The sequence below is a fragment of the Streptomyces sp. NPDC059037 genome, assembly GCF_042740015.1.
Taxonomy (GTDB): Bacteria; Actinomycetota; Actinomycetes; order Streptomycetales; family Streptomycetaceae; genus Streptomyces.
In genome coordinates this window covers 1-45,228 of sequence record NZ_JBHYIG010000019.1, presented here as the reverse complement: position 1 = coordinate 45,228, position 45,228 = coordinate 1, and the positions used below count along the sequence as shown (strand labels likewise).

At 69.7% G+C, this 45,228-nt stretch carries 51 protein-coding genes and 1 tRNA gene; 30 read left to right on the top strand and 22 right to left on the bottom strand.

Annotated features, from left to right (window positions below; all coding sequences use genetic code 11):
* Nucleotides 1-48: 48 nt before the first annotated feature.
* Nucleotides 49-660, bottom strand: coding sequence for a 5-formyltetrahydrofolate cyclo-ligase (locus ACFWY6_RS06820; RefSeq protein WP_384687126.1), 612 nt, complete (start codon nucleotides 658-660; stop codon nucleotides 49-51).
* 94 nt (nucleotides 661-754) lie between these two features.
* On the opposite strand from ACFWY6_RS06820, the gene galU reads away from it, so the two are divergent.
* The 7 genes from galU to ACFWY6_RS06785 all read left to right on the top strand — a co-directional run bounded on the left by galU (nucleotide 755) and on the right by ACFWY6_RS06785 (nucleotide 6,183).
* Entirely contained in the window at nucleotides 755-1,660 is a 906-nt protein-coding gene (gene galU, locus ACFWY6_RS06815; protein ID WP_361814470.1) for a UTP--glucose-1-phosphate uridylyltransferase GalU, read from the top strand.
* A gap of 4 nt (nucleotides 1,661-1,664) precedes the next feature.
* Nucleotides 1,665-2,996 carry a gephyrin-like molybdotransferase Glp gene (gene glp / locus ACFWY6_RS06810; RefSeq protein WP_384687123.1) on the top strand — a complete coding sequence of 444 codons (1,332 nt, stop codon included), beginning with the start codon at nucleotides 1,665-1,667 and terminating at the stop codon, nucleotides 2,994-2,996.
* An 85-nt stretch (nucleotides 2,997-3,081) separates the two neighbouring features.
* Nucleotides 3,082-3,570 (top strand): cyclic pyranopterin monophosphate synthase MoaC, encoded by a 489-nt coding sequence (gene moaC, locus ACFWY6_RS06805; RefSeq protein WP_266865911.1) that lies wholly within the window; start codon nucleotides 3,082-3,084, stop codon nucleotides 3,568-3,570.
* Nucleotides 3,567-4,067: a molybdenum cofactor biosynthesis protein B gene (locus ACFWY6_RS06800; RefSeq protein ID WP_384687121.1), complete on the top strand. Its 501-nt coding sequence runs from the start codon at nucleotides 3,567-3,569 to the stop codon at nucleotides 4,065-4,067. The genes moaC and ACFWY6_RS06800 overlap by 4 nt, the downstream gene beginning before the upstream one ends.
* Entirely contained in the window at nucleotides 4,064-4,687 is a 624-nt protein-coding gene (locus ACFWY6_RS06795; RefSeq protein ID WP_266869747.1) for a GNAT family N-acetyltransferase, read from the top strand. Before ACFWY6_RS06800 ends, ACFWY6_RS06795 begins: the two co-directional genes overlap by 4 nt.
* A gap of 197 nt (nucleotides 4,688-4,884) precedes the next feature.
* Complete coding sequence (glpR, locus tag ACFWY6_RS06790; RefSeq protein ID WP_384687119.1) at nucleotides 4,885-6,042, top strand: gephyrin-like molybdotransferase receptor GlpR; 1,158 nt, start codon at nucleotides 4,885-4,887, stop codon at nucleotides 6,040-6,042.
* Nucleotides 6,043-6,109: 67 nt separating this feature from the next.
* A tRNA-Ala gene (locus tag ACFWY6_RS06785) sits at nucleotides 6,110-6,183 on the top strand.
* A 76-nt stretch (nucleotides 6,184-6,259) separates the two neighbouring features.
* Here the strand turns inward: ACFWY6_RS06785 and xerC are convergent.
* The 15 genes from xerC to ACFWY6_RS06710 form a co-directional block, all read right to left on the bottom strand.
* Nucleotides 6,260-7,489 carry a tyrosine recombinase XerC gene (gene xerC, locus ACFWY6_RS06780; RefSeq protein ID WP_384687117.1) on the bottom strand — a complete coding sequence of 410 codons (1,230 nt, stop codon included), beginning with the start codon at nucleotides 7,487-7,489 and terminating at the stop codon, nucleotides 6,260-6,262.
* The gene (locus ACFWY6_RS06775; protein ID WP_384687115.1) at nucleotides 7,486-7,695 is read right to left on the bottom strand and encodes an excisionase family DNA-binding protein; all 210 of its coding nucleotides are present in this window, start codon (nucleotides 7,693-7,695) and stop codon (nucleotides 7,486-7,488) included. The genes xerC and ACFWY6_RS06775 overlap by 4 nt, the downstream gene beginning before the upstream one ends.
* Nucleotides 7,692-9,152, bottom strand: a complete 1,461-nt coding sequence (locus tag ACFWY6_RS06770) for a replication initiator (protein ID WP_384687113.1) — start codon at nucleotides 9,150-9,152, stop codon at nucleotides 7,692-7,694. The genes ACFWY6_RS06775 and ACFWY6_RS06770 overlap by 4 nt, the downstream gene beginning before the upstream one ends.
* The gene (locus tag ACFWY6_RS06765; protein ID WP_384687111.1) at nucleotides 9,145-9,561 is read right to left on the bottom strand and encodes an ASCH domain-containing protein; all 417 of its coding nucleotides are present in this window, start codon (nucleotides 9,559-9,561) and stop codon (nucleotides 9,145-9,147) included. The genes ACFWY6_RS06770 and ACFWY6_RS06765 overlap by 8 nt, the downstream gene beginning before the upstream one ends.
* Nucleotides 9,558-9,782, bottom strand: a complete 225-nt coding sequence (locus tag ACFWY6_RS06760; protein WP_384687109.1) for a hypothetical protein — start codon at nucleotides 9,780-9,782, stop codon at nucleotides 9,558-9,560. The genes ACFWY6_RS06765 and ACFWY6_RS06760 overlap by 4 nt, the downstream gene beginning before the upstream one ends.
* Nucleotides 9,779-9,973, bottom strand: a complete 195-nt coding sequence (locus ACFWY6_RS06755; protein WP_384687107.1) for a hypothetical protein — start codon at nucleotides 9,971-9,973, stop codon at nucleotides 9,779-9,781. The genes ACFWY6_RS06760 and ACFWY6_RS06755 overlap by 4 nt, the downstream gene beginning before the upstream one ends.
* 91 nt (nucleotides 9,974-10,064) lie before the next feature.
* Entirely contained in the window at nucleotides 10,065-10,346 is a 282-nt protein-coding gene (locus tag ACFWY6_RS06750) for a hypothetical protein (RefSeq protein ID WP_384687105.1), read from the bottom strand.
* Nucleotides 10,347-10,370: 24 nt separating this feature from the next.
* Complete coding sequence (locus tag ACFWY6_RS06745; protein WP_384687103.1) at nucleotides 10,371-10,526, bottom strand: hypothetical protein; 156 nt, start codon at nucleotides 10,524-10,526, stop codon at nucleotides 10,371-10,373.
* 15 nt (nucleotides 10,527-10,541) lie between these two features.
* Nucleotides 10,542-11,189 carry a DUF2637 domain-containing protein gene (locus tag ACFWY6_RS06740; protein WP_384687101.1) on the bottom strand — a complete coding sequence of 216 codons (648 nt, stop codon included), beginning with the start codon at nucleotides 11,187-11,189 and terminating at the stop codon, nucleotides 10,542-10,544.
* Nucleotides 11,190-11,275: 86 nt separating this feature from the next.
* Nucleotides 11,276-11,455, bottom strand: a complete 180-nt coding sequence (locus ACFWY6_RS06735) for a pRL2-8 (RefSeq protein ID WP_384687099.1) — start codon at nucleotides 11,453-11,455, stop codon at nucleotides 11,276-11,278.
* A 79-nt stretch (nucleotides 11,456-11,534) separates the two neighbouring features.
* A complete protein-coding gene (locus ACFWY6_RS06730; RefSeq protein WP_384687097.1) occupies nucleotides 11,535-11,912 on the bottom strand; it encodes a hypothetical protein in 378 nt (125 codons plus the stop codon).
* A gap of 5 nt (nucleotides 11,913-11,917) precedes the next feature.
* Nucleotides 11,918-12,100: a hypothetical protein gene (locus ACFWY6_RS06725; protein ID WP_384687096.1), complete on the bottom strand. Its 183-nt coding sequence runs from the start codon at nucleotides 12,098-12,100 to the stop codon at nucleotides 11,918-11,920.
* Nucleotides 12,101-12,106: 6 nt separating this feature from the next.
* The gene (locus ACFWY6_RS06720; protein ID WP_384687094.1) at nucleotides 12,107-12,274 is read right to left on the bottom strand and encodes a hypothetical protein; all 168 of its coding nucleotides are present in this window, start codon (nucleotides 12,272-12,274) and stop codon (nucleotides 12,107-12,109) included.
* An 82-nt stretch (nucleotides 12,275-12,356) separates the two neighbouring features.
* Nucleotides 12,357-13,688 (bottom strand): FtsK/SpoIIIE domain-containing protein, encoded by a 1,332-nt coding sequence (locus tag ACFWY6_RS06715; RefSeq protein ID WP_384687092.1) that lies wholly within the window; start codon nucleotides 13,686-13,688, stop codon nucleotides 12,357-12,359.
* A gap of 5 nt (nucleotides 13,689-13,693) precedes the next feature.
* Nucleotides 13,694-14,044 carry a hypothetical protein gene (locus ACFWY6_RS06710; RefSeq protein WP_384687090.1) on the bottom strand — a complete coding sequence of 117 codons (351 nt, stop codon included), beginning with the start codon at nucleotides 14,042-14,044 and terminating at the stop codon, nucleotides 13,694-13,696.
* A gap of 138 nt (nucleotides 14,045-14,182) precedes the next feature.
* Between ACFWY6_RS06710 and ACFWY6_RS06705 the strand changes: the two genes are divergently transcribed.
* From ACFWY6_RS06705 to ACFWY6_RS06690, 4 genes are all read left to right on the top strand, one after another.
* Nucleotides 14,183-14,557 (top strand): GntR family transcriptional regulator, encoded by a 375-nt coding sequence (locus ACFWY6_RS06705; RefSeq protein WP_384687088.1) that lies wholly within the window; start codon nucleotides 14,183-14,185, stop codon nucleotides 14,555-14,557.
* A gap of 128 nt (nucleotides 14,558-14,685) precedes the next feature.
* The gene (locus ACFWY6_RS06700) at nucleotides 14,686-15,888 is read left to right on the top strand and encodes a helix-turn-helix domain-containing protein (protein WP_384687086.1); all 1,203 of its coding nucleotides are present in this window, start codon (nucleotides 14,686-14,688) and stop codon (nucleotides 15,886-15,888) included.
* A 14-nt stretch (nucleotides 15,889-15,902) separates the two neighbouring features.
* The gene (locus tag ACFWY6_RS06695; protein WP_384687084.1) at nucleotides 15,903-16,625 is read left to right on the top strand and encodes a creatininase family protein; all 723 of its coding nucleotides are present in this window, start codon (nucleotides 15,903-15,905) and stop codon (nucleotides 16,623-16,625) included.
* 1,536 nt (nucleotides 16,626-18,161) lie between these two features.
* On the top strand, nucleotides 18,162-18,563 hold the full coding sequence (locus tag ACFWY6_RS06690; RefSeq protein WP_384687082.1) for a hypothetical protein: 402 nt from the start codon (nucleotides 18,162-18,164) through the stop codon (nucleotides 18,561-18,563).
* Nucleotides 18,564-19,358: 795 nt separating this feature from the next.
* Here ACFWY6_RS06690 and ACFWY6_RS06685 read toward each other — a convergent pair.
* A complete protein-coding gene (locus ACFWY6_RS06685) occupies nucleotides 19,359-19,871 on the bottom strand; it encodes a GNAT family N-acetyltransferase (RefSeq protein ID WP_384687080.1) in 513 nt (170 codons plus the stop codon).
* A 66-nt stretch (nucleotides 19,872-19,937) separates the two neighbouring features.
* On the opposite strand from ACFWY6_RS06685, the gene ACFWY6_RS06680 reads away from it, so the two are divergent.
* Both ACFWY6_RS06680 and ACFWY6_RS06675 read left to right on the top strand, forming a co-directional pair.
* Nucleotides 19,938-20,741 carry an exodeoxyribonuclease III gene (locus ACFWY6_RS06680; protein WP_384687078.1) on the top strand — a complete coding sequence of 268 codons (804 nt, stop codon included), beginning with the start codon at nucleotides 19,938-19,940 and terminating at the stop codon, nucleotides 20,739-20,741.
* A 76-nt stretch (nucleotides 20,742-20,817) separates the two neighbouring features.
* Nucleotides 20,818-21,852 (top strand): DUF6528 family protein, encoded by a 1,035-nt coding sequence (locus ACFWY6_RS06675; RefSeq protein ID WP_384687076.1) that lies wholly within the window; start codon nucleotides 20,818-20,820, stop codon nucleotides 21,850-21,852.
* A 23-nt stretch (nucleotides 21,853-21,875) separates the two neighbouring features.
* On the opposite strand, the gene ACFWY6_RS06670 is transcribed toward ACFWY6_RS06675, so the two are convergent.
* Nucleotides 21,876-22,514 carry a MerR family transcriptional regulator gene (locus ACFWY6_RS06670; protein WP_266869748.1) on the bottom strand — a complete coding sequence of 213 codons (639 nt, stop codon included), beginning with the start codon at nucleotides 22,512-22,514 and terminating at the stop codon, nucleotides 21,876-21,878.
* 175 nt (nucleotides 22,515-22,689) lie between these two features.
* Between ACFWY6_RS06670 and ACFWY6_RS06665 the strand changes: the two genes are divergently transcribed.
* Genes ACFWY6_RS06665 through ACFWY6_RS06655 form a run of 3 tightly spaced genes read left to right on the top strand, consistent with a single transcriptional unit; the run spans nucleotide 22,690 to nucleotide 26,164 of the window.
* Nucleotides 22,690-24,288: a flavin-containing monooxygenase gene (locus ACFWY6_RS06665; RefSeq protein WP_384687074.1), complete on the top strand. Its 1,599-nt coding sequence runs from the start codon at nucleotides 22,690-22,692 to the stop codon at nucleotides 24,286-24,288.
* The gene (locus ACFWY6_RS06660) at nucleotides 24,285-25,292 is read left to right on the top strand and encodes an alpha/beta fold hydrolase (RefSeq protein ID WP_384687072.1); all 1,008 of its coding nucleotides are present in this window, start codon (nucleotides 24,285-24,287) and stop codon (nucleotides 25,290-25,292) included. The genes ACFWY6_RS06665 and ACFWY6_RS06660 overlap by 4 nt, the downstream gene beginning before the upstream one ends.
* Entirely contained in the window at nucleotides 25,289-26,164 is an 876-nt protein-coding gene (locus tag ACFWY6_RS06655) for an SDR family oxidoreductase (RefSeq protein ID WP_384687070.1), read from the top strand. Before ACFWY6_RS06660 ends, ACFWY6_RS06655 begins: the two co-directional genes overlap by 4 nt.
* A 542-nt stretch (nucleotides 26,165-26,706) precedes the next feature.
* Here the strand turns inward: ACFWY6_RS06655 and ACFWY6_RS06650 are convergent.
* Nucleotides 26,707-26,913: a hypothetical protein gene (locus tag ACFWY6_RS06650; protein WP_384687068.1), complete on the bottom strand. Its 207-nt coding sequence runs from the start codon at nucleotides 26,911-26,913 to the stop codon at nucleotides 26,707-26,709.
* A gap of 113 nt (nucleotides 26,914-27,026) precedes the next feature.
* The gene (locus tag ACFWY6_RS06645) at nucleotides 27,027-30,344 is read right to left on the bottom strand and encodes a S41 family peptidase (protein ID WP_384687066.1); all 3,318 of its coding nucleotides are present in this window, start codon (nucleotides 30,342-30,344) and stop codon (nucleotides 27,027-27,029) included.
* Between the two features lie 159 nt (nucleotides 30,345-30,503).
* Here ACFWY6_RS06645 and ACFWY6_RS06640 point away from each other — a divergent pair, with 159 nt between their 5' ends.
* On the top strand, nucleotides 30,504-31,094 hold the full coding sequence (locus ACFWY6_RS06640; RefSeq protein WP_384687064.1) for a TetR/AcrR family transcriptional regulator: 591 nt from the start codon (nucleotides 30,504-30,506) through the stop codon (nucleotides 31,092-31,094).
* Between the two features lie 112 nt (nucleotides 31,095-31,206).
* Nucleotides 31,207-33,453: an MMPL family transporter gene (locus ACFWY6_RS06635; RefSeq protein ID WP_384687062.1), complete on the top strand. Its 2,247-nt coding sequence runs from the start codon at nucleotides 31,207-31,209 to the stop codon at nucleotides 33,451-33,453.
* A gap of 6 nt (nucleotides 33,454-33,459) precedes the next feature.
* Here the strand turns inward: ACFWY6_RS06635 and ACFWY6_RS06630 are convergent, their stop codons facing one another.
* On the bottom strand, nucleotides 33,460-33,801 hold the full coding sequence (locus ACFWY6_RS06630) for an SsgA family sporulation/cell division regulator (RefSeq protein ID WP_384687060.1): 342 nt from the start codon (nucleotides 33,799-33,801) through the stop codon (nucleotides 33,460-33,462).
* Between the two features lie 206 nt (nucleotides 33,802-34,007).
* On the opposite strand from ACFWY6_RS06630, the gene ACFWY6_RS06625 reads away from it, so the two are divergent.
* The 8 genes from ACFWY6_RS06625 (at nucleotide 34,008) to ACFWY6_RS06590 (ending at nucleotide 41,406) form a co-directional block, all read left to right on the top strand.
* A complete protein-coding gene (locus ACFWY6_RS06625; protein ID WP_384687058.1) occupies nucleotides 34,008-35,120 on the top strand; it encodes an energy-coupling factor ABC transporter permease in 1,113 nt (370 codons plus the stop codon).
* Entirely contained in the window at nucleotides 35,120-35,881 is a 762-nt protein-coding gene (gene cbiQ / locus ACFWY6_RS06620; RefSeq protein ID WP_384687056.1) for a cobalt ECF transporter T component CbiQ, read from the top strand. Before ACFWY6_RS06625 ends, cbiQ begins: the two co-directional genes overlap by 1 nt.
* Nucleotides 35,869-36,672 (top strand): energy-coupling factor ABC transporter ATP-binding protein, encoded by an 804-nt coding sequence (locus ACFWY6_RS06615; protein WP_384687054.1) that lies wholly within the window; start codon nucleotides 35,869-35,871, stop codon nucleotides 36,670-36,672. Before cbiQ ends, ACFWY6_RS06615 begins: the two co-directional genes overlap by 13 nt.
* A gap of 10 nt (nucleotides 36,673-36,682) precedes the next feature.
* Nucleotides 36,683-37,165 carry a MarR family winged helix-turn-helix transcriptional regulator gene (locus tag ACFWY6_RS06610; RefSeq protein WP_384687052.1) on the top strand — a complete coding sequence of 161 codons (483 nt, stop codon included), beginning with the start codon at nucleotides 36,683-36,685 and terminating at the stop codon, nucleotides 37,163-37,165.
* Between the two features lie 132 nt (nucleotides 37,166-37,297).
* A complete protein-coding gene (locus tag ACFWY6_RS06605) occupies nucleotides 37,298-37,759 on the top strand; it encodes an organic hydroperoxide resistance protein (protein ID WP_384687050.1) in 462 nt (153 codons plus the stop codon).
* A gap of 47 nt (nucleotides 37,760-37,806) precedes the next feature.
* Entirely contained in the window at nucleotides 37,807-38,991 is a 1,185-nt protein-coding gene (locus ACFWY6_RS06600) for a serine hydrolase domain-containing protein (RefSeq protein ID WP_384687048.1), read from the top strand.
* Nucleotides 38,992-39,249: 258 nt separating this feature from the next.
* Nucleotides 39,250-40,482, top strand: a complete 1,233-nt coding sequence (gene cobA, locus ACFWY6_RS06595; protein WP_384687046.1) for a uroporphyrinogen-III C-methyltransferase — start codon at nucleotides 39,250-39,252, stop codon at nucleotides 40,480-40,482.
* A gap of 105 nt (nucleotides 40,483-40,587) precedes the next feature.
* The gene (locus tag ACFWY6_RS06590; protein WP_135336239.1) at nucleotides 40,588-41,406 is read left to right on the top strand and encodes an RNA methyltransferase; all 819 of its coding nucleotides are present in this window, start codon (nucleotides 40,588-40,590) and stop codon (nucleotides 41,404-41,406) included.
* Here the strand turns inward: ACFWY6_RS06590 and ACFWY6_RS06585 are convergent.
* Nucleotides 41,397-42,689 (bottom strand): serine/threonine-protein kinase, encoded by a 1,293-nt coding sequence (locus ACFWY6_RS06585; protein WP_384687044.1) that lies wholly within the window; start codon nucleotides 42,687-42,689, stop codon nucleotides 41,397-41,399. The two genes, ACFWY6_RS06590 and ACFWY6_RS06585, sit on opposite strands and share 10 nt — an antisense overlap.
* A gap of 195 nt (nucleotides 42,690-42,884) precedes the next feature.
* Here ACFWY6_RS06585 and ACFWY6_RS06580 point away from each other — a divergent pair, with 195 nt between their 5' ends.
* The 4 genes from ACFWY6_RS06580 to ACFWY6_RS06565 all read left to right on the top strand — a co-directional run bounded on the left by ACFWY6_RS06580 (nucleotide 42,885) and on the right by ACFWY6_RS06565 (nucleotide 45,129).
* Nucleotides 42,885-43,151 carry a hypothetical protein gene (locus ACFWY6_RS06580; protein ID WP_266868958.1) on the top strand — a complete coding sequence of 89 codons (267 nt, stop codon included), beginning with the start codon at nucleotides 42,885-42,887 and terminating at the stop codon, nucleotides 43,149-43,151.
* A 198-nt stretch (nucleotides 43,152-43,349) separates the two neighbouring features.
* The gene (locus ACFWY6_RS06575) at nucleotides 43,350-43,556 is read left to right on the top strand and encodes a hypothetical protein (protein ID WP_135336237.1); all 207 of its coding nucleotides are present in this window, start codon (nucleotides 43,350-43,352) and stop codon (nucleotides 43,554-43,556) included.
* Between the two features lie 247 nt (nucleotides 43,557-43,803).
* Complete coding sequence (locus ACFWY6_RS06570) at nucleotides 43,804-44,754, top strand: aminoglycoside phosphotransferase family protein (protein WP_384687041.1); 951 nt, start codon at nucleotides 43,804-43,806, stop codon at nucleotides 44,752-44,754.
* Nucleotides 44,755-44,823: 69 nt separating this feature from the next.
* On the top strand, nucleotides 44,824-45,129 hold the full coding sequence (locus ACFWY6_RS06565) for a zf-TFIIB domain-containing protein (RefSeq protein ID WP_384687039.1): 306 nt from the start codon (nucleotides 44,824-44,826) through the stop codon (nucleotides 45,127-45,129).
* Nucleotides 45,130-45,228: the final 99 nt, after the last annotated feature.

Here is a 45,228-nt window from a genome sequence, read left to right as displayed (position 1 = left end):
CGGGGCCCTCCCCGCGCGCGTGGAGGGCCCCTTCACGTCAGGGGGAGGTCAGCCGAAGCGGCGTACTCCCGACGGCGTGACCACGGCGTGCACCGGCTTGTCATGGGCCTCGGCCGGGACACGGGCGACGACCTCCGCGTCGTACAGAAGCACCACCAGGGCCGGATCGGCCCCCGCCCGCTCAAGTCGGGCAAGCACCCTGTCGTACGACCCTCCGCCGCGCCCCAGACGCATCCCGCGCTCGTCGACGGCTAGGCCGGGCAGCAGCACGACGTCCGCGCCGGTGACGGCGTCGGGGCCCAGGCGCGTCCCCGAGGGCTCCAACAGCTCGATCTTTCCCGCGTGTTGTACGCGCTCGAGTGAGCCCTCGCCGTCGTACGCCCCCCAGTCCAGGTCGTTGTCCGCGAGGAGCACCGGCAGCAGGACCCGCGTCCCGCGCGCGTGCAGGGCGTCGAGGAGCGCGCGCGTGCCCGGTTCGCTCCCCACGGAGACGTACGCCGCGACCGTGCGCGCCCCGGCGAGCTCCGCCAACTCCAATGCGCGCTCGGCGAGAACCGCGGCGGCCTCCTGCGCGTCATCCCTAGTCAACCGGCTTCTAACCGCGAGGAACTCTCCTCGCAATGTGCGCTTGGTTGCCTTGCCCGAGCCGGTCTCTGCCATGACGTAGCCACAAATCCTTCCAGTTGCGCTCATATGAGAACGAATTATCCGGAGCCACAGATTCCGCACATACGCACCGGTTATGGTTACGGACATGACTGAGTCTCACCCCCCCAGGATCAGCAAGGCTGTCATTCCGGCAGCAGGTCTGGGCACCCGGTTCCTGCCGGCGACCAAGGCCACTCCGAAGGAGATGCTGCCGGTCGTCGACAAGCCGGCGATCCAGTACGTGGTCGAGGAGGCCGCCTCGGCGGGCCTCGATGACGTCCTCATGATCACGGGCCGCAACAAGCGCCCCCTCGAGGACCACTTCGACCGCAACTACGAACTGGAGTCGGCCCTTCTGAAGAAGGGCGACGAGGCGAGACTGGCGAAGGTCCAGGAGTCCAGCGACCTCGCGACGATGCACTACGTACGCCAGGGCGACCCCAAGGGACTCGGTCACGCCGTCCTGTGCGCCGCCCCGCACGTCGGCCACGAGCCGTTCGCCGTGCTCCTCGGCGACGACCTGATCGACCCGCGCGACCCCCTGCTCGCCCGCATGGTCGAGGTCCAGGAGCGGCACGGCGGCAGCGTCATCGCCCTCATGGAGGTGGCCCCGGAGCAGATCCACCTCTACGGCTGCGCGGCCGTCGACATCACCGACGAGAGCGACGTCGTGAAGGTCACCGGCCTCGTCGAGAAGCCCGAAGCGGCGGACGCCCCCAGCAACTACGCCATCATCGGCCGTTACGTCCTCGACCCCCACATCTTCGACATACTGCGCAAGACCGAGCCGGGCCGCGGCGGCGAGATCCAGCTCACCGACGCGCTCCAGCAGCTCGCGGAGGACGAGAAGGTCGGCGGCCCCGTGCACGGCGTGGTCTTCAAGGGCCGCCGCTATGACACCGGCGACCGCGGCGACTATCTGCGTGCCATTGTCAGACTCGCGTGCGAACGTGAAGACCTGGGCCCGGACTTCCAGGCCTGGCTTCGCAGTTACGTGTCCGAGGAGATGTAGCACTTTGAGCAGCAGCGCGACGACCGAAGTCACCGGCCAGGGCCATCTCTGGTCGGTGAGCGAGCACCTGGACGACATCCTCGGATCCGTCCGCCCCTTGGAGCCCATCGAGCTCCAACTCCTCGACGCCCAGGGCTGCGTCCTCGTCGAGGACGTCACGGTGCCCGTCTCGCTGCCGCCCTTCGACAACAGCTCCATGGACGGGTACGCGGTCCGGGTCGCCGACATCGCGGGCGCGAGCGAGGAGTTCCCCGCCGTCCTCACGGTCATCGGCGACGTGGCCGCGGGCCAGGGCGAGCAGCCAGAAGTCGGCGCCGGACAGGCCGCCCGCATCATGACCGGCGCCCCGCTGCCGCCCGGCGCCGAGGCCGTCGTCCCCGTGGAGTGGACCGACGGAGGCCTCGGCGCAGGCCCCGTCTCCGGGATGCGCGCCCACAGCGCCGCCCCGGACGGCGCCTCCGGAGAGGTCCGCGTGCACCGCCCCGCGGAGGCACGCGCGCACGTCCGCGCGCGAGGCAGCGACGTCCAGGCCGGCGACCGCGCCCTGACCGCGGGCACGGTCCTCGGCGCCCCGCAGATCGCCCTGCTCGCCGCGATCGGCCGCGGCACGGTCACGGTGCGCCCGCGCCCCCGCGTGGTGGTCATGTCCACCGGCAGCGAACTGATCCAGCCCGGCGAGGAGTTGGGCAAGGGCCAGATCTACGACTCCAACAGCTTCGCCCTCACCGCGGCCGCGCGGGACGCCGGAGCGATCGCCTACCGCGTGGGAGCGGTCGCCGACGACGCCGAGACACTGCGCTCCACCATCGAGGACCAGCTGATCCGCGCCGACCTCATCGTCACCACGGGCGGCGTCAGCGTCGGCGCGTACGACGTCGTGAAGGAGGCCCTCTCCTCGATCGGCGACGAGGACGAGGCGGGCAGCGGCATCGAGTTCCGCAAGCTCGCCATGCAGCCCGGCAAGCCGCAGGGCTTCGGCTCCATCGGCCCCGACCACACGCCGCTGCTCGCGCTGCCGGGCAATCCGGTGTCGTCGTACGTCTCCTTCGAGATCTTCGTACGCCCCGCCGTGCGCACCCTGATGGGCCTCCCGGACGTCCACCGGCCCACCACGCGCGCCAGGCTCACCGCCGACAAGGCGCTGACCTCGCCCGCGGGGAAGCGGCAATTCCTGCGCGGGCGGTACGACGCGGAGTCGGGCACCGTGCGGCCCGTGGGCGGCGCCGGGTCCCATCTCGTGGCGGCCCTCGCCCACGCGGACGCGCTGATCGTCGTCCCGGAGAAGACCACTTCGGTGGAGCCGGGTGCCGACGTCGAGGTGGTCCTGCTCGGCTGAGAAGGCGGTCCGCGCGGTACGGTGTCGCGCACACAGGCCCCCGCGCCGCACCGCGGGAGAGCCAGGACCGGGAGCGCCACAGCACATGAGTACGCAGCGACTGACGCACATCGACGAAGCGGGCGCCGCCCGCATGGTCGACGTATCCGAGAAGGACGTGACCGCGCGCACCGCCCGCGCCACCGGCCGCGTCCTCGTCTCCCCCCGCGTGATCGAGCTGCTGCGCGGCGAGGGCGTCCCCAAGGGTGACGCCCTGGCCACCGCGCGGATCGCGGGCATCATGGGCGCCAAGCGCACCCCGGACCTGATCCCGCTCTGCCACCCGCTCGCCGTCTCCGGAGTGAAACTCGACCTCTCCGTGGCGGACGACGCCGTCGAGATCGCCGCCACGGTGAAGACGACGGACCGCACGGGCGTCGAGATGGAGGCCCTCACCGCGGTGTCCGTCGCGGCCCTCACGGTGATCGACATGGTCAAGGCCGTCGACAAGGGCGCGGTCATCACGGACGTACGCGTGGAGCAGAAGACCGGCGGCAAGTCCGGGGACTGGAGCCGCGAAGGAGCCGGGGCATGACGGCCTACCGCGCCCTCGTCGTCACGGCGTCCAACCGCGCCGCCGCCGGCGTCTACGCCGACCGCGGCGGGCCGATCATCGCCGAGGGCCTGACGGCGCTCGGCTTCGCGGTAGAGGGCCCCCAGGTCGTCCCGGACGGCGACCCCGTCGAGCAGGCCCTGCGCGTCGGAGCGGACGCCGGGTTCGATGTGATCCTCACCACCGGCGGCACCGGCGTCTCGCCCACCGACCGCACCCCCGAGGCCACCCGCCGCGTCATCGACTACGAGGTGCCCGGCATCCCCGAGGCGATCCGCGCGTACGGCAGGGACAAGGTCCCCACGGCCGTGCTCTCCCGGGGCCTCGCCGGAGTCGCGGGCCGGACGCTCATCGTGAACCTGCCGGGCTCCACCGGCGGCGTACGCGACGGCCTCGCCGTCCTGGAGCCCCTGCTTACGCACGCCGTCGAGCAGCTCCGGGGTGGCGACCACCCCAGACCCTCCGGGGGTGCCAGCTGAACAGCCCCTCCTGGCCCGTCGAGCTCACGGACGGCGACGTCGCCCTCCGCCCCATAAAGATGCGCGACCAGCGGGCCTGGCGTGAGGTCAACCGGCGCAACCGGGACTGGCTGCGCCCCTGGGAGGCCACCATCCCGCCGCCCACGGCGAGCGGCCCGATCGTGCACCGCCCGACGTACCGTCAGATGGTCCGCCATCTGCGCGCGGAGGCCGCGGCGGGACGCATGCTGCCCTTCGTGATCGAGTACCAGGGGCGGCTCGTCGGGCAGCTGACGGTCGCCGGGATCACCTGGGGATCGATGTGCTCGGGTCATGTGGGCTACTGGGTCGACCAGTCGGTGGCGGGCCGCGGCGTGATGCCCACCGCCGTCGCGCTCGCGGTGGACCATTGCTTCCGGTCGGTCGGGCTGCACCGTATCGAGGTCTGTATTCGCCCCGAGAACGGGCCAAGTCGCCGGGTCGTGGAGAAACTCGGATTCCGCGAGGAGGGGCTCCGTCCACGTTTTCTCCACATCGACGGTGCCTGGCGGGACCATCTCGTCTTCGCGCTCACCGCCGAAGAGGTACCGGAAGGGTTGCTCCGGCGCTGGCACCAGGCACGACCTCGGAACACCGCGTAAATAGAATACGTGTTTGAAATTGGTCGGTGATCGACCGTCTGAGACCCGACTTGGTCCCTCTGAGGCATTAATTTCACGGTCTCGGTGGCCTGTTGATCGCATCAGTCACAAAAAAAGTTCGAGATATCAGCCAGATCGTGCGACACACCGGCCCAATTGGCAGATGGCCTCACGCAAACCCCTCTACCGTGTGAGGCGTGAGCAGCAGCGGCCTCATCTACGCAGTCATCGTCGGGGCCTGGGCCGCCTACTTGGTGCCGATGTGGCTCCGTAGGCAGGACGAGCTCAATGAAGCCCGTCCGACGGAACGCTTCAGCACCGCCATCCGGCTTCTGTCCGGACGGGCGGGGATGGAGCGCCGATACGCCAAGGACCTGCAAGCGCGCTCGCCTGAGGAGGAGGAGTCGCGCGACCCGGACGACGCCACCGGTTCGGTGGACGTCCGGGCCTTCGTCGCGCCTCCGAACTCCGCCACACGGCACCCCCAGGCGAAGCCCCCGGCGCAGCAGCCTCCTGCACAACAGCCCCCGGATCCGGCCCCGGCGCAGTCGCCCGCCCGGCGGGCCGCCTCGGCGGAAGCTGCCGCGCGTGCCCGGCGTACGAAGGTGCTCGCGCGCCGTCGGCGTACGACGGTGATGCTGTTCGTCGCCTTCACGCTCGGTGCGATCGTCGCGGCGGTCGGCGGGCTCGCCTTCCTGTGGGCGCCCGCAGCCCCGGCCGCGCTCCTGAGCGCGTACATCGTGTACCTGCGCGGCCAGGAGCGGCGTCGCTTCACCTACACCATGGATCGGCGCCGGGCCGAGGTCGCGGCGCAGCGGCTGCGGGAACGCCAGCCGCGCAGGCGGCCGTCCGGCACGGACGCGGTGGTCGACGCGACGGAGGAGGGACCAGGCCCCGAGACGGAGACCGGTCTTTCCGCGCTTGCCGCCGACCGCCGTGCCCTGGTCGAGCAGACCGACCACGCCGAGTGGGTCGACCAGCAGCGCGAGCGGCAGCGCCGCCCCGGGCACGGCGACAGCTGGGACCCGGTGCCGGTGCCGCTGCCGACGTACGTGACCGCGCCCGTCGCCCCGCGCGCCACCGGCGATGTCGACCTGGGCGCACCCGACGCCTGGAGCTCGGCACGGTCGAGCGCGATGGAGCCGGCGGGGGCCGGTGCCGCCGATGAGGCCCGGCGTGAGGGTGCCGACGACGCGTACGCCGATGAGGCGGGCGGCGCCGATGAGGCGGACGGTGGCGGTGGCCGCAGCGACGCACGGCGGGCCGCGTCCGCCCGCAGGGCCCGCGAGCGCGGGCGCACGCCGCTCTTCGATCAGTACGAGGAGGGCGAGCGGCCGCGTGCCGCCAACGAGTGATGCCTGACCAGCCAGGAACGGATTTCCGAGCACCCGGATCGGGATGCTAGAGTTTCACTCGTTGCAAGGGCCTGTGGCGCAGTCTGGTAGCGCACCTCGTTCGCATCGAGGGGGTCTGGGGTTCAAATCCCCACAGGTCCACCGCAGCTCAGAGCCCCAGTCGGATTCGTCCGGCTGGGGCTCTTTGGCGTCGTACAGCAGCGAAGTACAGCAACGGCTACTTCCGATCTTTGCCGTCGAGATGCTTGCCGAGCTTCCGCAGTGCCTTGCGTGTCGCGTCGGACGGGATGTGTGTGTAGACCTCCATGGTTACTGCGATCTTGCTGTGCCGGAGGATCTGCATCGCGATCCGGGGATGCACGTCGAGGGCTGCGAGCAGTGATCCACAGGTGTGCCGGGTGTCGTGCAACCGGATCTTACGAACACCTGCCCTGGTCGATCGGTCAGCGAACGAGCGGTTGAAGTTCCGCGGCTCGATCGGAGTGCCGTACCGCGTCGTGAACACGAAATCCGACCCGGCCCACAGCTCACCGGCAGCCTGCTTGGCCGATTCCTGTGTCTTCTGCCGAAGCTGCAACGCGGTGACGCAAATCTGTGGCAGCGGCAACGTGGCGGTCGAGGCCTCGGTCTTGGTCTCGTCATGCACCAGCTGGCGATTGATGCGCTGCAACTGATGAGCCACGGTGATCTCACCGACGTCCAGGTTCACGCTCTTCCAGTTGAGCCCCAGCACCTCACCGCGGCGGAACCCGAGTACGAGGATGAGCACATACGCCGGGTACAGGGGATCGCCAGCTGTACGCGCGACTTCCAGAAACGTGCGAGCTTCCTCGACTGACCACGGGTCGCGCTTCCGCTTCCGGCCGGACCGGACCTTGACGAGCGCCGCGACGTTCTTCGTGATCGTCTCTTCCCGCATGGCGTTGGTGAGCGCAGACCGGAGCACGGCACGGGCATCCTGCACGGTGCGCCGGGACGGAACTTGCTCGCAGCACTCCCCGACCGCACAGCAGCGCTGATCGTCTCCGGGCCGCCGAGCGTCCTTGCCCTGAGCGCAGCACTGGCACTCATCCAACAGCTTGTTCACCCAGGTCCGCACGTCGCGCACGGTCAGCTTGTCGAGTCGCCTGTCTCCCAGGCCGGGGGAGATGTACAGGCGGACGTGCATCGCGTAGGTCTCGGCAGTCTTGGGCTTAAGATCCGGCTGCACCACATCCCTGAGCCAATACGCCAGGTACTGCGCGAGGGTCGGTGAACTGGTCGGCATGGGGCCGTTCTTGGCCTCGTTATGGAGCTTGACCCACTTCTCGTGAACCTCGGGACGGGTCTTGCCGTAGACGTACTTGCGCTTGCGCTCACCGGCCGGGGTGGTGACCCAGACGTAAGCGGCGTAGCCGTTCTTGTACGGGTAGATAGATCCCTCGCCGTTGCCACGCTTGCCGCTCATGCCGACCAGCTCTCTTCGGCTTCCTGCGCGCGACGTTCGACGTACTCATCCACCCAGCGGGGCAGGATGCGGCGGCTACGCCCGTCCTTGATCGAGCGAATCTGTCCGGTGAGCACCAGCATTTTGGTCTTGGACAGGCCGTAGCCGAGCATCACGGCGACCTCGGCTGTGGTGTGCCATTTCCGTTGGATCACTGCGGTGCTCATGCTGCGGCTCCTTCCGGTCCAGGTTGGTCTTGCAGGGCTTCGCGTGCGGTTTCGCGGTTGGCGCGGATGTCTTCGGCGATGCCAGCGGCGAGCCAGGATTCTCCGGGGGTGTGGCCGTGTCCGGCGTAGCTCCAGTGCGCGAGCACCAGGGTGGTGTCCGGGTCGGGTAGGCCGAGGGCTTGGCGTTGCTGGTCGGCGCGGTAGTCGGCGCGGACCTGTCGGCGTTCGGTGAAGGTGGAGGAGTAGGCGCGTGACTTGGTCAGGAAGTGGCCGCGGAAGCCGAGCATGTGAGCCCAGCGGGCCAGCATCCGTTTCGGGTAGACGCGTTGGAGTTCGGAGCAGGCCAGCATGAGGCGCCGGATGTGGTCGGGCACGGGCAGGGTGGCGGGGTCCTGTCCCATGCCGGAGCCTTCGCAGGTGCGGCAGTAGACCGGGGTGCCGTCAGCGTGCTTGATGGTGGGGAAGCCACCCGTTCCCCGGCAGGTGGCGCAGTACACGGCGCGGTCGGTGGCGCCGGTGGATTCGGCTGCTTTGGTGGCGTACTTGGCGACGTACGCGGCAACCTTGCCTTCGTTGATGTCGTCGGTGGCGAACGCGGTGATGGGCCGGACGTCGAACCGTGTGCCCCAGCGCAGATCCCGCGTGGGCTGGTCACCAGCGGCGTGAACCCATACGGCGGTGTACGGATGCTTGTGGGCAGCGTCGATCGCGTCGGTCAGCAGGTCGAGCGTGGCCCAGGCCGGGGGCCCGCTGGCGGCGCCTTCGGGTCCGTCGAGGCGGATCACGGCGTGGAAGTGGATGACGCCGCGGTTCTGGAATTCGGCGACCTTGCCGTACGAGAGCCGGGCCGCGTCGGCGAACTCCCGTTGGGTAAGTCCGGCACGTTGGGCGATCTCCCGGCGCAGGCGGTTGACGAAGCGGTGCCACAGATCCCCGGCATGGTTGTTGAACAGCACCGCCCCCGCGTAGTCGTAGGTGCTCGGGTTCAGCGCGGTCCCCAAGGCCGGATCATCACCGCGGTGGCGGGTTCCGCAGCGGCACCGGCCGGTGTCGGGCTGGTTGTGGACCGGCCCGAACGAGGGCGCGGTCAAGGTGAGGAAGACGCGGGGACGCTCACGCACGGCGGCGGGGATGTGCATGGCGTCGTCGCCGCACAGGCCCGCACGGATGAGACGGTAGGCGTCCCCGGCGTACAGGTAGGAGCAGGGCTGACAGCGGGAGGCGCGGCGGTTTCCGCAGGCCACCCGGAGCCGTCCGCCGGGCTGGTCATCACTGGTGGTGTGGTGCAGCAGTTGGCCGGTGGTCTTGTCTTGGGTGGTGGTCCAGCCGGTCAGGTGGATGGGGTTGGCGCAGCCCCCGGTGCGGCGGATCTGCTCGCGCCAGCGGTCGAAGTCCGGGGCCGCGGCCACCCGCAGCAGATCACCCAGGGCAGCGGGGTCCAACGCGGTGTCAGTCATGGGCCACCCCGAGTGCCTCAGCGAGGAGGGGAGCTGACAGGAGTCCGTCAGGCGGGGTCCACAGCCCGCGCGCGCCAGGCCAGGGCAGTGGCTCGGACAGCCGCGTCACATCGGTGAGCTTCCAGTGCCACTGTCCGGGCACAGACCACAGAGTGCAGTAACCATCGGGAGCGTGGCAGTCGATAAGCCGGGCCACGGCGACGACGGCGCCTTTGGGCTGTGGCCGACGCAGGAACGGCCGGGCGAGCGGGGCATTCCAGGCGTGGCGGTCCTGGGCGAGTCCGGCATGGATGAGGAGCAGGCCGCGATAATCGGTGGGCCACGTACGGCTTTCGACCTTCTTCGTGCCATAGGCGATGGCCGAGGCCCAGGGCTGCCACAGGGTGAGGGCACGGACGGGGGCAGTCATCGGGGAACCTCCCCTGTGCCGTCGGCGATGTCGTCCAGGAGGCAGGCGGCTTCTTCGGCTGCCTTGGCCAGGGAGCGCAACACCTCTGAGGTGCCGACATTGGCCATCAGCACGATGTCGATGAGTCCAGTGCCGATGCGCAGGCTGACGAACGAGGAGAAGACGTTCACCCGCAGTCCGGTGTCCGGCTCAAGATGCGCCGAGGTGGTGAGGGCCCTCATGCCGTCACCCCCACCGGGGTGTTGGCGGCACGTCGTACGGGCCGAGTTCCAGTGCCGCGGCAGGCCCGGCAGTCGGCAGCAACCGTGCGCAGGTGGCCCGCAGTGTTGCGGCCGCCCAGGGTAATGGCAACGGTGGCGAAGCCGTCGCAGTCCGGGCAGATCCGGGCAGCGGCAGGAGTGCGGTCGGGCATGATGGGACTTCCTTCCGGTTCGTTGATCGGGTAGGGGCCGTGCCGTCCGGGGCGGACGAGACTTGGTGGTTGAGGCCGCCCCGGGGGCCGGTCAGCGTCGGTCGTTCATGAGCGAGCGGATGACCACGGCGAGCAGGGCGAGCGATCCCGCCGTGATGGCGATGGCGAGGAACATCGAGGTCAGCAGCAGACCGCCGACGACGAGTCCGCCGAAGACCAGCACGGGGTTGCTCTTGACCAGTTCGACCGCCGCCGACGTGCGGGCCAGGGGCGCGGACTGCGGCGCCGGGGCCGGGGTGTGATCAGTGGCGGGGGCCGCGGCGGTTGCGATCGTGGGGTAGGTGTCCGGGGTGGGGTACTTGGGCTTGAACATCGGTGAATCTCCTTTCGGGGCGGGTTACTTGACCTGGGTATCGATGAGCGGGGCGAGGAAGCTGTCGGACAGCAGATAGCCACCGAGGAGGAGCAGGGCGACGAGCCAGAGCGGCGGGCGGAAGAGCTTGACGCCGAGGTAGCCGACGACCGCGAGCGCGAGCCAGAGGGGAACGGTCATGACGGGTCGGTCCTTTCAGGCGAGTTGGAGGGTGATGGCCTCAGCCATCGGGGCGGGCACACCCAGGCGGGTACGCAGGGTGGTGGAGTCGATCGGCTCACCGGTCGAGGCGCGGTGGGCATCTGCGATCTTCTGGGCGCGATCCACGAGTGCGGGCGGAACCTTCGCCACGGGCTCAGCGGCGGGGAGTGCGGGAGCGGAGTTGGGAGGATTGAGCGCTTCGGCTACCGGCTCGACCGCGGGTTCGGCGGGGGCCGGATCACTCGACACGTCGGGGAGCGGCGCCACCGGTTCGGGTGCGCGCTCGGGGTGGTGAGCGAGCAGGGTGCCACCGAGGAAGGCGAGCGCGGGCCATCCGGCAACCAGGAACCGCAGCCAGGCCGGGACATGGGCCAGGTCGAGAAATCCCGCGGTGGCAACGTTCGCACCAAGCGATGCGATCAGGGCGACCACGAACCAGAACCACGCCAGGCGCGGAGTCTGCCCGGTGCGCAGCCGTCGCCAGGCGGCGACGAGGAGCAGGTCCACCGAGATCGGGTAGGCCCAGGCTTTCCAGCCGGTCTGTCCGGCCGCTGCGGCGATGTCGTGCAGGTGGGCAAAGGACAGCGCTCCGGCGATCACAGCTTGCACCAGCACGGCGTCGAGGCGGATCGAGCGGGACATGTCTTCACCTCCTTCGCGTAGTCGGGCCGGGACGGAGCGGGAGATCAGAAGGCCAACCCGCCCGATCCCGTTGGGCGTTGAGCCGCTCAGCGCCGGTTGAAGCCGGGGCAGCCGTTGATCATGTGGTCGATGCATGCGGCGCAGTCCCCCCGCAGGCCCCGGTGGATCCGGGGGTCGTAGGCGTGACGCCAGCACTGCGGGCACTCGCCTTTCGGCACGGACACGGACGTCTCAGCGGCCTTGGGTGAGCTTCCAAGCAGGCTCATCACGTGCTCCTTTTCGGTGAGTTGGGGCCGATACCGGGCGGGGTGTGGAGTCCGGCCGCCCGGCACCAGCGGTGATCAGTCAGGTGACGGGGACGTAGGTGACGGGGCGACCACCGGGCAACGGATCCGAGGAGTCCTCGAAATGGCCGGGGTACTCCCAGCACCAGCAGCTCTTGGACAGGCACAGGACCGTGCGGGCATAGCGGTACTCGATGGCGTCCGCGGTCACCGAGTAGAAGAACCAGCCGGTGTCTTCTGCCGATTCACGCAGCAGGGACAGGCAGCCCCACACAGTGCGGGCAAAGCGGTTGGCGGCAGCAAGCGCGACCCGGGGCGGGACGTGACCGTCCACGACCATGGCGCACAGCTCGTCGCCACCGATGTACAGGTCGGTCACCTGCAAGGTTCGGTAGCCGACCAGGGTGGGCGGCTCGTTGAGTACGGGATGGTTGGGCATGTTGCTCACTCCTTGTCGATCGGGGCTTTGCCGGTGCCGAAGCAGGCCAGGCAGATGCCGGTCTGCTTGCCGACGACACGGTGTTTGCGGCCGACGCGGACCGTGATCGGTACCTCGCCGCTGCCCTTGCACGGGGTACACGGCCGGGAAACGATCGCCGGGCGAGTCGGAGGCTTCGTGCGGGCCATCCGCCGTCACCGCTTCTGGCGTGCAGCGTCCTCGACGTGCAGACGGGCCTTGGTGGCGATCTCGTCCCGGTGCTGGATCGCGCGGCCGGTGGCTCCGCACGAGCACTGGAAGTTGAAGTAGCCGAACCCGGCGTCGTAGACCTCGGTCTTGTGCTTCCTGCGTGCCAGCCTCATGACGGTTCCTCTCTGTGTTTCGGGCATGGAAGGGGTAGGGACGTGGCGCGAAGCGGTCACGCCGACCGTGGATGCGGTGGGGCTACGGAGTCGTAGCGGGGGCCGGGACCTCGGTGCGGGCCGGGCGGAAGGGGTGCAGGACCGGGAGCTGCGGGACCAGGTGGGCGTACTGGCGGCATACCGTGGCCACTTCGCCCAGGCTGGTCTTGGGGGTGCGGATCCGGGTCCAGCCGCCCGAGGTGTCCCCGGCAATGGCGGTGCCGCGGCGCTCCGGGGCGATGGAGGTAGCGGCCGGTACGGCGAGGTCGCTGATGTCGCCCAGGCCCATTTCGGCGGTCTGTTTGTCGTTGCAGCGGTGCACCACACGGCCGGTGAGCTGCGCGCGCAGGGCGGTGGCGCCCTTGCCGAGATCGGTGCCGAAGCGCTGTGCGTTCACTTCCAGGTAGATGCCGACCGCACGGGCCAGCTGGGCCAGCCGCACGAGCTGGGTGACGACGTGATCGCGGCGCTTGCGGTCATCGGTGGAGACCACGAAGAACAGTTCGGCGATCTCGTCGATCAGCACCACGATCGGCACCGGGCGCAGGTGCCTGGGCAGGCCCCAGATGTCGGACGTGATGTCTTCCAGCGGGGTGCCCGGGTCGATGCCCTGATGCAGGCACAGCAGGTCGAAGCGGTCTTCCATCTCCGTCACGAGGGCATCGAGCAGCCCTTGTGCCTGCTCCGGGTCGGTGGCCAGGGCGGAGAGGCGTTCGGCGAACGGGGCCTGCTCCACACCGCGCTTGCAGTCGATGCCGACCAGCGCCACATCCAGCGGGGCCAATGCCTTGATCAGACACCGCTGGTACATCGACTTACCCGAGTCGCTCGCGCCCAGCGTCAGTGCGTGCGGGATCTTCCGGTAGTCGCGGACAAAGGGCCGTCCATCCTCGCGCAGGGCCACCACCGCGGACAGCGGGCCGGGAGCCAGCCGACGCGGCATCCGCACGCGGTCCAGGATGTCGAAGCCGGTCATGCGCAGTTCGACCACGCCGGGTTTGAGTTCGGCGACATGCATCGAGTACACGCCCCAGGCATGCCGCAGCCGATCAGCCGACTTGGCCACATCATCCGGAGCCAGCCCCGCAGCCAACCGCAGACGAAGCCGCAGACCGGTCGTCGTCGGCCTTATGCCTCGAATCCGCGGGACGCCCGGAGGGACTTGATCACGGGCGGACGGAACGTGTGAGAACACCCGCCACCACGGTGGAGAGACGGTCAGTTCGCACGCCTCCATGGTGCGCCGGTACGACGAGAGCACCCGGTACAGGACGGCCGGAAGACCGAACAGAGACCAGTACACAGCCGGAGCCTTGACCCGAGCTACCAGGGCCACCAGCACCAACAGGGCAGCGAGCACTAAGAGTTCGGTCATGGCGATCAGCCCTTGCCGTTGGCCATGGCCGGAACCGGAGCAGCCATCACGGCGGTCGCGCGGTAAGTGATGCCGTGTCCGTACTCGTTCTCCCACGGGCGGCCGAACGGCTCCACCAACGTCACCTGCATCCCCGGAACCAGACCGTCAGCGATCCCCGACTCGGGGATGGTGAAGGTGTCCACGTCCGGCTTCCCGTCGATGTTCATCAGGGCGACGTTGACGCTCATCAGCAATTCGCCGGTGTTCGTGTCGTACGCCTTCTCCTCCGTCTTCTTGTTCTTCAGCTTCGGCTCCGGGGCCTGCATCAACATCACAGACGTCCAGCGCTCCGGGTTCAGAGGCATGATCCGCATGGGCTGAATCCTCTCTTCGGGGTGGTGACCGAGGTCACCTTTCCTGCTTAATGTCAGAGTGAACTAGATCAATCTGTCTGTCAATGGGGTGCGCCGCTCTGAAGGCAGATTGACCTAGGGGGGCGGTACGCTTCCTGCATGGATGGATGGGCCCAGGGGCAGAAGCCGACCGCTAAAGAGATCGCTGCGCACTATCGAAGCAAGATCTCTGGGGGCGAGTTGATCCCGGGTGACCAACTCCCCGCGGCCCGTGGGCTGGCCAAATTCCTGGGCGTCGGTTACATGACCGTCCAGAGTGCCTACGGTCAGCTCGCAACGGCCGGTTTGGCGCTAAAGGAGCAAGGGCGAGGGACGTTCGTTCGTGAGGCTCCGGACAATCATCAAGTTCCACCCGTGGCAAGTCTGGACGAACTCGCCGAACGACTCGATCATGTGACCTCCCAACTCTCTGATCTTCGGGACCGGGTGGCGGAGTTGGAGAACGATCGCCGTGGTCCCGCTGACAATCAGTAAGCCGCAGATCGCACGTTTCCGCAGTGGACGAAGGTTAACGGGCCAGTAGTTAACCGTTAACTCTCCACGTAGATAGGGGTTTTGGGGCATCATGGAGACCCTGCTAACTCCTGCGCTACGGGGACGCTGTGAACGTCAAACTGCGCGAGGTAAGGCAAAGTCGAAACTGGACCCAGGCCGAGCTGATCAACAGGATGTTAACCGCCGTTGAGCGCCTCGGGTTATCGCCTCGCAGTGCAACGAGCCTGAAGACCCTGGTCTCCATGCACGAGAACGGCCGAAGAGCGGTTACTACCGAATATCAGTTGCTCTATTGCGAGGTCTACGCGGCAGCACCAGCTGAGCTGGGGTTTGACACCCCTTCAACTGATATGACCTTGCTCGCAGCTCCATCCACGTTGGTGCTACCTGCTCAGCGGAAGCTCCCATCTCCGGTCAATCCGGAGATGCTGAACTACCTCGACTCTGTTCTCCTTCAACACGCGCAGGCAGAACCACTGGTAGGGCCGCAGTTCCTGCTCCCAGCCGTCCAGAGCCAGATGCCCCTGATAGACGAGCTTGTCAAAGACGCATGTGGCGCCCTACGAGACGAGGTGCTGCGCGTAGGCGCTCGGTACTCGGAGTTCATCGGGTGGTTGTTCCAGGACACTGGGCATACGACACAAGCCGCCAACTGGACCGGGCTTGCCATGGAGTTGGCTCAAGAACTGGGAGATCCCCACCTCAGCGCCCACATTCTGCAACGACGCAGCAACATCGCGACGGAAGCGGGGTACGCCGGACAAGGGGCAGGGCTAGCCAGCGCTGCACTGCGCTTCTCCCCGGAGATCACACCTCGACTACGCGCCTCGGCTCTGAGGCAGCTAGCGAACTCGAAGGCGGCTCTGGGGGAGAAGACCGAGTACAAACGGGCCGTGGAACAGGCCATGGTCGAGGCGGCCGCGGGCGACGACGCCGACCCCCTTGCCGGGTACTGCTCCGTGGCGTACGTGGAAATGGAGAGCGCCAACGGCACCGTAAGCCTCGGGGAACCTGAACCTGCCGTAACGACCTACCAAGCAAGCCTCGAACACTGGCCAGCTGTCCAAGAACGGGACCGGGGTCTCTGCCTTGCACGCCTGGCGACAGCCAACGCCCTCTTCGAAGACGTTGAAGGTGCCTACGAAGCAGCAGTTCAGGCGGCAGTCATCGCGGAGAAGACCGGATCAGCTCGCATCCTTGCCGAACTGGTTCGCCTGCAAGGGCACCTTGCACCGTGGAGGAAACTGGTGGAAATTGCTGATCTGAACGCTACGTTGGACGACATGAAGGGCGCCAAACGCCTGACTTGATCAAGAGGAGCCGTGTGTACCTGCTGCCGACTGCCACCAGTCCCGAGGTCCAAGAGTGTGCCCCCCAAGTGGCCGTCCTACCAGTAGGGGCGTACGAGCAACATGGGCCGTATCTCCCTCTGATCACTGACACCGCGATCGCCTGCATCATGGCCCAGGACATCGCCAGCACGTACAACGTCCACCTTCTGCCTCCCATCACGATGGGGTGCAGCCACGAACATTCGGCGTGGCCAGCCACGGTAAGCATCAGCGCCAAAACCTTGATCGCTCTAGTTGACGACATCCGCGTCTCGCTACGCCGTTCTGGCATCACAAAGTTGGTCATTGTCAACGGACATGGAGGCAACTATGTGCTCTCCAACATCGTCCAGGAGGCCAACGCCGATGGACCGTGCGTGTCTCTGTTCCCGCAGGGTCGCGACTGGGAGCAAGCCCGCCACCATGGAGGTCTCGTTACGGGCTCGGATGGACGCAGCGATATGCACGCGGGAGAGGTCGAGACCTCCATCCTTCTCTACGCGGCGCCCGACCTCGTACGGGATGGATACCAGACTGCTGATCACGACGGCGATTGGCGGGATTTTCTACTAACTCTCGGCCTGAGGGCGCACAGCGAATCGGGAGTTTTGGGCTTCCCGTCCTACGCCACAGCGGAGAAGGGCAAGGGTGTTCTTGCGAGCCTTACCACCTCGTTCGCGGAGCACCTCAGAGTCCTTGGCGCAGACGCCGACTGATCAGGCTGTCCAACAAGCAACAGTCAGCGAAGCTGCGCGGACAGACTTTCCCTACATCATCAAGCCCCGCCCTTTGGGCGGGGAAGCAGGGAGAGGTCCGGGGGAAAGGGTGCCGTTCCTTCCGGTGCCGCATCGGCGGACCAGCGGTCGAGGGCAGGGCGTGCACACCCCGATGAGTCCTGGTTCTGTGAGTGGCTCGGTCGGCCAGCTCGTGCCCGGTCAGCCGGAGAACGCACCCGCGGGTCGAGCCCCGCACCCCAGGAAATCGGCACGATGCCCACCGGCAGGCGCAGACCGGCCGCACACGCACCCGGACCAACCACCCACACCCGAGGGCCAACGCCCACGGAGACGCGTGTACGCCGACATCGTGCCGCCACCGCGATCCGGCCTCTGAAGAGGGAAAAGACCAAGAACAACAACAGCCCGAGTCACAAACGAACGGGCAGACCCCTAAGACCAAAAGGCCTAACAGAGTTAGGTAGATCCGCAAAGGATCTAGTAGCCGCGCAAAGCGCGGCGGCGCCGTCCGGCCGCCGCCGCACGCCCCCACCATGTCTACGCCAGTGGGAGCGCGCGCCGTCGACCGGCCGCGCCCACAAGGGGCGAAGAGCAAAGCATGGGGCCGAGGGGGGTGCCCTACAAGCAAGGGCAAAAGACGCTTTGTGCTTTACAAACAAGGCCGGATCGCGGTGGCGGCACGATGTCGGCGAACCCACTTCCATGGACGAGGCCCACCGGCTAGGGCGGTCAGCCCAGGCGCACACGACCAACCCGCTCACCGGAGGCACACAGCCACGCCCATACAGGGGCGGGGACACTCCCCAAGGCGTGCACCCGGTGGACCGGGGCACTGCTTCGCCGAGCCTGCAAGGGCCGGTACTCCAGAGTGTGGTGCCAGGCCCCGCTACGGCACCGGAAGACGGCTGAAGGGTGAGGGGGAGGTGGGCGAGAGGACAAGACGGGTTGTGGCTGAGGCGGTCGGCTCCACGGCTTTACGCAGCCACTTTGGGGCGAGCCTCTAAGATCATGGCCCCGATTCGGGCATTGCGGGCAGGCTAGGAGCCACCCGAATCGCGGCCAGCGTAAGGGGCCATGATCACTCGCCCCAAAGCAGCTCCAGCCCAAAGCCGCTCCACCGACCTAGCATCCGACGCAAACGCCGCGAGCTACGTTGAAGTGGAGACCACAGAACCGCTCCCCACACTTATTGCACGTGAACTGCGCTGGTCGTGTGCAGTAAGAGCCACCAGGGTGCCCCCTCCCGACGCTGCACAGATGGTGGGGACCCGGCGAACTAACGCTGGGCCATGGTGCGCCCGTTGAGCTCATAGGGTGAGGGTCGCAGATCCAACCACCCAAGGTAATACGGCAATTGTGCGATCTGTGAGGGCCGGTCCGTATTCATGATCTTCCGAGCTGGCGCCCCTGCGCCCGTGCGGTCGACTTGACTCGGTCATCGAGGCTCCACCGACCTTGGGTGGTCTGTCGTGAAGGCGTCCCGTGCGGGAGGCTGGAGCCATGGGGGTGGCTACTGTGCGCACATCGTTCCGCATCAGCTTCACGGACTACATCACAGACCCAGACGACGCCGACTGCTTACGACGAGCAACAACTGTTCCAGCCGACCGCATCACCTTCGATGGTGATCATTTGATCCTGTGGATCGCCGAGGTGGAGCGCGCCCGCTTCCCCGTAAACATGATCGAATCCGTCGAAGTGGCAACCGTCCCAGGCAGCGGCAGGCGGGAAGATCCGGAGCAGCTTCGGGCCCGTTTCCCGAAGTTCGGCCAGCCGTGGAGTGCCGAAGACGAAGCCAAGCTGATGACCCTCTATCGCGAAGGTCAACACGACTTCGACGAGCTGGCCGCCGAGTTCGGACGACAGCCCACCGCCATACGTTCCCGACTGGCCAAGCTCGGCCTTGAGCAACTGTGACGGGATCGGACAGCGACCCTGACAGGTCCGCAGAGCAAGAGCGCACGGTGGCGAAGGAAGCCGCGATCCGTGAACTAGCTCGACTCGCCGACCATGTGCTTTGGGTGCAGGAGTGGCCCGACAAGCCGACTTGGCGTGATCGTATCCACCGATGGCTATATCCCGAGACCTTTCGCTTCGACCGGACTTCCACCCCACCGAGACCCTGGGTAGACCGACCAGCCGGAGCCTACGAGCGAACGGGCTGGCGCATCCGAACTGCGTACTACGGATCTGACATCGCCTTCGAGGTCGAGTACGTGGTGTGCCAGCAATGCGAAATCGGTTGGGTGGAGTCGCCCTACTCCTACCCAGGCTACGAACGCTGCGGACTCGCCTCAGCCGCTGTTCGATCTCTGCGTTGCGCCTATCCCGGCATCGAGTGGCACACGGGCGGCGGGCATTTCCGCGAAGCTGTCCCCTTCTGGGATGCCGTCAGCGTGGATGTTCCCGGTGGCTACACCCAGCAAGCGAGGTGCCATCACGTGGAACCGTGGCAAGCGCAGTGACGGTACAGCAGAGAAGTACCGCAACCGTGTCGACCGCCAGCGTGTTCCGCCGATCCCCGACGACTTCGCGACCAGCCGACGAGGCTTCAGCGACCACTACGCCCGTAGTTCGCATCGAGGGGGTCTGGGGTTCAAATCCCCACAGGTCCACTGCACATGAGATCCCGTCCGGTTCATCGAACCGGGCGGGATCTTTGCGTGTGCCGAAGGGCTGCAGCGTCTTGAAGGGCTGCAGCGCCATGAAGGACTACAGCGCCTTCACGAAGCAGCGGCTCAGGTTCTCGAAGCGGTAGTGGCCGAACTTGGTGGGCGCCGGGGTGTAGCCGGTCGAGGTGTAGAGGGCTATCGCCTCCGGCTGCTTCGTGCCGGTCTCCAGGACCATGCGGGTGCGGCCCGCCGCCCGCGCGTCGTCCTCGAGGGCCGCCAGGATGCGGCGGGCGAGGCCGAGGCCGCGGGCCTCCGGGGTGACGTACATCCGCTTGATCTCGGCGTCGCCGTCCGCGTACCCCTCGTCGTTCGTCTCGTGGGCGCGCCAGCCGCCGGTGGCCAGGGTGGTGCCGTTCGTGTCGTACGCGACGAGATAGAGGCCGCCCGGCGGGCGGAACATCGCCGGGTCGAGCGGGGTGACATCGCCCTCGTCGCCGTACCGCTCGGCGTATTCGAGCTGGACACGGTCGTTCAGCTTGATCGCGTCGGGGTGGTCGAAGGGGGTGGGGCGGAGCTCGACCGCGGCCGACTGCTGAGGCGGGTGGATAGTCATGCGGAGTATCGTACTTCTATGCGAGTGCGTGCGCTTCCTTATTAAGTGTGCCGGTATCGTTCCCGGATGCTCACAGTGACCAGCGTGAATGTGAACGGGCTGCGCGCCGCCGCGAAGAAGGGCTTCGTCGAGTGGCTCGCCGGTACCTCGGCCGACGTGCTCTGCCTGCAGGAGGTGCGCGCCGAGCCGCAGCAGCTGCCGGACGAGGTGCGGGACCCCGAGGGCTGGCATGTCGTGCACGCGCCGGCCGCGGCCAAGGGGCGCGCGGGTGTCTCCCTCTATACGCGCCGCGAGCCGGAGCGGGTGCAGATCGGATTCGGGTCGCAGGAGTTCGACGGCAGTGGGCGGTACGTCGAGGCCGATCTGCCCGGGGTCACGGTCGCGAGCCTGTATCTGCCCTCCGGTGAGGTCGGCACGGAGCGGCAGGACGAGAAGATCCGCTTCATGGGGGAGTTCCTCACGTATCTGAAAGGGCTGAAGGTGCGGGCCGCCGCCGAGGGGCGCCAGGTCGTCGTCTGCGGCGACTGGAACATCGCGCACCAGGAGGCCGACCTCAAGAACTGGAAGGGCAACAAGAAGAACTCGGGCTTCCTGCCCGAGGAGCGTGCCTGGCTCGGTGAGGTCTTCGACGGTGAGCACGGCGCGTATGTCGATGTCGTGCGGGCGCTGCATCCGGATGTCGAGGGGCCGTATTCCTGGTGGTCCTACCGCGGGCGCGCCTTCGACAACGACACGGGCTGGCGGATCGACTACCACGTGGCGACGCCGGGGCTCGCGGAGCGTGCGGTCAAGGGGTTCGTGGAGCGGGCGGCCAGTCATGCGGAGCGGTGGTCGGACCACGCGCCCGTCACGGTGGTCTACGACATGTGAGGCCGCGCGGTGCCATGGCATGTTGCGGGCACGTACCTGACAATGACTCAACTGTCAGCCGTGTGGGGGAGACTTCATGTCCGGTATGTCATTGCCGTCTCGTCGGGGTGTGCTGCTCGGGGCTCTGGGCGCAGGGATCGGGGCGGGGCTGCCGCTGACCGCCGCGTCGTCCGCCGCCGCATCGGGCGGGGTGCCCCGGGGCACGCCGCCCGTGCTCCTCACCGAACAGGCGACCCGGCGGATCCTCGTGCTCGATCCGCGGCGCAGGGTCTGGGACACGCAGGCCGACCCGTCCGTCGTGCGGTGGGCGTTCTCGCCGCTGGGGCAGCCGGGGTACAAGGACCTGCGGCCTGAGGACAGTTGGGTGTATCCGAGCGAGTCGAAGGTGCGCAGACTCAAGGGGCGTACGTACGTCCTGACGACCGCGTCCTTCGGGTTCACCGCCGTCGTCGACTATCCGTCGGGGCGGCGGTACTGGGGCGCGGCGATCGGGCCCGGCGACGATCTCTTCAATCCGCACAGCGCGGAGATCCTGCCGGACGGCAATGTCGCGGTGGCGTGCAGCACGGGCGCGCTGGTGCGGTTGTACGCGGCGTCGCAGGGGCCGCGGGCCTCGCGGTACGCCGAGGCGGAGCTCAAGGGGGCGCACGGGCTGCACTGGGACGGTGCGCATGAGGTGCTGTGGGCCATCGGTGACGACGAACTGGTGACGTATGCCGTGGGTGGGACGCGGGCTCGGCCGACGCTGACCCGGCGGTTCTCGGTGGGGCTTCCCGTGGGTACGCCGGGGAAGACGCCGGGAGGTCATGACCTCTTCCCGGTGGCGGGGCGGGCCGGGCGGTTGTGGGTGACCACCAACGCGTCCGTTTTTCAGTACGACATTGCCGGGCGGGCCTTTGTGCAGGACTTTCCGGGGGCCGCGGAGATCGCCCGGAAGTCGGTGAAGGGGGTCGGCGATGATCCGCGGACCGGGCAGGTCGTCAGCACCGTCCCCGAGAGCGGACTCGGGGAGACGTGGTGGACGACGAAGGTGAGCGTGCATCAGCCCGCGAGTTCGTACACTTTGGTCAACGGCGGTATTTATAAAGCGCGTTGGTTCCTGCCGAAGTAGGAGCGGGATGGGGCGGGCTGGTGTCAGTCCGACTTCTCCGAAGCCAGGCGGCGGTCCATGGCCATCGACAGTTCCGCCTCCACCACGCTCTTCGCCAGCGGGCGCAGACGGTCGATGTTCTTGTCGCCCGCCTCGGGCGGTGTGTTGTCGCGGATGATCGTCACGAACAACTCCGCGAGCGCGTCCGCGTGTTCGCGTACCCGCTGGCCCGCCTCCAGGACCGTGGCCAGCGGGATGCCCTCGCGGACCAGGGCCGACGACACGTCCAGGAGGCGGCGGCTGACGTGCACGAGTTCGTCGCCGTCGGTGGCCAGATAGCCGAGGTCCAGGGCCGCGGCCAGGTTCTCGGGGGTGACCTCGCCGGCGAAGTGGTCGGCCAGATCCTCGGGGGTGAGGCGGACCGGGGTCTCCTCGGTGGGGCCGCCCATGCCGAGGAGTTCGCCGACGTCGCGGCCGTTCTCGAAGGCCTCGGCCAGTTCCGCGATGCCGCTCAGGGTGTGGCCGCGGTCCAGGAGCGCGGCGATCGTGCGGAGCCTGGCCAGGTGGTGGTCGTCGTACCAGGCGATGCGGCCCTCGCGGCGGGGCGGTGGGATGAGGCCGCGCTCACGGTAGAAGCGCACGGTGCGCACTGTGATGCCGGCCGCCCTGGCCAGCTCCTCCATGCGGTACTCGCGTGTCTCTGCCACGGCAGCAGCCTATGCCGTGTGGATCGGGCGGGTGTTCTACCGGCGGTAACTCCTCCTGCCCAACCCCTACCCATGAGTACGTCGCTGTTCTAGTCTCCCCATTGCGCCAGTGGTCACTGGCAGAGTCAGCGGCAGTTCGGGAGGCGGCGGCATGGCCGAGCACGAGCGCGCGCGGGAGCGCGAACACGAGCATGTGAGGGTGGCGGTCATCGGGTCCGGCTTCGGCGGCCTGGGCGCGGCCGTCCGGCTGCGCCGCGAGGGCATCACCGACTTCGTCGTCCTGGAGCGGTCCTGCGCGGTCGGCGGCACCTGGCGGGACAACAGCTATCCGGGCTGCGCCTGCGACGTACCCTCACACCTCTACTCGTTCTCCTTCGCGCCCAATCCCGACTGGCCGCGCACCTTCTCCGGCCAGGAGCACATCCGGGAGTACCTGGAACGGGTCGCCGACACCTTCCGGCTGCGCTCGCACATCCGCCTCAACACCGAGGTCACGCAGCTGCGTTGGGACGCCGAGCAGCTCTGGTGGGTGATCGAGACCAGCAACGGGACGCTCACCGCCGACGTCGTCGTCTCCGCCACCGGGCCGCTCTCCGACCCCAAGCTGCCGGACATCCCCGGCCTCGACACCTTCGAGGGCAAGGTCTTCCACTCCGCGCGCTGGGACCACGACTACGACCTGCGCGGCAAGCGCGTCGCGATGGTCGGCACCGGCGCCTCCGCCATCCAGATCGTGCCCGCCATCCAGCGCGAGGTCGGCAGGCTGACCCTCTTCCAGCGCACCCCGCCGTGGGTGATGCCGCGCATGGACCGTGCCATCAGCAAGGCCGAGCGCTGGGTTCACCGCCAGCTGCCGTTCACCACGCAGGCCCGGCGCGGAATCCTTTGGGGCATCAGGGAGTTGCAGGTCCAGGCGTTCACCAAGCGGCCGAACGAGCTCGGCGCGGTCGAGCAGCTCGCCAAGCGGAACATCCACCGCGCGGTCAAGGACCCGGCGCTGCGGGCCAAGCTGACACCGACGTACCGCATCGGCTGCAAGCGGATCCTGCTGTCCAACACGTACTACCCGGCGCTCGCGCGGCCCAACGTCGACGTCGTCGCCAGCGGCCTGAGCGAGGTGCGCGGCAACACCGTCGTCGCCGCCGACGGCACCGAGGCCGAGGTCGACGCGATCATCTTCGGTACGGGATTCCATGTGACGGACATGCCGATCGCCGACCGCGTGGTCGGCGCCGACGGCGGGACGATGATGGAGTCCTGGGAGGACGGGATGAAGTCGCTGCGCGGCGCGACCGCGGCGGGCTTCCCCAACTTCATGACGATCATCGGCCCGAACACCGGTCTCGGGAACTCCTCGATGATCCTGATGATCGAGTCCCAGCTGAACTATCTCGCCGACTACATGCGGCAGTTGGACGTTCTTGGTGGCCGCGCCGCGCTCGCCGCGCGGACCGGCGCCGTGCAGGCCTGGAACGACAAGGTGCAGCGGCGGATGGAGCGCACCGTGTGGAACACCGGCGGCTGCAACAGCTGGTACCTCGACGCGAACGGCGTGAACACGACGATCTGGCCGGGCACGACGACCGAGTTCCGCAAGGCCACGCGGCAGGTGGATCTCGCCGAGTACGAGGTGCTGCGGCTGCCGAAGGCGGACGCGGTGCCGAAGCCGCGTACGGGGACGGGGACGGCGACGGGCAAGGGCAACGGCAAGGCGCGTACGGGCAAGAAGGTCGAGGTGGCCGGGGCATGAGCAGGCTGACGCATGTGACGAGCGGGCCGTTCGCGCCGCCTCCCGCGGCGCGGGAACTGACCGCCGTGTCGGCGGACGGCGCGCGGCTGCACGTCGAGGTGCACGGGCCGGACGGTGCGCCCGCCGTGGTGCTAGCGCACGGGTGGACCTGCTCGACCGCCTTCTGGGCCGCGCAGATACGTGACCTGGCGGTCGACCACCGGGTGATCGCGTACGACCAGCGGGGACACGGACGCAGTGCCGCGCCGGCCGGCCCGGAGGGGTACAGCACGACCGCGCTCGCCGACGACCTGGAGGCGGTGCTCGCGGCGACGCTGGAACCGGGGGAGCGGGCGCTGCTCGCCGGGCACTCCATGGGCGGCATGACGATGATGGCCGCCAGTGCGCGGCCCGGGTTCCGGGAGCACGCGGGGGCCGTTCTGCTGTGCAGCACCGGCAGTTCGCGGCTCGTCGCCGAGTCGACGGTGGTGCCGATGAGGGCCGGGCGGGTGCGGACGCGGGTGACGCGGTCGGTGCTCGGGGCGAAGGCGCCGCTCGGCCCTGTCACCGGGATGGCCCGGCGGATCCTCAAGTACGCCACGATGGGCGCCGGTTCGGCGCCGGACCGGGTGGACGCGTGCGCGCGGATCGTGCACGCCTGCCCGCGGGTCGTGCGCTACCGCTGGTCGCATGTGCTGGCCGAGCTTCAACTGGACGCGGGGGTCCTTGAGTTGACGGCGCCCACCGCCGTCATCGCGGGCGCGTCCGACCGTCTGACGCCGGTGGCGCACGCGCGGCGTATCGCCGCGATGCTGCCGGACTCGCTCGGGCTGACCGAGCTGGCGGGGATAGGCCATATGACGCCGATCGAGGCGCCGGAGGCGGTTACTGCGCGGATGCGGGAACTTGTGGAGACGTACGTGGTGCAGGTGGACGAGCCGCAGGTCGGGGCTGGGGCCGGGGCCGGGGCTGGCGTCGAGGCCGGGGCCGAGATCGCGATCGAGATCGAGGGGAGCAGCGCATGAGCAAGGTCAGCCTGGAGGGACAGGTCGCGGTCGTCACGGGAGCGGCGCGGGGCGTGGGTGAACTGCTCGCCCGCAAGCTGTCGGCGCGGGGCGCGAAGATCGCCCTTGTCGGCCTTGAGCCGGACGAGCTGAAGCAGGTCGCGGGGCGGCTGCACACCGACGCCGAGGCGTGGCACGTGGATGTGACGGACCACGTCGCGATGGCGCGGGTGGCCGGGGAGGTCAAGGAGCGGTTCGGGAAGGTCGACATCGTCGTCGCCAACGCGGGTGTCGCGAGCGGCGGACCGTTCGTCGAGTCCGACCCCGACGCGTGGCGTCGCGTGATCGAGGTCAATCTCATCGGGAGTGCGGTGACGGGGCGGGCGTTCCTGCCCGTCCTGATGGAGAGCCGGGGCTATCTGCTGCAGATCGCCTCGCTGGCTGCGATCACGCCGGCGCCGATGATGACGGCGTACTGCGCGTCGAAGTCGGGAGTCGAGGCGTACGCGCATGCGCTGCGGGCGGAGGTCGGGTACAAGGGCGTGAAGGTGGGCGTCGGTTATCTGTCCTGGACGGACACGGACATGGTGCGGGGGGCCGATCAGGACGACGTGATGCGGGAGTTGCGGCAGCGGCTGCCGTGGCCGTCCAACAAGACGTACCCGCTGGGTCCTGCCGTCGACCGGATCGTCGCCGGGATCGAGCGGCGCTCCAGCCATGTGTACGCGCAGTGGTGGCTGCGGGGCATGCAGGGCATCCGTGGGTATCTGCCGGCGGTGATCGGCTCTGTCGGCCAGCGGGAGATGCGGCGCTTTGAGCCGCGGCTCGGCAGTGTCCCGACGGGGCTGGTCGGAGCGGGCGGCTCCGCCGATGAGAGCTCGCGGGGGCGGTAGCGGGGGGTTGCGTACTCGGCGGTGTGCGCTGTGCCTGCCGCCCTGGCCGATTGCTGGCCCGGCGGTGTGCGCTGTGCCTGCTGCCCTGGCCGATTGCCTGCCCGGCAGTGCGCGCTGTGCCTGCCGCCCCTCCATCGCTCACCCGGCAGTGTGCGCTGTGCCCACCCGTTCCGCCCTGCGGAACGCCTGCCCACAGCGAGGGGGGGGCGGTCGGTTCGGCGCGCAGTCGGGTGGGTGGGCAGCTGCGGGGCAATCGGGTGGGTGGGCGGGAAAGATCCGCCGCGAAGCGGCGGCGCTGTGCGGCACGGCGCGGCAGGTGGGCAGCTGCGGGGCAATCGGGTGGGTGGGCGGGAAAGATCCGGCGCGAAGCGGCGGCGTTGTTTGTACGGCACGGCGCGGCAGGTGGGGAGCTGCGGGGCAATCGGGTGGGTGGGCGGGAAGTGTTGTGCGGCAGGTGGGCAGCTGCCGGGCCGCGGCAGGCATGCGGGGAGGCCCGCCCGGTGCCTCCGGGTGGGCCTCACCGTTCAAGCAAAGCGCCAGCGTCAGGCGTCGTAGTCCTGGTTGAACCTGTCCTGCTGCTCCTGCGCAAGACGCTGCGTCTCGTCCGAGGTCTGCGAGGTGCGCTCGCTCGCCTCGTCCCGCTCCTGCGAGGCGCGCTCGCCCGCATCGTCCCGCTTGTCGCCCATGGCGCCCTTCGCCTTGCCGGCGAGGTCCTGAGCCTTGTCCTCGAACTGGTCCTTGATGCCCATGCGGTTCACTCCTAGAGGGTGAGGTTGGAAGGGCCTCGACCAGACTGACACGGGGGTACATCCCACGCATTTCGATCATCAACGGACAGTAATCACACCGGAGAAGAGCCCCGCTACTCCCGCGGCGGCAGCTTCGGGCGGCGTCGGTCCGGCACGTCCGCATAGCCCGGCGGAGTCGCCGCCGGCTGCCGGTCGAGGAGGTCGAGCGCGAGGCCGACCGCGTCGTCGAGCTGGGCGTGCCGCCCCTCCGCCCAGTCCAGGGGGGTGCGCAGGACGTCCAGGTCCGGCTCGACGCCGTGGTTCTCCACGGACCAGCCGTACGCGTCGAACCAGCCCGCGTTCATCGGCACCGTGATGACCGTCCCGTCGCCGAGCCGGTGCCGCCCGGTCATGCCCACCACACCGCCCCAGGTGCGCTGCCCCACCACGGGACCGAGGCCGAGCAGCTTGAACGCCGCCGTGATCATGTCGCCGTCGGAGGATGTCGCTTCGTCGGCCAGGGCCACCACGGGGCCGCGCGGCGCGTTCGACGCGTACGACACCGGCTGGGCGTTCCGCGTCAGGTCCCAGCCCAGGATCTTGCGTGTCAGTTTCTCGATGACCAGTTCGCTGATGTGGCCGCCCGCGTTGCCGCGTACGTCCACGATCAGGGCGGGCCTGGACACCTCGAGGCGCAGGTCCCTGTTGAACTGTGCCCAGCCCGAGCCGCCCATGTCGGGGATGTGCAGATAGCCGCACTTGCCGCCGCTCAACTCCCGTACGACGTCACGCCGTTTGGCCACCCAGTCCTGGTAGCGCAGGGGCCGTTCGTTGACCAGCGGGACGATCGCGACGCGCCGCGCGCGCCCCTCGCCCTCCGCCGGCTGGAACGTCAGCTCCACGGTCGTGCCGCCCGCGGCCGCGAGCAGCGGCCAGGGCCCGGCGACCGGGTCGACCGGGCGGCCGTCGATGTGCGTGAGGACGGCGCCCGCGCGGATCCCCGCACCGGCCAGCGGCGAGCGTGCCTTGGAGTCGGACGAGTCGCCGGGCAGGATCCGCTTGACCGTCCAACTGCCGTCCCGGCAGACCAGGTTGGCGCCCAGCAGGCCCATCGCGCGCTGATAGTGCGGAGGCCCCTCGTTGCGGCGCGCGGCGGAGACGTACGCGTGAGAAGTGCCCAGCTCGCCAAGGACCTCGCGGAGCAGATCGGCGAACTCGTCGGGCGAAGCGACGCGTTGGACGAGCGGACGGTATTGCGCGAGCACCCCGTCCCAGTCGATCCCGCACATGTCCGGCTCCCAGAAGTAGGAGCGGATGATGCGGCCCGCCTCGTCGTAGGCCTGGCGCCACTCGGCGGGCGGGTCGACCTCGTGCAGGATGCGGCGCAGGTCGATCCAGACGGTGGTGTCGCTGTCCCCGGATTCGGTGGAGGGCACGGCGCTGAGGTCGCCCTCGTCGACCACGACGAGGCGCGTTCCGTCGCCGCTGACCGCGAACCAGTCGAGGTGCTCGACGAGTTGGGACTTCTTGGCCTTGGAGATGTTGAAGTATTCGAGGGTGGGGCGCCCCGAGGTGTCGGCCGGGTTGGCGAAGGTCTCGCCGAGCGCGCCCGAGATCGGCCAGCGCAGCCAGACGAGGCCGCCGCCGCTGACGGGCTGGAGCGCGGAGTACTTGGATGCCGTGACGGGGAACGGCGTGACCCTGCTCTCCAGGCCCTCGACCTCCACGGTGGTGGTGCCTTCCCCCTTGCCGTCCCTGTCGCCCTCCTCGACCGGGTCGAGCCCGCCCGCGGCAGGACGGCCGTCGGGGGAGAGCGCGAAGGGGGACGGGGTCGCCGACGACAGCGGGACCAGGTAGGGGCGGCAGCCGAGCGGGAAGGAGAGGTCGCCGGTGTGCACGTCGTAGACGGGGTCGAAGCCGCGCCAGGAGAGGAAGGCGAGATACCGCCCGTCGCGCGTGAAGACGGGGTTCTCGTCCTCGAAGCGGCCGTTGGTGACGTCGACGATCGCGCGGGCGCCCGGACCTTCGATGCGGGCCATCTTGATCTGCCGCAGGGAGCGGCCGATGCCGGGGTGGGACCAGGTCAGCCAGGCGCCGTCGGGGGAGAAGGCGAGATCGCGCACGGGCCCGTTGACGGAGCGGATCAGCTCGGTGACCTCGCCGTTGGATTCCTCGGTTCCCGCGGCGGCAGCCGCTTCATCAGACACAGTGATGAGCAGAAGCCGCCCGTCGTTGGAGGCGATGGCCAGCCGCTCCCCGTCCGGGTCGGACACCATCTCCTGGACGCGGCCGAGCTCACCGCTCGCCAGCCTGCGCGGCTCGCGGTCGCCGCTGGCGCGCGGGAGATAGGCGATCTCGACGGCGTCCTCGCCATCGGCGTCGGTGATGTACGCGACCTGCCCGCCGGTGCCGAGCATCTCCGGGAGCCGGACGCGTACGCCAGGGGTGTCGATGATGGTGCGGGCGGGCCCGTCCCGGTGGGTGAGCCAGTACAGGCTGCCGCGTACGACGACGGCGCTGGCCCGGCCTGTCGTGTCCACGGAGAGCGCGTCGACGTTCTGCGCGGCCGGTACCTGGTAGACCCGCCGCCCGGTGCGCGGCCCGCCGAGCCGTACGTCCAGGCGGCGCGGCTCGGAGTTCGCCGAGAGGTCGTCGACCATCCAGATGTCGCCCGCGCACTGGTAGACGACGCGGGTGCCGTCGCTGGACGCGTGCCGGGCGTAGAACGCGTCGTGGTCGGTGTGCCGCCGCAGGCCGGAGCCGTCGGGCAGACAGGAGTAGAGGTTGCCCACGCCCTCGTGGTCGGAGAGGAAGGCGATCCGGCCCCCGACGAACATCGGGGCGTCGAGCTGCCCGTCGATGTCGGCGAGGATGTGCTCGCCGTGCATCCAGATGCGGCCCATCGCACCGCCCCGGTAGCGCTTCCAGGCAGCCGGTTCGTGCGGCGGCCGACCGGTCAGGAGCAGCGTCTTGCGCTCGCCGTCGATGTCGGTGACCGCGATGTCATGGACGGGCCCCCAGGGCAGCCGGCCGCCGGGCGAGCCGTCGGTCGGCACGCTGTAGGCCCAGCAGAAGTAGGAGAAGGGCTGGTTGTGCGAGGAGACGGCGAGGATGTCGCCGTCGGGGGACCAGCCGCAGACGCGGGTGTCGGTGCTCCCCCAATAGGTGAGTCTGCGCGAAGGACCGCCGTCCACCGGGGCGAGATGGATCTCCGGGTCGAGGCTGCGCCATGTCGTGTACGCGATGTGGCGGCCGTCCGGCGAGAAGCGCGGGTGGCTCACCTTGGTCCGGTCGACGGTGACCCGCCAGGCGCGGCCGGCCGGGGCGCCGTCCGCGGCCAGTGGGGCCACCCAGAGGTCGTCCTCGGTCGCGAAACAGAGGCGGTCGCCGCTGAGGTGCGGAAACCGCAGGTAGGCGGGGTCGGCATGGGTGTCGTCGCGCGCGTCGGTCACCTCACCATGCTTTTCCGGTGCGCAGGGCGCGGCAACTCGTACACGCGGCCCGGCGGAGGGAGCGCGTGACCCAGCACACGTACGAAACGGTTTCGTTTCGCTAAGGCTGGGGGTACAGTCATGGCGTACGGAACAGTTTCGATAAGGAGTGGAGGGATCATGGCTGAGGCGGCAACGGCGCGGCGCAGCCGGATCACGCCCGAGCGCGAGGCCGAGCTGTACGCGGCCGTGCTCGATCTGCTCCGCGAAGTCGGGTACGAGGCGCTCACCATGGACGCCATCGCCGCCCGCACCCGGTCCAGCAAGGCCACCCTCTACCGCCAGTGGGGGAGCAAGCCGGAGCTGATCGCCAGGGCGCTGCGGCACAACAAGCCGGTGTCCATCGAGGACATCGACACGGGGTCCCTGCGCGGCGACTTCCACGCGACCATGGCGCGTTCGGACGACTGTCAGATGGAGCGGGACGCCGCGCTGATGCGGGGCCTGTTCCACGCCGTGCACGACAACCCCGAACTCCACCAGGCGATGCGGCAGTTGCTCATCGAGCCGGAGATCACCGGCCTGAACACGATGCTGCGCAGAGCGGTGGACCGCGGCGAAGTGGACGCGGACAACCCGGCGTTGGACTACGTCATCCACATGCTGGTCGGCGGTTTCGTCGCCCGTGACCTGATCGAGGACCGCACGGTCGACCGTGCCTTCCTCGCCTCCTATGTCGACGCCGTGATCCTCCCCGCCCTCGGCGTCTGACCAACTCCCCGCACAAACACAAGCCCACCCCCCTTCCTGACGCGCCCGCTCACGTCGTCGGGCTGATCCCCCCTGCCCTGCTGACCCCACGACTGACCGGGAGTACGCCCTCGTGGCCACATTCCTCTACAAACTCGGCCGACTCGCCTTCAGGCGACGGCACTTCGTCGCCCTGATCTGGGTGGCGCTCCTGACCCTCGCCGGAGTCGGCGCGGCGTCCGCGCCGACCGCCGCCTCCAGTTCCTTCTCCATCCCCGGCACGGAGGCCCAGAAGGCCTTCGACCTGCTCGACGAGCGGGTGCCCGAGGCCAGCGCCGACGGCGCGAGCGCCCGGGTCGTCTTCAAGGCGCCGGACGGCGAGAAGGTCACCGACCCGGCCAACAAGGCCGAGGTCCAAAAGACCGTCGCCGCCCTCAAGTCCGGCTCGGACGAGGTCGCTTCGGCCGCCGATCCGTTCCAGGCCAAGACCGTCAGCAAGGACGGCTCCACGGCGTACTCGTCCGTCTCGTACAAGGTCACCTCGATGGAGCTGACCGACGAGAGCCGTGACGCGCTGGAGAAGACCACGGACGACGCCCGCGATTCCGGGCTCACGGTCGAGGTCGGCGGCGACGCGCTGCAGGCGATGCCCGAGACCGGGGCCACCGAGATCATCGGCATCGCGGTCGCGGCCGTCGTCCTCGTGATCACCTTCGGCTCGCTGGTCGCTGCGGGGCTTCCGCTGCTCACCGCGTTGATCGGCGTGGGCATCGGCGTCTCATCGATCACCGCGCTCGCCAACGCGCTCGACCTGGGTACGACCACGTCGACGCTTGCCATGATGATCGGCCTCGCGGTCGGCATCGACTACGCGCTCTTCATCGTCTCCCGCTACCGGGGCGAACTCGCCGACGGACGGGACCGCGAGGAGGCGGCGGGCCGCGCCGTGGGTACGGCTGGTTCGGCCGTGGTCTTCGCCGGGCTCACCGTGGTCATCGCCCTGGTCGGCCTCGCCGTGGTCAACATCCCGATGCTGACGAAGATGGGCTTCGCGGCGGCCGGCACGGTGGTCATCGCCGTCCTCATCGCGCTGACCCTGATACCGGCGCTGCTCGGGTACGCGGGCAAGAAGGTCAAGCCGACGGGCGAGAAGAGCAAGCTGCTGGGCGGCGGCAAGAACAAGGCCGCCGACCCGGAGAAGGCGGCCGCCGACCCCACGAAGGAGCCGAAGGCCAACCTCGGCACCCGCTGGGCCCGCTTCGTCACGCGCCGCCCGCTCGCCGTGCTGCTCGTCGGCATCATCGGCCTGGGCGCCGCCGCGCTCCCGGTCTCCTCGCTCGAACTGGGCCTCCCGGACGACGGCGCGCAGCCGACGTCCACGACCCAGCGCAAGGCGTACGACCTGGTCTCCGACGGATTCGGCCCCGGCTTCAACGGCCCGCTGATGACGGTCGCCGACCTCAAGGGCGCGGACGACCCGAAGGCGGCGGCGCAGCAGATCTCCCAGAAGATCTCGGGCCTCGACGACGTCCTGACCGTCGCCCCGCCCATGATCAACAAGGCGGGCGACACGGCGATCATCAGCGTCGTCCCGTCCTCCAAGCCGAGCGGCACCGAGACCGAGGGCCTCGTGCACTCGATCCGTGACGCGGGCGGCGAGATCAAGTCCGACACCGGCGCCGACGTCATGGTCACGGGCACGACGGCCATGAACATCGATGTGTCGCAGAAGCTGAACGACGCCCTGTTGCCCTACCTGGCCCTGGTCGTCGGCCTCGCCTTCCTCCTCCTGATCGTCGTCTTCCGCTCGATCCTGGTCCCGCTCAAGGCGGCCCTCGGCTTCCTGCTCTCGGTCCTCGCGGCCCTGGGCGCGGTCGTCGCGGTCTTCCAGTGGGGCTGGCTCGGCTCGCTCTTCGGCGTGGAGCAGACGGGCCCGATCATGTCGATGATGCCGATCTTCATGGTGGGCGTCGTCTTCGGCCTCGCGATGGATTACGAAGTCTTCCTCGTGACCCGCATGCGAGAGGCGTACGTCCACGGGGAGCGCCCCGGTGAGGCGATCGTGACCGGCTTCCGGCACGGGGCACGGGTGGTCTCGGCGGCCGCCGTCATCATGATCGCGGTCTTCGCGGGCTTCATCGGTTCCAGCGAGCAGATGGTGAAGATGATCGGCTTCGGCCTGGCGATCGCGGTCTTCTTCGACGCGTTCATCGTGCGCATGGCCTTGGTCCCGGCGGTGCTCGCGCTGCTTGGCAGGAAGGCGTGGTGGCTGCCGAGGTGGCTGGACCGGGCGCTGCCGAATGTGGATGTCGAGGGTGAGGGGCTGCGCGACGTGGCGGACAAGGCCGCGGACGGTGACCGGGAGCTCGCCCGCGTCTGATTCCGCTCAGTGCGGGACGGGGGTGGCGGCGTAGGTGCGGCGCAGGAAGCGGAGCAGCACCGCCGAGTCGAACTGCACGACCTCCACCCCCTCCCGCGAGTGGAACTCCACGACCACTTGCACCCGGCCGCAGGGCCAGACGCGTACGTCGCCGTCGGTGACCGGGGCCAGCAGGCCCTCTTCGACGAGCCGGCGCTCGAAGGTCCACTGGTGGCCGCCAGGGAGGTCGATCCGCATCGCCTGCGGGTCGGCCTCCGGGTCGTAGTGGAGGATGGCGGGCACGGCGCGGTGGCCGTCGGCCGAGTCCGTGACGATGTGGGCTCGTGCGTACTGCTCGACTGCGGACATCGTCAGACTCCTCGCCCTCACTCCTGCTTCCTTTATGCCCTCTAATGTCCCATATTTTCTGGCTGTTGCTCCAGGATGCTCCGGGATAGTTGGGTATTCAGCGCTCTTGCAAAGCGTTCGCAACAGGGCACTATCATTGAACGGTTCACGAGCGATCCGCTCTGCCTTCCGTCCTCCTTCCCCGTGTCCTGCCCAGGAGCGCCCGCATGCATGTCCCCGACGGATTCATCGACGCCCCCGTCTCCGCGGTCACCGGGGTCATCGCCGCCGGCGCGGTCGCCGTCAGCCTCAAGGGCGCCCGGCGTGAGCTGGACGAGCGGACCGCCCCGCTCGCGGGCCTTGTCGCGGCGTTCATCTTCGCCGTGCAGATGCTGAACTTTCCCGTGGCGGCCGGCACCAGCGGACACCTCCTCGGCGGCGCGCTCGCCGCGATACTCGTCGGTCCCTACACGGGTGTCCTGTGTGTGTCGGTCGTACTCCTCATGCAGGGCGTTCTTTTCGCGGACGGCGGCCTGACCGCGCTCGGCGTGAACATCACGGACATGGCGATCGTCACGACCGTCGTCGCCTACCTCGTCTTCCGGGGCCTGGTGAAGGTGCTCCCGCGCAGCCGCCGCTCCGTCACCGTCTCGTCGTTCATCGCCGCGCTGCTCTCCGTGCCCGCGGCCGCGCTCGCCTTCACGTTCCTCTACGCCCTCGGCGGCACCACCGACGTCTCCATCGGCAAGGTCGCCACCGCCATGATCGGCGTGCACGTCCTCATCGGCATCGGCGAGGCCGCGATCACCGCGCTCACCGTCGGCGCCGTCATCGCCGTACGCCCCGACCTGGTGTACGGCGCCCGAGGCCTGACGCAGAAGCTCAAGCTCCGCGTCGGCGGCGAACTCGTCGATGCCGAACCGGCCGCCGTCCCGGTGGCCGCGCGCTCCCACCGCAAGGTGTGGATCGCCGGCCTCGTCACCTCCCTCGTCCTCGCCGGCTTCGTCAGCTTCTACGCCTCCGCGGACCCCGACGGCCTGGAGAAGGTCGCCGCCGACAAGGGCATCGACAGGAAGACCGAGGAGCACGCCACCGCCGAGTCCCCGCTCGCCGACTACGGCGTCAAGGACATCGCCGACGCCCGCCTCTCCGGCGGCCTCGCGGGCGTGATCGGCGTCGGCGCCACCGTCGTCGCGGGCTCGGCGGTCTTCTGGACGCTGCGGCGTCGTCGTACGTCCGACGCCGACCCCGCGTCGACCGCCGCGGTCACCGAGAGGGCCCTCCCGTCTCCCACCACCGCCCTCAACCGAGGCCCTTCGGGCCGCACCCCCTCCATCTGATGGGCGCGGGCCACGCCCACCGGCTCTACCGGCACGGCCACTCGCCGGTGCACACGCTGCCGCCGCACACCAAGCTGGCGGCGGTCTTCGCCTTCGTGGTCGTGGTCGTCTCCACGCCGCGCGAGGCGATGTGGGCGTTCGCGCTGTACGCGGTGCTGCTCGGTTGCGCGGCGTACGCGGCCCGCATCCCTGCGGGGTTCCTCCTCAAGCGGCTGCTCATCGAGGTGCCGTTCGTGGCGTTCGCGGTGCTCATGCCGTTCGTGGCGGAGGGCGAGCGCATCGACGTACTGGGTCTCTCGTTGAGCGTGAACGGGCTGTGGGGGGCCTGGAATGTCCTGGCCAAGGGCACCCTCGGCGTCGCGGCTTCCGTCATCCTCGCCTCCACCACCGAACTGCGGGAACTCCTGCTCGGCCTCCAGCGCCTGAAGCTGCCGCCGCTGCTCGTCCAGATCGCCTCGTTCATGATCCGGTACGGGGATGTCATCACGGACGAGATGCGCCGCATGAAGATCGCCCGCGAGTCGCGCGGCTTCGAGGCGCGGGGCGTACGCCAGTGGGGGGTCCTGGCCAAATCCGCGGGCGCGCTCTTCATCCGCTCCTACGAGCGGGGCGAGCGGGTGCATCTGGCGATGGTCAGCCGGGGGTACGCCGGTTCGATGCCGGTCATCGACGAGGTGACCGCCTCGCGCACGCAGTGGACGTACGCGCTGGCCCTTCCGTTCTCCGCACTTGTCGTATGTCTGTTGGGATGGACGCTGTGAGCACTGCCCCTTCTCCTGAGGTTCCTTCTTCTCAGGTCCCTTCCCTTGAGGTCTCCGGACTCGCCTTCGCCTACCCCGACGGGCATCAGGCGCTCTTCGGCGTCGACATGACCATCGGCCGCGGCGAGCGGGTCGCCCTGCTCGGCCCGAACGGCGCCGGCAAGACGACCCTCGTCCTGCACCTGAACGGCATCCTGACCGGCGGCGCGGGCACGGTCGCCGTGGCAGGACTGCCCGTCGGCAAGAAGCACATGGCGGAGATCAGGCGCCGGGTCGGCATCGTCTTCCAGGACCCGGACGACCAGCTGTTCATGCCGACGGTGCGGGAGGACGTGGCGTTCGGCCCCGCGGCCGCAGGGATGCGCGGCCCCGAGCTTGAAGCCCGCGTACAGAAGGCTCTTGCGCAGGTCGGCATGGCGGAGTTCGCCGACCGCCCGCCGCACCACCTCTCCTTCGGGCAGCGCAGGCGGGTGGCGGTGGCGACGGTCCTCGCGATGGAGCCGGAGATCCTGGTCCTCGACGAGCCGTCGTCGAACCTGGACCCGGCGTCGCGCCGCGAACTGGCCGACATCCTGCGGTCGTTGGACGTGACGGTCCTGATGGTGACGCACGATCTTCCGTACGCCCTCGAACTCTGCCCCCGCGCCCTCGTCCTCAGCGAAGGCGTGATCGCGGCGGACGGCCCGACGGGCGAGCTGCTCGGCGACGAGGCCCTGATGGGCGCGCACCGCCTGGAGCTGCCCTTCGGGTTCGACCCGAAGTCCGTGACGTCGTCGACCTCCGGTCCGTGACAATGGGGGCGTGACGAACCAGGCCCGCGAGGGGACCGGCGCCGCGGCGGCCGGATCGCTGCTCATCGACGACCAGCTGTGCTTCGCGCTGTACGCGGCACAGCGCGCGGTGACGTCCGCGTACCGTCCGGTCCTCGACGAGCTGGGGCTCACCTACCCCCAGTACCTGGTCATGCTGGTGCTCTGGGAGCGCGGCGAGATCCCCGTCAAGGAACTCGCCGCCGCGCTGCACCTCGACTACGGGACGGTCTCGCCGCTCCTGAAACGCCTTGAGGCGGCGGGGCTGCTGCGGCGCGAGCGGGCGGCGCACGACGAGCGCTCGGTCCTTGTGCACGTGACCGAGCAGGGCGCCGACCTGCGGTCACGGGCTACGGCCGTGCCGCAGGCGCTGCTTTCGGGGGCCGGGCTCAAGGGGGACGAAGTGGCGCGGCTGCGGGGCGAGTTGTGGCGGCTCGTGGAGCGGGCCGAGGGGGTCGCGGCGCGTCGGCCGTGAGCCGGGCGGGGTTACCCACGGTTGCTACCCCCGGGTAATAAGGGCGTTCGTGGAGTCGATAGGTTGTGCACGATGTACTTGTCCACGCTCTTTTCTCCTTCCTCCGTCTCTCTCCCCGGGTGAGGTCGAACCATGACCGACGGCACGATGACCGAAGGCACCATCGCCGACAGCCGTCCGACGAAGATCATGTACGTTGCCGAGGCCACCGCACACGGCGGCCGTGACGGCTACGTCACCAGCCAGGACGGGCAGCTCGACCTGCAGGTCGCGATGCCGCCGGCGCTCGGCGGCGACGGCCGCGGCACCAATCCCGAGCAGCTCTTCGCGGCGGGCTACAGCGCCTGCTTCCACAACGCGCTCGTCCTGGTGGGCCGCCGCGCGGGCTACGACCTGACCGGCTCCACCGTCGCCGCGAAGGTCGGCATCGGCCCCAACCGGCAGCAGGGCTACGGCCTCGCGGTCGCGCTCAACGTCTCGCTGCCGCTGGTCGACCAGGAGCTCGCGGGGCGCCTGGTGGGGGCGGCGCACCAGGTCTGCCCGTACTCGAACGCGACGCGCGGGAACATCGACGTCTCGATCGTGCTGAGCTAGCCGGAATCCGGCGGGCCGTGTCTCTGTTGCATCCACGGACGCACTAGGTGGATGAGGAGAGCGACGTGGTGATCGAGGGCACGGTGGCCGAGGGCTTCGAACCGGTGCGGGACGCCTTCGTGCGCAACTTCGCCGAGCTCGGTGAGCAGGGGGCGGCGGTCACGGTCTACCGCGACGGGCGGCCGGTCGTGGACCTCTGGGGCGGCACGAAGGACGTCGGCGGGGGCGCGGCGGGTGCCCCCTGGGAGCGGGGCACCGCGCAGATCGTCCGCTCGGCGACGAAGGGCGTCGCGGCCGCCGTCCTGCTCCTGCTCCACCAGCGCGGCGAGCTCGACCTGGACGCGCCGGCCGGGTCCTACTGGCCCGAGTTCAAGGCGCACGGCAAGGAGCGGACGCTGGTCCGGCATCTGCTGTCGCACCGGGCGGGGGTGCCGGTCCTCGACCGCCCGCTGACTCCTGCCGAGGCGGCGGATCCCGACTTCGCGGCGGACGCGGTCGCCGGGCAGGCACCGGTCTGGGAGCCGGGGGCCGACCACGGCTATCACGCGCAGACGTACAGCTGGCTGACCGGTGAGCTGGTGCGGCGGGTGACGGGGCGGTCGATCGGGGAGTGGGTGGCCTCCGAGATATCCCGGCCGCTGGGCCTCGACCTCTGGATAGGCCTCCCCGAAGGGGAAGCGGACCGGGTCGGCCGGGTCGGTCGCATCTCGCCGCCCGAGGCTCCCGGTGGTCTTCGCGTCCGCCCTCGACGGAACGTCGCCGAGGCGTACGCGGATCCGGATTCCCTCACCCAGCGGGCGTTCGGCGCGATCGACCCGTCCCCGGACGAGAACGACCCGGCGTACCGGGCGGCGGTCCTTCCCGCGTCCAATGGCATCGCCACGGCGTCGTCCCTGGCGCGCTTCTACGCCTCCCTGATCGGTGAAGTCGAGGGTGGGGAGCCGCTGTTCACTCCCTCGACGGTGGCGCTGGCGCGCGCGGAGGAGTCCGCGGGGGCGGACCGAGTCCTCGTCGTCAACACCCGCTTCGGGCTCGGCTACATGCTGCACGGCGGGGCATCGCCGCTGCTGGGTCCCGGTTCGTTCGGGCACCCCGGGCGGGGTGGCGCGCTGGGCTTCGCGGACCCGGAGTCGGGGGTTGCGTTCGGGTACGTGACGAACGGGATGAACAAGGGGGTTACGGCGGATCCTCGGGCGCAGGGGCTTGTGCGGGCCCTGCGGGGGCTGGTGTAGGGGCCAGAGACGGCGAAAGCACCGGACGGGCCGAGATGGCAGCTGCCGGGCAATCGGGTGGGCGGGCGGGAAAAGATCCGGCGCGAAGCGGCGGGCTCGAGCGGGGTCCGGGGCGGAGCCCCGGTTTCGGGAAGGGGTGGGTTTGGGGAAAGAACCCCACCCCACCCCAGCCATACTGAACCTGCACGTCAGAACATCAGCCGCTCCACCGCCGCAGCGGCCAGCACAACCCCCCGCCTCGCGAGGAGCCGCAACGCCATGGCAGAAAACCCCGCCTACCCCGTAGGCCTCCGCCTCACCGGCCGCCGCGCGGTCGTCCTCGGCGGCGGCCAGGTGGCCCAGCGCCGCCTCCCCGCCCTCATCGCGGCGGGCGCCGACGTCCTCCTCGTATCGCCGACCGCGACACCCTCCGTAGAGGCGATGGCGGACGCGGGCGAGATCACCTGGGAGCGCCGCCCCTATGCGGAGGGCGACCTCAAGGACGCCTGGTACGCCCTCATCGCGACCGGCGACACCGAGGCGAACACCGCGGCCTCCGCGGAAGCGGAAGCGCACCGCGTCTGGTGCGTACGTTCCGACGACGCCGACGCGGCCACGGCCCTGACCCCCGCCACCGGCCGCTCCGAAGGCGTCACGGTCGCCGTCCTCACCACGGACATCCACGGCCGCGACCCCCGCCGCACCGCCGCCATCCGCGACGCGGTCGTCGAGGGCCTGCGCGACGGCACGCTCGTGGCCCCCCACCACCGCACCCGCACCCCCGGCGTCGCCCTGGTCGGCGGCGGCCCCGGCGACCCGGATCTGATCACGGTCCGCGGCCGCCGTCTGCTCGCCGAGGCGGACGTGGTCATCGCCGACCGGCTCGGCCCGCGCGACCTCCTCGACGAACTGCCGCCGCACGTCGAGGTGATCGACGCCGCGAAGATCCCGTACGGCCGTTTCATGGCCCAGGAGGCCATCAACAACGCCCTGATCGAGCACGCCAAGCAGGGCAAGTCGGTCGTCCGCCTCAAGGGCGGCGACCCGTTCGTCTTCGGCCGCGGCATGGAGGAGGCCCAGGCGCTCGCCGAGGCCGGCATCCCCTGCATGGTCGTCCCCGGCATCTCCAGCTCGATCTCGGTCCCGGGCGCCGCGGGCATCCCCGTCACGCACCGCGGCGTCGCCCACGAGTTCACGGTCGTCAGCGGCCACGTGGCCCCGGACGACGAGCGCTCCCTGGTCGACTGGCCGTCCCTGGCCAAGCTGCGCGGCACCCTCGTCGTCCTGATGGGCGTGGACAAGATCGGCAGGATCGCCGAGGCGCTCACCGCGCACGGCAGGTCGCCCGAGACCCCCGTCGCCCTCATCCAGGAGGGCACGACCGCGGCCCAGCGCCGCGTGGACGCCACCCTGGCCACGGTCGCCGCCCAGGTCGCGGCGCACGAGGTGAAGCCGCCGGCGGTCATCGTCATCGGCGACGTGGTGAACGTGGGCCCCGACCACTCCGCGTGACGGTGCACAGCCCCGCGTAACCACCACGAGCCCCAACGTAACCACCGGTAACCCAACCTGCCCCCGGGCGTTGGCACCACACCCAGGACAAGGCAGTATCACCCTGTGGCTGATCTCATCACCGTTGACGACCCCGCCGACCCGCGCCTGCGCGACTACACGGGCCTGACCGACGTAGAACTGCGCCGCAAGCGCGAACCCGCCGAGGGCCTGTTCATCGCCGAGGGCGAGAAGGTGATCAGGCGCGCCAAGCAGGCGGGCTACGAGATGCGCTCGATGCTGCTCTCCGCGAAGTGGGTCGACGTCATGCGGGACGTCATCGACGAGGTCCCGGCTCCCGTGTACGCGGTCAACCCGGACCTCGCCGAGCAGGTCACCGGTTACCACGTGCACCGCGGCGCCCTCGCCTCGATGCAGCGCAAGCCGCTGCCGACCGCCGACGAACTCCTGACCACGGCCCGCCGTGTCGTGGTCATGGAGTCGGTCAACGACCACACCAACATCGGCGCGATCTTCCGCAGCGCCGCCGCCCTCGGCATGGACGCGGTCCTGCTCTCACCGGACTGCGCCGACCCGCTCTACCGCCGCTCGGTGAAGGTCTCCATGGGCGCGGTCTTCTCCGTCCCCTACGCCCGCCTCGAATCCTGGCCCAAGGGTCTGGACGGCGTACGCGAAGCGGGCTTCAACCTCCTCGCGCTCACCCCGGACGAGAAGGCGAAGACCCTGGACGAGGCGGCCCCGCACCGCATGGACCGGGTCGCGCTGATGCTGGGAGCGGAGGGCGACGGCCTCTCCACCCAGGCCCTGGTCGCCGCCGACGAATGGGTCCGCATCCCGATGGCCCACGGCGTCGACTCGCTCAACGTGGGAGCGGCCGCGGCGGTCGCCTTCTACGCCGTGGCGACGGGCCGCCCTCAGCTCTGAGAACCCGGCCCCTGGCCTTCGGCCTGCTGCACCGCACGCACATCGTGTACGCCGCTGTCGCCGAGCCCCTGCGCGGGCCCCTGGCACCCCTGCGCCGCCGCGATGCCGAGGGCCACCAGGAGCGTCACGACGACGAACACGAAGAGCCGCTGCCGCAGAAGCCGCGGATTGGCGGGCCTGCGGCCCGTGCCGGTGGTCCGTGGCCCGGATCTGCCACCGGAGCGTGTGGTGTTCCTGGACGGCGCGGGACGCGAACCGGACCGGGAGGAACCGGTACCGGCACGCGACGAACCGGTCCGTGACGCACCCGGCCGCGACGAGCTGGGCCGCGGCGGGGGAGTGCCCTGCGGATGACGCCGCTGGGTGCGCTGGTCCGCGTACTCCTCGGCGAGCCGTCCCGTGGGACTGTCCTGGTCGTGCCGGGGCGCCGGCGGCCGTACGTCGCTCAGCCCGCCCTGGGCCTCACGGGCCGCGATCTCCTTGAGCCTGAGCGACAGTTGGAGGGTGCTCGGCCGCTCCTCCGGGTCCTTGGCGAGGCAGGCCCGGATGAGCGGGGCGAGCGCGTCCGGAACCCCGCCGAGCTGCGCCTCCTCATGGACGACCCGGTAGAGCATGACCTCCGAACTGCCGTGCCCGAAGGGCGAGTCCGCCATCCCCGCGTACGCGAGCGTGGCGCCCAGGGCGAACACGTCGGTGGCGGGGGTGACGGCGGCGCCGCGCACCTGCTCGGGCGCGAGGAAGCCGGGCGACCCGACGGCCGTGCCGACGTGGGTCAGGGTCGAGGCGCCGGTCGCCCAGGCGATCCCGAAGTCAATGATCCGCGGCCCCTTCGGGGACAGCAGGATGTTCGACGGCTTGAGATCACGGTGTACGACACCGGCCTCGTGCACGGCGACAAGACCCTCGGCAAGCGCCGAACCGACCACCGCCACCTCGGCCGCGGTGAGCGGTCCCTCGGCGGCGACCTTGTCGTGCAGGGAGGGCCCGGGAACGTACTGCGTGGCGAACCACGGCCGGTCGGCGTCGAGATCGGCGGCGACGAGGCGGGCCGTACAGCCGCCCCTGATCCGGCGGGCCGCGGAGACCTCGCGCGCGAAGCGCGAGCGGAACTCCTGATCCTCCGCCAGATCGGGCCGGATCACCTTCAGGGCGACGCGCTGCCCCCGCCGGTCCGACCCCAGGTAGACGACACCCATGCCGCCGGCGCCCAGCCGCCTGTGCAGTCTGAACGAGCCGACGACACGCGGGTCCTCGCGCCGGAGCCGCATCATCGCCATGTCCATCCCCGCTGCCCGGTCCGTTGTCGAGCCACAGCTTACGTTTCCGCGGCCGGGCAGGTGCAGAGGCCGCGCCCTCGCGGCCCGACCGATTGTCAGTGCCGGGTGGGAAACTTGAAGAGTGCTCAGGGGACCGGGGAGGAACGGGCGTTGGCTCTGCCGTGCCCCCCAACCATCCATCGCTGAAGGGGGATTGATCCCGTGAAGGGTGATCGCGTGGAGATAGTCGTGGACGCCGGGGACACGACGCGGACGTACGAGGTGGTGGCGAGCCGAGCGGGCCGGCGGGTGGAGACGGCGGTCCGCAGAGGGGTGGTCGAAGTGAGCGAAGTCACCCGCAGCGGCTCCGTCGTGCGGACGGCACGGTTCATGGCGACGCGGGTGCTCGCCCTCGTCGAGCAGCCCGTCCCGCGGGAGGACACATCCGAGCAGGCCGCCCGCCCCCTCCGGGAAGACCCTGAGACCTAGGACCCCGTCTCCACCCATGGGAGTACATGAGGGGCGATCGGTCATCCTCCGGGAGGCCCGGCAATCGGTACGAGGGCATGACGCCCAGGACGCTCCGCGCACCTAAATTTGAAGTCAAGCGGCGGGTGCAGCACTCGTCCCCCGAGGTCAGACACCCGCCGCTGCCAAGTTCATACAGACTCGGTCAGGAGAGGAACCATGGCGGACACGGCATCGCGGACGATGATCCGCACGCAGGGACGTAAGGCATTCGCCACGTTCGGCGTCCGCCCGTCCGGCACGCGCCATCCCTTGGTGGCGACGGCCATGGTTCTTCCCTTGGCGGCCCTGCTCGTAGTCGTCTTCGGCGGCTGGGAAGCGGTGGTCACACAGGCGTCGTCCGTGGGCGTGATGCTGGGGCGCTGAGCGGCGCCCCGGGCCCGGATGAGCGGTCCGGGCGGGGACATCCGGCCAGGAAACCCCGTGGGGACGGGGGTGCGGCGGACGGCAATGAGAAATGCCCGCGCAGCTGGGGAGCTGCGCGGGCACTTCTTTGCGCGGGGCTCCGCCGGGCTCCTTGGGCGCCGTTGATCACCGGCTCCGCCGAGTTCGTCCTCAAACGCCGGACGGGCTGGAAATCCAGCCCGCGTACGCTCACGGGCAGCACCGATCGATGTATGCCGGGGGACCCGTGACCGCCTTGCTGCCCGCGCTGACCGCCAAGGTCCGCCACACAGCTCACCGCACCACCTGCGCCTGCGGATCCGAGGCCGTCCTCGCCGACCGCGACGACGCAACCGTCATCCGGCACGGCAACATCGTCGCCAAGGCCCACGCCCCCGAAACGGACGCCACAGAGCTGGCGGCCCGCCTCAAGGTCGCCGCCGCCCTCCACGGCACGCTCCTCCCGCCGCTCGGCGAGACGGCGACCCAGCTCCACGGCCGCCTGGTCACCCTCTGGGAGGCCGGTACCCCCGTGGACCGCGACAACCCCGACGCCGCCCCCTGGGAAGCCGCCGCCACCCTCCTCGCCGGCCTGCACAAGGTGCCCGCCGCCAGGCTCCCGCACTCGCTCCCGGACATGCGCGGCCCGGCGAAGGCCGCCCGCGCCATGGCCCGCATGCGCGCCGCGGGCCCGCACCCCGCCGCCGCCCCCGTCGAGCGCGCCTGGGCCACCCTCCCGGCCTGGGCCAGGGCCGAGGCCCCCGCGCCGTCCCGCAAGCACCTGTGCCACGGAGATCTGCACCTGGGCCAGCTGGTCCGCGTGCCCGAAGGGCAGTGGCTGCTGATCGACGTGGACGACCTCGGCCTGGGGGAGCCGGCCTGGGACCTGGCCCGCCCCGCCGCCTGGTACGCCTGCGGCCTCCTCGGCCCCGATGAGTGGACCCGCTTCCTGACCGCCTACCAAGGCGCCGCCGGGCCCGCGATCCCGGCGGCGGGCGCCGACCCCTGGCCCGCCCTGGACGTCCCGGCCCGCGCCCTCACCGCGCAGACCGCGGCCCTGGCCGTCGCGAAGTCCGTCGCCGAGGAGCGGCCCCTCGACGAGATCGAGCAGGCGGTCGTCGACGCCTGTGATCGAATGGCCGCCCTCCCGCCGGAGTTGGCTCCCACCTCCACGAAGTAGGGTGCAACGCACCGAAGCCGGGCAGAGATCCGGCGAAGCAGTCACGACCGGCGAGGAGTTGAGCCGACCATGCAGTGTCCCAAGTGCCATGCACCGATGCACACGTACAACCGCAATGGCGTCCAGATCGAGCAGTGCAGCGGTTGCCGCGGGATATTCCTCGACTACGGCGAGCTCGAGGCCCTGAGCCGGGTCGAGTCTCAGTGGGGCGGCCAGCAGGCCCCGCCCCCGCCGCCCGCCCCGCAGGCGTACCCGGCCGCTCCCGCCCCGCAGTGGGGCGTTCCGCAGCACGGCGGCCAGCACGGCGGCCACGGTGGGCACTACGGCCACAACAAGCGCCACAAGAGCTTCGGGCACATGCTCTTCTCCTCCTGACCGAGGAACGACGAAGCCCCCCGGCCGGGGGTAGGGCGGGGGGGTGGGTGGGGTTGTGGGGGGGAAAGGGGTTTTAAACCTGTGCCCGTGTGTGTTAGA

Excerpts from the sequence above, each read along its gene's own strand:
- ACFWY6_RS06820 (WP_384687126.1), bottom strand. The coding sequence starts at position 660 with ATGGCAGAGACCGGCTCGGGCAAGGCAACCAAGCGCACATTGCGAGGA.
- galU (WP_361814470.1), top strand. The coding sequence starts at position 755 with ATGACTGAGTCTCACCCCCCCAGGATCAGCAAGGCTGTCATTCCGGCA.
- moaC (WP_266865911.1), top strand. The coding sequence starts at position 3,082 with ATGAGTACGCAGCGACTGACGCACATCGACGAAGCGGGCGCCGCCCGC.
- ACFWY6_RS06800 (WP_384687121.1), top strand. The coding sequence starts at position 3,567 with ATGACGGCCTACCGCGCCCTCGTCGTCACGGCGTCCAACCGCGCCGCC.
- xerC (WP_384687117.1), bottom strand. The coding sequence starts at position 7,489 with ATGAGCGGCAAGCGTGGCAACGGCGAGGGATCTATCTACCCGTACAAG.
- ACFWY6_RS06775 (WP_384687115.1), bottom strand. The coding sequence starts at position 7,695 with ATGAGCACCGCAGTGATCCAACGGAAATGGCACACCACAGCCGAGGTC.
- ACFWY6_RS06770 (WP_384687113.1), bottom strand. The coding sequence starts at position 9,152 with ATGACTGACACCGCGTTGGACCCCGCTGCCCTGGGTGATCTGCTGCGG.
- ACFWY6_RS06765 (WP_384687111.1), bottom strand. The coding sequence starts at position 9,561 with ATGACTGCCCCCGTCCGTGCCCTCACCCTGTGGCAGCCCTGGGCCTCG.
- ACFWY6_RS06760 (WP_384687109.1), bottom strand. The coding sequence starts at position 9,782 with ATGAGGGCCCTCACCACCTCGGCGCATCTTGAGCCGGACACCGGACTG.
- ACFWY6_RS06755 (WP_384687107.1), bottom strand. The coding sequence starts at position 9,973 with ATGCCCGACCGCACTCCTGCCGCTGCCCGGATCTGCCCGGACTGCGAC.
- ACFWY6_RS06750 (WP_384687105.1), bottom strand. The coding sequence starts at position 10,346 with ATGTTCAAGCCCAAGTACCCCACCCCGGACACCTACCCCACGATCGCA.
- ACFWY6_RS06745 (WP_384687103.1), bottom strand. The coding sequence starts at position 10,526 with ATGACCGTTCCCCTCTGGCTCGCGCTCGCGGTCGTCGGCTACCTCGGC.
- ACFWY6_RS06740 (WP_384687101.1), bottom strand. The coding sequence starts at position 11,189 with ATGTCCCGCTCGATCCGCCTCGACGCCGTGCTGGTGCAAGCTGTGATC.
- ACFWY6_RS06735 (WP_384687099.1), bottom strand. The coding sequence starts at position 11,455 with ATGAGCCTGCTTGGAAGCTCACCCAAGGCCGCTGAGACGTCCGTGTCC.
- ACFWY6_RS06730 (WP_384687097.1), bottom strand. The coding sequence starts at position 11,912 with ATGCCCAACCATCCCGTACTCAACGAGCCGCCCACCCTGGTCGGCTAC.
- ACFWY6_RS06725 (WP_384687096.1), bottom strand. The coding sequence starts at position 12,100 with ATGGCCCGCACGAAGCCTCCGACTCGCCCGGCGATCGTTTCCCGGCCG.
- ACFWY6_RS06720 (WP_384687094.1), bottom strand. The coding sequence starts at position 12,274 with ATGAGGCTGGCACGCAGGAAGCACAAGACCGAGGTCTACGACGCCGGG.
- ACFWY6_RS06715 (WP_384687092.1), bottom strand. The coding sequence starts at position 13,688 with ATGACCGAACTCTTAGTGCTCGCTGCCCTGTTGGTGCTGGTGGCCCTG.
- ACFWY6_RS06710 (WP_384687090.1), bottom strand. The coding sequence starts at position 14,044 with ATGCGGATCATGCCTCTGAACCCGGAGCGCTGGACGTCTGTGATGTTG.
- ACFWY6_RS06705 (WP_384687088.1), top strand. The coding sequence starts at position 14,183 with ATGGATGGATGGGCCCAGGGGCAGAAGCCGACCGCTAAAGAGATCGCT.
- ACFWY6_RS06685 (WP_384687080.1), bottom strand. The coding sequence starts at position 19,871 with ATGACTATCCACCCGCCTCAGCAGTCGGCCGCGGTCGAGCTCCGCCCC.
- ACFWY6_RS06680 (WP_384687078.1), top strand. The coding sequence starts at position 19,938 with ATGCTCACAGTGACCAGCGTGAATGTGAACGGGCTGCGCGCCGCCGCG.
- ACFWY6_RS06675 (WP_384687076.1), top strand. The coding sequence starts at position 20,818 with ATGTCCGGTATGTCATTGCCGTCTCGTCGGGGTGTGCTGCTCGGGGCT.
- ACFWY6_RS06670 (WP_266869748.1), bottom strand. The coding sequence starts at position 22,514 with ATGGAGGAGCTGGCCAGGGCGGCCGGCATCACAGTGCGCACCGTGCGC.
- ACFWY6_RS06665 (WP_384687074.1), top strand. The coding sequence starts at position 22,690 with ATGGCCGAGCACGAGCGCGCGCGGGAGCGCGAACACGAGCATGTGAGG.
- ACFWY6_RS06660 (WP_384687072.1), top strand. The coding sequence starts at position 24,285 with ATGAGCAGGCTGACGCATGTGACGAGCGGGCCGTTCGCGCCGCCTCCC.
- ACFWY6_RS06655 (WP_384687070.1), top strand. The coding sequence starts at position 25,289 with ATGAGCAAGGTCAGCCTGGAGGGACAGGTCGCGGTCGTCACGGGAGCG.
- ACFWY6_RS06650 (WP_384687068.1), bottom strand. The coding sequence starts at position 26,913 with ATGGGCATCAAGGACCAGTTCGAGGACAAGGCTCAGGACCTCGCCGGC.
- ACFWY6_RS06640 (WP_384687064.1), top strand. The coding sequence starts at position 30,504 with ATGGCTGAGGCGGCAACGGCGCGGCGCAGCCGGATCACGCCCGAGCGC.
- ACFWY6_RS06630 (WP_384687060.1), bottom strand. The coding sequence starts at position 33,801 with ATGTCCGCAGTCGAGCAGTACGCACGAGCCCACATCGTCACGGACTCG.
- ACFWY6_RS06625 (WP_384687058.1), top strand. The coding sequence starts at position 34,008 with ATGCATGTCCCCGACGGATTCATCGACGCCCCCGTCTCCGCGGTCACC.
- cbiQ (WP_384687056.1), top strand. The coding sequence starts at position 35,120 with ATGGGCGCGGGCCACGCCCACCGGCTCTACCGGCACGGCCACTCGCCG.
- ACFWY6_RS06615 (WP_384687054.1), top strand. The coding sequence starts at position 35,869 with ATGGACGCTGTGAGCACTGCCCCTTCTCCTGAGGTTCCTTCTTCTCAG.
- ACFWY6_RS06605 (WP_384687050.1), top strand. The coding sequence starts at position 37,298 with ATGACCGACGGCACGATGACCGAAGGCACCATCGCCGACAGCCGTCCG.
- cobA (WP_384687046.1), top strand. The coding sequence starts at position 39,250 with ATGGCAGAAAACCCCGCCTACCCCGTAGGCCTCCGCCTCACCGGCCGC.
- ACFWY6_RS06585 (WP_384687044.1), bottom strand. The coding sequence starts at position 42,689 with ATGGACATGGCGATGATGCGGCTCCGGCGCGAGGACCCGCGTGTCGTC.
- ACFWY6_RS06575 (WP_135336237.1), top strand. The coding sequence starts at position 43,350 with ATGGCGGACACGGCATCGCGGACGATGATCCGCACGCAGGGACGTAAG.
- ACFWY6_RS06570 (WP_384687041.1), top strand. The coding sequence starts at position 43,804 with ATGTATGCCGGGGGACCCGTGACCGCCTTGCTGCCCGCGCTGACCGCC.
- ACFWY6_RS06565 (WP_384687039.1), top strand. The coding sequence starts at position 44,824 with ATGCAGTGTCCCAAGTGCCATGCACCGATGCACACGTACAACCGCAAT.